Origin of the sequence: Pedobacter sp. (genome assembly GCF_041662865.1) — a bacterium.
In the GTDB taxonomy this organism is placed as follows: Bacteria; Bacteroidota; Bacteroidia; order Sphingobacteriales; family Sphingobacteriaceae; genus Pedobacter.
The window spans coordinates 70,115-127,785 of record NZ_JBAZRL010000002.1 but is presented as its reverse complement, the minus strand read 5'-3'; the positions used below and the strand labels follow the sequence as shown (position 1 = coordinate 127,785).

The window sequence follows — 57,671 nt, the reverse complement described above, 5'->3', positions numbered from 1 at the left end:
ATCATTTAAAATGGTGACAATTCTGGTTTTGTTCCCATAATTTTATCAATACCAGCCATTACTTTATCAGTTAATAATTGCACTACTTCTAAGACAGTCAAATTTTCTTTCAGTTGTGCAGCTTTAGATGCGCCTAATATCATTGTACTTACATTCGGATTTTTAAGACACCAAGCCAGTGATAATTTAGCTAATGGTAAATTCATTTTATCAGCTAATTTTTGAAGTTCAACAACTCTTCTGCCATTACCCTATCTTTTAGCCAATCCATTCCTTTTAAATCCAATCGGGTATTTTTAGTATCACCTGTGGTGTATTTTCCAGATAATAATCCCGAGGCCAAAGGCGACCAAATAGTGGTACCTAAACCATGTTCTTTAAATAGATGCAAGTATTCATTTTCTAATTTGTTGCGTTCTATTAAATTGTATTGAGGTTGTTCCATTGTTGGTCCAATCAAATTATATTGTTTAGCCACAACAATTGCTTCCATAATTTCTGCAGCGCTCCATTCTGACGTACCCCAATATAAGATTTTACCTTGTTGCAAAAGCGTATTCATTGCCCAAACCGTTTCTTCAATTGGGGTTTGTTTATCTGGTCTGTGGCAAAAATAAAGATCTAAATAATCAACTTGTAAACGTTTTAAAGCTCCATTACAAGCTTCAATTACATGTTTACGCGATAAACCTACTCTATTTGGTCCTTTATTTTCTGTTCCGAAAAACACTTTACTAGATACTATAAAAGATTCTCTTTCCCATTTCTGTGATTTCAAAATCTTTCCCATTACTTCTTCAGATTTCCCTTCTGCGTATCCTTCAGCATTGTCGAAAAAATTTACACCTGCATCATAGGCAATTCCCATTAATTCGTCTGCAACTTTGTCACTAATTTGATTTCCAAAAGTTAACCAACTGCCTAAAGAAAGTGCGCTTACTTGTAAACCTGATTTTCCTAAACGTCTATATTCCATTTTCGTCTATATTATTTTAAAATTATATCCCAAATTAAGGTTTAAAAATACAACATTTTATGAGCGCACTAAGTTTTTACAAAACTTACACGCTTCTTTTATCAGACAATATCTTTACCTTTATTTTAGAAACAAATACAAAATCGAATGAAAAAATTACTTTTAATTTCACTAGCGTTTTTACTAAGCTGTAGTACAGTTAAAAACAATCAGGATAATTCTAAAACCGGAGAACAATTACTTAAAGACGTGCAAACACTTTCTTTAGACAGTTATGAAGGTCGCAAAACCGGAACTAAAGGAGCAGAAATGGCTAGAACTTATTTAATTGGCCGATTAAAAGAAATAGGATTGAAACCATATCCAGGCCAAAGTAGTTATGAGCAAAGTTTTGAAATTAAAGGTCGTAATGGAGCTGCTTCCATTCAAGGTAAAAATCTAATCTCGTATATTCCAGGTAAGAGCGATAATATAATTGTGATTTCTGCACATTATGATCACATAGGAGTTATTAAGAATGAAGTTTATAATGGCGCTGATGATAATGCATCTGGCACCGCTGGTTTATTACAATTTGCCAAATATTTCTCTAAAAACAAACCAAATAATACCTTAATCTTTGCCTTATTTGATGGAGAAGAAATGGGTTTACAAGGCGCAAAAGCATTTGTTGCAAATCCTCCAGTTGCACTAGATAAAATTAAATTGAATATTAATATGGATATGATTAGTCATAACGATAAACAAGAATTGTATGTGGCTGGAACTTTTAAATATCCAGAATTGAAATCATATCTAGTTACAACTAATCCGAATTTAAAGTTATTAATGGGTCATGATGATCCTAAACTTGGTCATGATGATTGGACAAATCAAAGTGATCAGGGTGCTTTTAACGCTAAAAACATTCCTTTTCTCTATTTTGGAGTAGAAGATCATAAAGATTATCATAAAGCAACAGATGAATACCAAAATATTAACAAAACTTTCTTTATAGATGCAGCAAATGCTATTCAAGAAGTTATTGTAAATATTGATAAACAACGTGATATACAAGCAATTTTTAGAGAGCGATTGCAAATGAAAAAACAGTAAATTAATTACATTGAAATAAAAAAGGTCGCTATATGCGACCTTTTTAGTTTATAGCTTACAAAGGAATAATTAATTTTTCCTTCTAGTTCTATTTTCAATCATTCCTTTAAACTCATTATTATTAAGATCAGAATTAATCACTTCAGATGATTGTACAGCTAAGCTTCTTTCTCTAGCGGCAGACAATGTTTTAGCCTGACCAGTAACAGGAACGCCCAGATTTAAAGAATTAAGTGCTAGTTTTAAATAGTTATCATTCACATTACCAAAATCATACATTACTGTATTTGCTGGCACTTCTGATGCTGAAACATCGGGAACAATTCCAGTATAATAACCGCCTTGGCCTAAAGAGTTTTTTGTTTCAAACAATGAAAAGTATACATCATATTTATTCTCGATTGTAACTGGGAAAAACCCAACAGGTTTGCCATATGTAGTAAGACCAACCAGTTTCACAGTAACATGAGGTTTTAAGCTATTAATAACCAATTCACTTGCTGAAGCCGTACTTCCCGAAACAATAAAAACAACATTTGCCACGCTATTTAAAGGGCCCTTTTTAGCAAATTTTGAGGTGTTATTTGCTACAGAATATGGGTTAGTCATGTAATCGTACAGATTTACAATTTTCCCGTTGGAATATTGAACTTTATTATTTCTATCCAATAACGGTTGGTTTTTTAGAATTGTGGCTTGATTATTCTGCATAGTCGTATTATAATGCTCCGTAAACATAACTGAGCCACTTAAACTTGAAGGGGCTATTAAATTAATTAGATACTCCGCTGTTTCAATGTATCCTCCGCCATTATATCTTAAATCAACAATTAAATCTGTAACTCCAGCAGTAGCAAAGTCTGCAAATGCAGCATCAAACTCTGGTTGAGAATTAGTTAGCGTAGAAAATCTAGCATAAGCTAAATAACCTATTTTTCTAGTGCCTGCTGTTAATATTTTTTTTTTATAAATTGGGCTGCTTTTAAATACTGCTTTAGTTAAGGTTATATTAAAATTATTACCTGCACTATTAATTCCTTCTAGCTTAATTGTAGTTCCATTTAATGCGGTTTCTATTGCAGAAATTTGAGATGGAAAATTCGTCCCATACTCAGCACCATTTATTTTTGTTATCTTATCCCCACGTAAAAATCCTGCCGTTGCTGCTGGAGAACCTTGATAAATGGCCGTTGCATAAATAGTATAACTTGCATTTGAACCATAAAAGCCTAATCTTATACCAAAATCATTTCCATTTCCTTCCAAATCCACTGAGCTTTTTTTGTCAGCAACAAATGCAGATGGGTTTTTAGTAGTGATATCTTGTATATATGAATATTTTGTGTCGGTAGGGTCTGAAGCATAATATTCATAAGAAAGACCAGTGCTAGGATTAATTTTATATCGAGTAATCGCAAATAATTCATTGTTATAGTTACCCAAATCTGTACTTGCATTGGTATAACTTCGTGGATTAAAAGCCTGATAAGTTGGTAATGCGTCGTTCCAATAATATATTTCTTTAGCATACAAAAAGATAGAATCTTTTGATAGTTCTGCTCTTGTAGCTACAACTGGGACTATAGGTGGATCTGGCGTTGGGGCTGGTGTTACCTTCGTTTTTTTACAACCAGTTATAGTTATAATAGAAATTGCGAGTATGGCAACAAGTAGTTTTATTTTCATATTTTATAAATTATAGTACTAATTAACGTAAAAAAAATTACAATAGTTTTGCTATAATTAAATAATCTACACCAAAATTGAGTGCGAATTCTTTATCTTCTAATGTATTTCCAATCATTAAAATGTCTGCTTTTTTTAAATGATGCTCAGTCAATATAAATTCAATGCTATTTGCTGAAGGTTTTGGCTCAAATTCTTGAGAAAAATAAACTTTAAGATATTTTTCCAAACCATGCCATTCTACTTGCTTAATTTTGTTTACTTGTTGTAAGGGTGCTCCATCAACTAGTAAAAATATCTCTTTTCTCTCCATCACAACTTCTTGTAAAAAGGAAAGTACTTGCTCATAGAGTAATAATTTTAAGGGTAAACGAGCATTTTCATGCAATAGCTCAAAGTTGGCCTGATATTTTTCTGGGATATTGAAATTAGTTGCCGTTTTTTCAAATATATTTTCAGCATTATGAGCTACAAATTCTGATTTCATAAATGCAATAATTTCTGTTGCGTTTATTTGTTCGGTATATTCTATAAACTCTGCAAAGAGATAATATACTTGTAATAAATAATCTTTTTCTGGGTATAAAACGTTATCTAAACCTAAAATAAAAGCCTTTTTATCTTTAATGTATTCTTCAAAAGCCATCGAGATGAGTGATTAGATTGTGATCAAATTCAATTTAAATGTTGTATCATCTTTTGTAAGATAAAATGCACCATTTAAGTTTTTTTCTTCGGTATTGGCGGTAATTGCTTCTTGGTTAGATGCAAAAATGACTTTTCCAGATTTAAAAATAACCCAATTGTCTGCTTTAGTTAAACTAATACCATCAAAATGTTGGTCCAATTCTTCTACATTTGGTAATAATATGTGAATGTTAAATTCATTAAATAAAGTTTTTGCTTTAGCTACAGCTTCTATTTCAAAATGATGGATCGGTAAAAGTAGATCTATTCCTTCATCCAAACATTTATTTAAAAGAGTATGTGCTAATGTATCTTCATTCTTTTCACCTAAACTAATTAACGTATATGCCGTTGATGTAAAAGATGGCACTTCGCCATAATCAGCTAGCAATACTTGATATCCATTAAATGCTTTTACCAATTTAAGTGCCGTAGCAGATTTTCCTCCAGTAATTAATATCTTCAAAATACAATCTAAATTATAAAACCATCTTTCATTGTCACTACCCTATCGCTAATTTTAGCAAGATCTTCGTTGTGTGTTACAATTACAAAAGTCTGTTCAAAATTATCACGTAAGTTAATAAACAACTGATGCAAGGCATTGGCATTGGCCGAATCTAGGTTTCCAGAAGGTTCGTCCGCTAAAATAATTGCAGGATTATTAACAAGTGCTCTAGCAACCGCTATACGTTGTTGTTCACCACCAGATAATTGGTTAGGTTTATGATTTGCTCGTTCACTTAAGCCTAAAAGTGCTAATAATTCATATGCTTTTTTTTCTGCTTCTCTTTTACTTTTTTTTGCGATAAAAGCAGGAATACAAATATTTTCTAAAGCAGTAAACTCTGGTAAAAGATGATGAAATTGAAAAATAAAGCCAATATTTTGATTTCGAAAAACACTAAGTAATTCGCCTGATAACTTACTTATTTTTGTGCCCTTTAATTCTACTGTACCCTCATCTGGTTTGTCCAAGCTACCTAAAATGTGTAATAAAGTGCTTTTCCCAGCACCAGAAGCGCCAATAATACTTACAATTTCTCCTTTGGCAACTTCAAAATCTACGCCTTTTAAAATAGGTAAATTTCCATACGCTTTTTTTATTCCTGTGGCCTTTAGCATGGTACAAACTTAAATAAAAATCGGCTAATAGTCCATTAACCATAGACTTTGAACAATTTCTTTTGAAAATAGTTGGAATATTAAATTTCTTAATTAACTTTGAAAAACAAAGCACTTTTAATATGAGTAATCAGGAAGAACAATTGAATGCCTTGAGCGACATTAGAAAAATAATGGATCGCTCATCTAGATTTATCTCTTTAAGCGGTTTATCTGGTGTATTTGCAGGACTAACGGGTTTAGTTGGTGCTTATTTAGCGCATTTGGAGCTGAAAAAATATTATAATGGAAGCTATGGTTATGGCATTGACGCCGATTCTGACATTGAAGCCAACTTAATTAAAATAGGTTTTAGTGTATTAGTTGTTGCAATTGCTGGCGGATTTTTATTCACATTACGCCAAAGCAAAAAGAAAAAACTTCCTTTTTGGGATAAAACAATCAAAACATTATTAATCAATTTGGCAATTCCATTAGTTGCTGGTGGCTTTTTTATTATTGCACTGTTATTTAATGGTAATACCACTGGATTTATTGCGCCAGCTTGCTTAATATTTTATGGTTTAGCATTAATAAATGCGAGTAAATATACCTATACTGATATTCGTTTTTTAGGCATTTGCGAAATAGTGCTTGGTATTATTGCTATGTTTAATATTGGATATGGTTTATATTTCTGGGCATTTGGTTTTGGCGTACTTCACATCTTTTATGGCTTATTGATGTACTTTAAATATGAAAGGACAAAATAATGGTAAATCCAATTGAAGCCCTTAACAAGATATTCGATAGTCGAATAAGGCTTGGTGTAATGTCTATACTCATTGTAAACGATTCGGTAAGTTTTAACGAATTGAAACAAATGCTAGAATTAACCGATGGAAATTTGGCCTCTCACCTAAACACATTAGAACAGGCCGATTATTTAAAAGTTCAAAAAGCATTTATTGGCAAAAAAACAAACACTACTTATTTTATTACAGACTTAGGAAAACACGCGTTTAAAGCACATTTGGATGCTTTAGAAAAAATGATAAAAGGAGTTTAATTTTTTTTACACATTCACTTTGAAATTCAAAGCACTTTTAAAATATACAAACATGCTAAAATCATTAAAATTCAACTAATTATGCATAATTCATTGTACTGGATAAATTATTTTACCCAAAATCTTAAAAACAAAAGAATAGACTGGAGCATTAAGCCTGTTTTAAGCCAAACAGAAAGAGAGAATATTTTAAAATCTCTGCAAGCATGGCAATTAGGTGAAACCTCTGAAGGCACTAATTTAGTAAATGCAGCAACCAAACATGCCAAACAACTTAACGATCGTCATTATACACCTGCTATTAAGTTATTTATTCTTGAAGAACAAAAACATGGAAATAACCTAGGCAAATACTTAGATCTTATTGGCGAAGATCGAATTAAAAAAGATTGGGGCGATAGTTTATTTAGAAAAATAAGAGGTCTAAACACACACATGGAGTTTTGGACCATTGCTGTAATTACAGTTGAAAGTACAGCCCAAATATTTTATCAGTGTTTAAAAGATGCCACAAAATGCAATTTACTAAAACAAATATGTACGGATATTTTAATTGATGAGGCTGCACACATTACTTTCCAAACTGAAAGATTAAGCTTACTTTATAATGATAAAAATGCAGCGATGAGGTTTTTTACCTATTATTTTTATACTTGCTTCTATTTCTCCACCCTTATCGTGGTTTGGTTTGCGCACCGTAAATTGTTTAAAGCTGGGCATGTAAATTTCACTAAATACTGGATGAAAATGACACTAAAATTCAAAAAGACTATTAAAAAATTAAAGCCAGAAAAGGAAGTAGCATTTAAAATTCGAAATGGTGAGGAAGTTTTAGGTTTATGATTTAGAAAAGAGCCACGCAATCTCTCCTATTTGCACAAAAGTGTCTTATCTAAACCCGATTGTAGCGAACACGACCTGAGGTACGAAGTGAGTAAAGCGTAAAGCGGGATAGACTTTAAAATAGCTTTTGTCTTTGCTTTTCTAGAAGAAAATCTGCGGTTTTGAGTAGTAATTTTATATGTTTTCATTTTACGCCAAATACTTTACGCTTAAATGCATTTCGGCTTTGTAAAAAGCTTTTAGATTTGTAGATTTGAGCAAATTTTTGAGCAAATGAACCCGTTGAGATTGAAATAATTTTTTTAATCACTTAGGCTCCATCTGACAGATAAAAACAAAATTACAAACAGATGAATATCCACGAATATCAAGGTAAACAAATTTTAAAGAGTTTTGGCGTTGCTGTACAAGAAGGCATTGTTGCTGAAACTGTTGATCAGGCTGTAGAAGCGGCTAAGAAAATGAAAACTGACTATAACTCTGATTGGGTTGTGATTAAAGCACAAATTCATGCGGGTGGTAGAGGAAAAGGCGGAGGCGTTAAGCTGGCTAAAAACTTAGACGAAGTGAAACAACGCGCTACTGATATTTTGGGTATGCAATTGGTTACTCCTCAAACTGGTCCTGAAGGTAAAAAAGTAAATAAAATTTTAGTTGCTCAGGATGTATATTATCCAGGTGCTTCTGAAACTAAAGAATTTTACGTTTCTGTTTTGTTAAACCGTGCCAACGGAACTAACATTATTATGTACAGTACTGAAGGTGGTATGGATATCGAGGAAGTTGCAGAACACACTCCTCACTTAATTTTTAAAGAAGAAATTGATCCTAAAGTTGGCTTACAAGGTTTCCAAGCTCGTAAAATTGCTTTTAACTTGGGGTTATCAGGCGCAGCTCATAAAGAAATGGTAAAATTTATTACTGCTCTTTATAAAGCTTACGATCAGACAGATTCTGCAATGTTTGAGATCAATCCAGTTTTAAAAACTAGCGATGATAAAATTATTGCAGTTGATGCTAAGGTTGATTTAGATGAAAACGCGTTGTTCCGTCACCCTGATTATGCAGCAATGCGTGATAAATTAGAGGAAGATCCAACAGATGTTGAAGCTAGTGAAAGCAACTTGAACTATGTTAAATTAGATGGAAACGTTGGCTGTATGGTTAATGGCGCTGGTTTAGCAATGGCTACTATGGATATTATCAAAATTGCTGGTGGTGAGCCGGCTAACTTTTTAGATGTTGGTGGAACTGCAAATGCAACTACGGTTAAAGCTGGTTTTAATATAATTTTAAAAGACCCAAATGTAAAAGCAATCTTCATTAATATTTTTGGTGGTATTGTTCGTTGCGATAGAGTTGCACAAGGTGTAATTGATGCATACAACGAAATTGGTGACGTCCCAGTTCCAATTATTTGTCGTTTACAAGGAACTAATGCTGTAGAAGCTAAAAAATTAATCGACGATTCGGGTTTAAAAGTTTATTCGGCGATTGCATTAAAAGAAGCAGCTGATTTAGTAACTAAAGTATTAGCAAACTAGTCAGAAAAACATATTTAATTAGAAACCAGTTGAGTAATCGGCTGGTTTTTTTATTGAGTCAACGTTAAAGAAGTTGGGAGAAAGCTAATATTAATATTTCAGAATCATTTTTAATTTAAAAGGCCAGTCGAAAATCGAGCTGGCCTTTTTGTTTATAGTTTTAAGTTAGTTGTTAGTTCTATTTATAAATTTTTGAATTCACTCCTATTTGAAGAGTTTTTGTTACTGTTTTGAGTTAATGAAAAAGCTCTGGCCATCCAACCAGAGCTTTAATCAAACCAAATATAAATGTACTTTTTTGTATGAACAGGACAAATATAAATAATTTTTGATATAAAATTCAAATTTTAGATAAAATATTTTAATTTATATACCAATAATTAAAAATTAATTCATAAAAAACATTGAAAATCATTTTTTATATAAAAATTAGGTGTTTTAATTTTATTAAAATCACTAAAAAACGAATTATTTTAAAATATTAAAGTAATTTTTAAGGTTTTAACATTAAAAAACTAAAATTCAGTACATAATATCTTGTAAAAATTAAAAAACACCCATAATTTTATCGATTATTAAAAAAATAATAGAATTTTAGATAAAAAAATATTACATCTTATTAAGTTATATTTGTTAATTACAAAATGGCAAATATTAAGAATGAACGATTTTCAAATACCATTAACTTTAATTCCTGCAAACGATAATGAGCGTATCCAGAAACTTCATACTTACGATATTTTAGATACACCTGAAGAAGATTCTTTTGACAAAATAGCTATACTGGCAGCGCAGATTTTCAATACACCAATTGCACAAGTTACTTTTGTAGACAGAGAACGAGTTTTTTTCAAAACAAATATTAGTCCGCTCGAGGCAACAGAAATTGATAGAAAAGATAGCTTTTGTTCGATTGCTATTTTAAATGAGGAGGTTACATTATTTGAAAACGTTCTTGCAGTTCCAGAGTTAGCAAATAATCCGTTTGTTATGATGGAAAATGGGATTAGATTTTACGCAGGCGCACCACTTAAAACTACTGAGGGATTGCAATTAGGGACAGTTTGCGTATTAGACACCGAACCTAAGCAAGTAACACAGCAGCAATTAAAAATGCTGGAAACATTATCTTCTATTGTAATGGATGAGCTGGAGTTGCGGTTAGCTACTCGAAAAGCAATGCGCACTCAGACGGATATGATGAACAGAATTGTTCATGACCTTAAAAACCCTAATACAACTATTTCTCTTTCTGCAGAACTGATTAAAAAGAAAGCTGATGATCCGAAAATTGTTGCAGACTTTGCAGACCGCATAAAAAATGCTGCAAATGGAATATTATCAAGCCTTAATAATCTACTGGATCTGTCACAAGTAGAAAATGGAGGATTTAGATTAAATCTTCAGGAAGTTGATGTTTTTCAGTTATTAAGTGTAGTAAAAAAGAATTTCGAGCTTTTAGCCAAGCAAAAAAAGCAAAACATTAAAATTTCATGCGATTGTCCTTCCACTATCCTAGCAGATTCGGTAAGGCTACAGGATGCTTTTGAGAATTTATTGAGCAACGCTTTAAAATACGCACAACCCGGTACCGAAATTACAATTAAAGTAAGCACAGCTAATGACCAATTAATTATTGAATTTAAAGATCAAGGTCAGGGATTGTCAGAAGAAGATATGGGTAAATTATTTATGAAATTTGCTAAGCTAAGTGCCGTTCCAACTGGCAGAGAACATTCCAATGGCTTAGGTTTATCAATAGTTAAAATGTTAATTGAACTACATCAAGGAAAGGTTTGGGCAGAAAGCGAAGGCAAGAACAAAGGCGCATCATTTTATATTTCTTTGCCAATTAATTAGCCAATTTGAATGAAAGGAAAAAGTTAGAACCTTTATCTGTGTTGCGTTCAAACCATATTTTTCCGCCTTGCAAATCAGTAAATTCTTTACATAACAATAAACCTAATCCTATTCCTCTTTCGTTATTGGTGCCATAAGTTGATATTGCTTTTAGTTTAAACAAATTTTCTTGTTGCTCTGGATGAATACCTAATCCATTGTCCTTAATAGAAATACAACAATCTTCTCCTTTTTTTTGTGTGGTTAGCGTAATTAAGCCTCCATTTTGAGTGAATTTAATTGCATTATTCACCAAATTACGCACGACTAATTGAAACATATTCTTATCGGCTAGAATATTTAGGTTATTATCTGTTTCTATAACTAACTCTACGCCTTTCCTTTTAGCAGCATTTTTTTCAATATTAAGCCCTTCTTTTAATGCTTCACTAACGTTTAATTCTGCCAATTCTACATATGAACCTTCCATCTGGGTTTTAGACCAAGATAAAATATTAAATACCATATCAGAAGTATCACGAGTTAATTGCAATAATTGTTGCTTCAGGTACTCCTTCTCTTCTTCATCAAGGTCATGTTCTGATAACATTTCTAAATAACCTTGTATAGAATTTAAAGGCATTCTTATGTCATGAGAAACGATAGAAAAAAGTTTATCCTTCTCAGAGTTTAAGCGTTCCAGTTCCTTTTTCTGAAGTAGAATTTCTGCATTTTGTTCTTCTATGGCAATATTCTTTTCTAATGCAGAAGCACGTTCATAATCGTAGTTTTTACGGATATAACTAACTATCAAATAAATTAAACCACCAACTATTATATAGGTAAAACTATAATCAATTGTCTTACTCAATTCATCAACATAAACATTTAAAATTAGTTCTGGATAGAAATATTCAACAACAATAATGGATAAAACCAATAGAGCATTAAATGGCAACCATATTTTGAAATTTTTCCTTGGAATGATAGATACAGTCAAGAAAAAGACCAATAAAAACATTAATAAGTTTGGGCCGTTGATACCAGAATTATAAAAATAACTGCCTGTTATAGCCGCGTTACATAACAAACAAAAAAGGTTGATTCCTAATTTTGATTTTCTTTTAAAACGTGATAAATAGTAGAGTACCGCACAAAAAAACAATCCAAATATTGATAGGAAAGCCGACACCATTAAACCCATATAAAGGTTAAACGGAATTTCAAAGCACATTGAAATAAAGACGAAAAGGCAAACTGTATTAAATATTCTCTCTTCTAAAGAAAATAAGTTGGGATTGCCGATAAATCTTCTACTAGTTAGCTGTTTTCCAAGATATAACACAAATAGAAATAGGTAGTTTATATAACAAACATAACCATATTAAAATGAAAAATAAAAATTGATTTTAATAAAAGTAAGCACAAAGAAATAAGGAATTTACTGATTAAATCCTTATTTTTGACGCCTTTATAAAGCTACTGAGCATGATCAAGAGAGACAAAATAATAGACTTGCTGGATTCTACGGCATTTGATACAGAAGTAACCGTAATGGGTTGGGTACGTACTTTTCGCAACAATCAGTTTATAGCATTGAACGATGGTTCTTGCATGGGAAATATCCAAATTGTGGTTGATTTTGCAAATACAAATGAAGATTTGTTAAAACGCATTACTACTGGGGCGGCTATTGCTGTAAAAGGGGTTTTAGTTGAGTCTTTAGGTAAAGGACAAAAAGTAGATATTAAAGCGAGTTCAATGGAGATTTTAGGAGATAGCAATGCTGAAGAATATCCACTACAACCTAAAAAACATAGTTTAGAGTTTTTAAGAGAAAAAGCACATTTACGTTTCCGTACCAATACATTTAACGCGGTATTTAAAATTCGTCATGCATTGGCGTTTGCTATTCATCAGTTTTATAACGAAAGAGGGTTTGTGTATATGCATACTCCTGTAATTACTGCAAGTGATGCAGAAGGTGCGGGTGAAATGTTCAAAGTAACCACATTAGATTTTGACAAAACACCTAGAACTGATGATGGAAAAGTAGATTTTTCAGCAGATTTCTTTGGTCGTGCAACTAATTTAACTGTTTCTGGTCAACTAGAAGGTGAATTAGCAGCAATGGCTTTTGGTCAGATTTACACATTCGGACCAACTTTTAGAGCTGAAAATTCAAATACTACTCGCCATTTGGCGGAATTTTGGATGATTGAACCAGAAATTGCATTTGCTGATTTAGAAAACAACATGCAATTGGCTGAGGATATGATGAAATACATCATCAGCTATGCTTTAGAAAACTACAAAGATGAAATTGCTTTTTTAAATGACCGTTTATTAGACGAAGAAAAACAAAAACCACAGCAAGAAAGAAGTGAGTTATCATTAATTGAAAAACTAAACTTTTGTTTAGCAAATGATTTTGAACGTTTAACATATACTGAGGCCATACAAATATTAAAGCACTCCAAACCAAATCAGAAAAAGCAGTTTAAATACTTAATTGATGAATGGGGAGCTGATTTACAAAGTGAGCACGAGCGTTATTTAGTAGAAAAACACTTTAAAAAGCCAGTTATTTTAACAAATTATCCAAAAGACATCAAATCGTTTTACATGCGTATGAATGATGATGGAAAAACTGTTGCTGCTATGGATATTTTATTCCCAGGAATTGGTGAGATGATTGGTGGTTCGCAACGTGAAGAACGTATGGATATGTTGACTAAACGTATGGAAGAAATGAATATTCCGCAAGAAGAATTGTGGTGGTATTTAGATACGCGTCGTTTTGGTTCCGCACCACATGCAGGTTTTGGTTTAGGTTTCGAGCGTTTAGTTTTATTCGTAACCGGAATGACCAATATTAGAGATGTAATTGCTTTCCCAAGATTTCCAAAAAGCGCTGAGTTTTAATTGGATTAAGGATAAAAGAACAAGGAATAAATAAAAAGTCGCTTAAATGTTAAGCGACTTTTTTATTATTTACAATCTCAATTAACTACTATGTGCACTTGCATTTTGGTAGTCTACTGCAGAAACTTTATAATCTGTTGGGGCAAAACTAGCTGATGTACTTAGCGCCATTCCCAATTCGTGTTGTGAAGGATATGGTGTTTGAGTTAAACTTCCCTCTGGGATATATGGAAAAGTTTCCATGTAAGATTGCATTACATTCTGACCAATTCTTCGGTTAATATACGCTCTGGTTAATTGATATGGATGTCGTAAACCTGCAGCGCCCAATAATTCTACCGCACTTTGAACCGTTAATCTGTGGAAATTAAATACTCTTACTGTTTTATCTTCAACTACTAAACCTTTCATTAAGCTTTCATCTTGTGTTGCAACACCTGTTGGACACGTATTACTATTACATTCTAATGCCTGAATACAGCCTAAAGCAAACATCATTCCTCTAGCCGAATTACATAAATCTGCACCAAGGGCAATGTTTTTGACTAAATCGAAACCTGATGAAATTTTACCAGAAGCGATAATTTTTATGTGTTTCTTCAAATTAAATCCGCTCAATACATCATACACAAAAGCAACTCCTTCACGTAAAGGCATTCCAACTGCGTTAGAAAATTCTTGTGGCGCAGCACCAGTACCACCTTCTCCTCCATCAACAGTAATAAAATCTACATAAATTCCTGTCTCTATCATCGCTTTGCAAATGGCGAAAAATTCACTTCTTCTGCCAATACACAACTTAAATCCAATAGGTTTTCCGTTAGATAATTCTCTTAGTTTCTTTACAAAATCCATCATTTCTAATGGTGTAGAAAATGCAGCATGTGCTGGAGGAGAAATTACATCGAAACCTTCTTTTACCAAACGGATACGAGCAATTTCTGGAGTTACTTTCTTAGCTGGCAAAATACCACCATGACCAGGCTTTGCCCCTTGAGAAAGTTTTATTTCAATCATTTTTACATTTTCGGTTTGCGAACGCTCAGCAAAAGCTTCATAATTAAATGAACCATCATGATGTCTGCAACCGAAGTATCCAGTTCCTATTTGCCAAATTAGATCTCCTCCTGGGCCAGCATGGTAATCACTTATACCGCCTTCACCTGTATTATGAGCAAAGTTTCCCATTTTAGCACCGCCATTTAAAGCCAAAATCGCATTCTGACTTAAAGACCCAAAACTCATGGCAGATATATTATAGATACTTGCAGAATAAGGTTGTTTACAATCTGGTCCGCCAATCATTACGCGTGGATTAACATCCAATTCATGATGACTAATAGCTGCAATACTATGACTTAGCCACTCGTAACCGTTTTCATATACATCTAATTGTGTCCCAAAAGGAATGGTATCATTATCTTTTTTAGCCCTCTGATAAATTAATGAGCGATTTAATCGGCTAAATGGTTTTCCATTGGTATCGCTTTCTACAAAGTACTGATATATTTTCGGTCTCAACTCTTCCATAAAATATCTCAATCGTCCAAAAACTGGGTAATTCCGTACAATACTATGTTTAGGTTGATATAAATCGTAAACGCCTAGGATAACAAATGGTCCAGTAAAAATAAAAATCCACCATAAAAATGGATGATACAATCCTAACATAATAGTTAAGGCTACTAAAAATGCGGCAATGGCTATGAATGCTTTTCTCATATTTAATTATTTAGCTCAGATGACTATCAAAAATAAGCAAAAACCTATCTCTTTAAGTAATTTTAATCCAATGATAGTAAACAACTCGCATCTTATTTTTGTTATTTTTACATATGCTAATCAAGATCTATCCAGAAAACCCAAATCCTAAAGCAATTGAGCAAGTTGTTGAAATATTAAAAAAAGGTGGTTTAATAATTTACCCTACAGATACTGTTTACGGTTTAGGATGTGATATTACGAATCAAAAAGCAATTGAAAAAATTTGTCGCATTCGTGGAATAAAACCTGAAAAAGCTAATTTTTCATTTATCTGTTCAGATTTAAGGCATATTTCAGATTTCATTAAGCCAATTGATACTGTAACTTTTAGAGTGTTAAAAAAAGCGCTGCCTGGTCCATTTACGTTTATTTTTAATGCCAACAATAATGTTCCTAAATTATTAAGCTCTAATAAAAAAACAGTGGGTATCCGCGTTCCTGATAACGATATAGCGAGAGCAATTGTAGCAGGATTAGGTAATCCAATTATTTCTACCTCTATAAAAGATGATGATGAATTGATCGAATATTCTACCGATCCAGAATTAATTTATGAAAAATACCAAGAGCAAGTAGATGCTGTAATTGATGGCGGATATGGTGATAACGAAGCTTCTACAGTTATTGATTGTACCTCTGGGGATTTTGAAGTTGTTCGTGAAGGCAAAGGAAATATTGAAGATTTCTTTTAAACCTACCTTTTACTTATTAAGCTAAATAATTAACTAATAGTTTAAGAAAATTCTGATAACGACAATATTAGCAGAAGATTATATTTAGTTTTCCACAAAATGAATATTTAACACCAACTTAACTTTGAAATATTGTTTTTGAGTATACATTTGTTTTTTAAACAAATTATATGAGAAAACTTTTACTACTTTTTCTTTTTGCTATTAGTCTTTATTTACCCACTACCGTTTGTGCACAAATCGCCAGCTGGGATTTTACTGGGCAAAACCAATTAGCAACATCAACAGCAAACACCTATGATGTAGGTCTTGCTGCTGCACCTATTCTAACACGAGGAACTACTGCAACGGCTAGTGCTGGTGCTAATTCTTTCAGAACTCAAGGTTTTAAAAACGAAGGTATTTCTACATCAAATACTGATTATTTTCAAGTTACTTTAACTCCGGCGGCCGGAAAGCAACTTTCCTTAACGAGTATTGATGCAAAATTTGCAGGAACAGCAAGTTTTTATGCCTCTCCAGGTGTAACATCACAATTTGCATATAGTTTAGACGGAGCCACATTTACTTTAATTGGTTCGCAAGTAACTTCTACCTCTTTACTATTAGGTACAATAAATTTAGCGACAGTTACTGCTTTGCAAAATATCCCAGAAGGCACCATCGTAACATTACGTTATTACGCCAGTGGACAAACAACTACTGGAGGCTGGGGATTTAATTCTAGCTCTTCTGGAACAAATGGTTTTGCTATTGGTGGGACAGTTACCAATGCAGCAACAAATACGCCAACAATTAATGCTAATCCAACCACCTTAACATTTGGCAGTCAAAATGTGGGTAGCACTACTTCTCAAAGTTATGTATTAAGTGGATCGAACTTAACCTCAAATGTAACTGTAACTGCGTTAGCGCCCTTTACGGTTTCTAAAAATAATCTCGTTTATTCCAATTCGATAAGTTTCAGCACGGCAGAAATAGCTGCCAACCCAACAGTCTTTGTTAATTTTACCCCTACTGCTGGAGGAAGTGCAACTGGAAATATAACTAATACGAGCAATGGTGCAGTTCAAGTTGACGTAGCTGTAGATGGAACAGGAATTTCTGGAACCGTAAATGCAAGCAAAACATCACTTGATTTTAGCACTCAAAACATCGGAACAAATTCTACATCTCAAAATTATACATTAAGCGGAACAGGTTTAACGAACGATGTAACTGTAAGTACTTCAGCACCGTTTTCAGTTTCTAAAGACAATACTACTTTTACTTCTTCCATCACCTATACAGCTGTAGACGTAGCAGCAAGCCCACTTGTTTACGTTCGCTTTAGTCCAACAAGTGCAGCAGTTGCGAATGATAATGTTTTAAACGTAAGCACAAATGCGATTTCGGCAAGTGTTGCACTAACTGGAACAGGAACCACACCTCCTGCGCCATCCATTCATGTAGTTATTAGTGAAGTTTATGGTGGTGGCGGTAATACTGGAGCTACGTATAAAAATGATTTCATCGAATTATATAATCCTAGTAATGCAGCTGTAGATTTAACAGGCTGGTCGGTACAATATTTAAGTGCCGCGGGAACAGGCAACTGGGCAGTTACACCATTAACAGGAAGCATTCCTGCTAAAGGATTTTATCTAGTCCAAGAAGCTGCTGGCGCAAATGGAACATTAAATTTACCTACTCCAGATGCAACTGGAACTTTAGCCCTTTCTGGTACTACAGGAAAAGTTATTTTAAGTAATGCGGTTACAGCTTTAAATGGTGCAAATCCATCCAGTGCAACTGTAATTGATAAAGTTGGTTTCGGCCCTACTGCCTCTGGTTTTGAAGGCGCACCGACTCCAGTAATATCAAATTCGACTTCTATTGAACGTAAAGCTAGTTCAACTTCTACCGCAGCAACTTTAGCAGTTGGTGGTTCAGAAGAATTTAGTGGCAATGGACAAGATACTGATAATAATAATGCTGACTTTGTTGTACAAGCACCAAACCCACAAAACTCATTAATTATTGAACCAACAGGTGCAAATCATGTGGTGATTAGCGAAGTATACGGTGGTGGTGGAAATTCTGGCGCTACCTATAAAAACGATTTCATTGAATTATATAACCCAACAAATGCATCGGTAGATTTAACAAATTGGTCTGTACAATACGCAAGTGCTACAGGTACTGGCGCATGGCAGGCCACTGTCTTATCTGGTAGTATTGCACCTAAAAGTTTTTATTTAATTCAAGAAGCAGCAGGTGCAAATGGAACATTAAACTTACCAACACCTGATAAAATAGGTACACTTAATTTATCAGGCACAACTGGCAAAGTTCTTTTAAGTAATTTATCAACGGCACAAACAGGTGCTAATCCAACTGGCTCAGCTATTGTTGATAAAGTTGGTTTCGGAACTGCAAATGGATATGAAGGCACTGCTCCTGCAGTGGCCATTACAAATTCGACTTCTTTAGAGCGTAAGGCAAGCTCAACTTCTACTGCAATTACTTTGGGTACAGGAGGGTCAGAAGAATTTGCAGGAAATGGTTTTGATGGAGATGAAAACTCAACAGATTTTATAGCCACTGCGCCAAATCCTCAAAACTCAACCGTTACAGAACCTGCTTCAACAAGCGGCCCGTATTTAACGATCACGCCAACAAGTTTAGCGTTTAACAACCAAGCTGTAGGTACAACATCAACTGCTAAAACATATATATTAAGTGGTGGAAACTTAACGAATATCACAACAGTTTCAGTAAGTGCACCATTTTCAATTTCTAAAAATAACTTAGTTTACTCCAACTCAATAAGTTTTAGCACAGCTGAAATAGCAGCTAATCCAACCGTGTATGTTAATTTTACCCCAACAGCTGCTGGTAACGCAACGGGTTCAATTTCAAATGCAAGTGCTGGTGCTACTACCATGAATGTTACCTTAACAGGTCCAGGTATAGACCCTAATCAAACTGCTTTTAGCTTCGAAAACTGTACTACTGTAGGAAGTCCGGCTTTATCAGATGGTTTTTATCAATATAGCGTAACGGGTCCACAAACTTGGGGTTGTACTACTACTTTTGGACATGATGGTACAGATCCAGCTGGTAAAGCCAGTATTGGAAATGCATTACAGATTAATGGGTTTTCAGGTGGTAATATTCTAAATGAAGATTGGTTAATTTCTCCTGCTTTAAATTTATCGGCTATGAATTATGCGGTGTTGTCTTTCTGGACAAGATCAGCATTTGCTGGTGATAAACTTCAACTTAAAGTATCAACCAATTACACTGGAACAGGAAACCCTAACTTAGCAACTTGGACAGCTATTGATGGCAAATTCCCTGAAACTGCTACAGATACTTGGACAAAATCCGATTTTATAGATTTATCAGCGTACAAAGCTGCTCCAGTTTATGTTGCATTTGTATATACTTCTACTACTTCATCTGCTAGCCGTTGGACAATTGACGATTTTGCAGTTACCAATTCAGCAACTGTTCCACCAGTAGATATTACTGCTTCTCCTACTAGTTTAAACTTTGGTTTCCAAACAGCAGGCACTACTTCAACAGAAAAAATATTTGGTTTCTCTGCAGGTAATTTAACAGACGATGTTACTTTAACTGCTCCTGTTAATTTCACTATATCAAAAACAAGTGGTGGCACTTTTGGCTCGAGCTTAACCTACACTAAAGCTACCATCAACAACACTTCACAAACAGTGTATGCTAAGTTTTCGCCAACAGCCGTAAACTCAACGTATGCTGGTAATGTAAGTATTGCAACAAATGGTTCAACTGGCAAAAACGTAGCCTTATCTGGTAATACATTTGATGTCGCTAACACACTCGAAGTTGTAAATTGGAACATCGAATGGTTTGGCAGTCCGGCACAAGACCCATCAAATGATACCCAACAAGCCGCAAATGTTAAAACAGTTGTAAATAGTATTAATGCAGATATTTATGGCTTTGCCGAAGCAGTAGATACTACTTTATTCAGAAATACAGTTTTACCAGCAGGCTACAATGTTATCTTTAGCGAGTTTGGTTCTTATGCAGATAATAAAACAGATATAGATTATCCACTAGCACAGAAATTGGCCTTTATGTATCGTACAGATATCATTAAACCAATTAGAACCTATGGTGTACTACAAGACACGTATAACCCAGCCGTTGCAAGCACAAGCGTAGATGGAACGCCTTACAAAAACTGGTCGTCAGGTCGTTTTCCTTTTGCAATGGAGGCCGAAGTAACCATTAATGGCAAAAAAGATATCGTTACGTTTATAGAAATCCATGCAAAAGCAAATACAGGTCCAGTTGCCGATCAAATTGATGCCTATAACCGTAGAAAAGGTGGAAACTTACAGTTTAAAAACTGGTTAGATGCAAATCTTGCCGGTAAAAAGGTAATTATTCTAGGCGATTTTAATGATGTTTTAGATCCTGATAAAACAATTGCACCAATGCCTTCAGGTACTGGAACTTCGTATTCAGATTTTATTAATGATCCAACAAATTATTTCCCTCTCACTTTGCCTTTAAGCTTAGCCGGAAAACAATCAACCGCAGGTTTCCCAACTGTTATTGATAATGTTATCGTAACCAAAGCCTTAAATGCTAATTATGTACCTGGTACAGCCGAGGTATTAGATGCAGTTAAAAATCTAGTAACTAATTATAACACCACTACAACAGATCACTACCCAATTAAAACGAGATATTTATTTGGTAATGGCGAACCAACTTTAGCAGCTATCTCAAATCAAGCGATATGTTATACAACGGTTAACCAAACGGTAGCCTTAACAGGAATATCTGCAGGTGCAGAAACATCGCAAACTACTACATTAACGGTTACGTCAGATAATGCAAATTTATTCGACATCCTAACTGTTGCCCCTAATGGAACTGATAAAGGAACCATCACCTATCATTTAAAAAACAATGTAAGTGGTGTTGCTAACATTACCGTAACCGTTACAGATAATGGCAATACAGATTTTGGAGGCATCAATACCACAAGTAAAACCTTTAAATTAACCGTAAATGCCTTAGCAACTGCTACAATTGCTGGTACTACCGCAGTTCCTGCAAATGCAACTGCACCAGTTATTACATTTACAGGTGCAAACGGAACAGCTCCATATACCTTTACCTACAACATTAATGGCGGCACAAATAAAACAGTAACCACCACAACTGGAAACAGTGTAACAGTAGCTGCCCCAACCAATGTTGTTGGTACTTTTGCTTATAATTTAGTAAGCGTAGCTGATGCTAACTGTGGACAAGCACAAACCGGAACAGCTACAATTACTATTCGTCCGTTACCTGTTGCAACAATTGCTAGTACAGCTGCAGTTTGTATAAACGGAACATCGCCTGTGGTTACTTTTACCGGTTCTGCGGGTACTGCTCCATATACTTTCACCTATACCGTAAACGGAAGTAGCAACAGAACAATTACATCAACAGCTAACAGTGTAACTTTAAATGCACCAACAAATGTAGCAGGTACATTTACCTATGCTTTAGTTAGCGTAGCTGATGCCTATGCAAGTCAAGCACAAACTGGTACAGCAACAGTAACAATTAACGCATTACCAGTTATAACTATAGCAAGCAATAACACCGCATTAATTTCTAAGGGTACAAGCGTAATCCTATCTGCAGCTGGTGGTGTAAATTATAGCTGGTCACCAAATACTGATGTATTATCTAGCCAAAATGTAGCAAACAATGGTGTAATTACAAATAATCTAACAGTAAGGCCGAAACAAACAACAACTTATACAGTAACGGTTACCAATGCATCAGGCTGTACAAGTGTTCAATCTATTACCATTCAGGTTTCAGATGATTACCAAATTACAGCGCTTAACATTTTAACACCTAATGGCGATGGTAAGAATGATAAATTTATTATCCAAAACATAGATTATTACCCTAATAATACTGTTAAGATTTTCGATAGATCTGGCAGAACAGTGTATACTAAAAAAGGGTACGATAACCAATGGGACGGAACATTTAACGGAGTTCCTCTTGCATCCGACACCTATTATTATACCATAGATTTTGGAACCAACATCGCTCCGTTTAAAGGGTATATCACTATTGTAAGAAACTAAATTGCATTAAATCACATGAAATTCAACACTAAAAAATATAACGGGTTTAAGCATACGGTTTGCTTGCTTTTACTAACCACAACATTAACCATATTGCTAACCAACAAGGCAAATGCACAGCTCAATCCCTTAAGTTCACAGTATTTTTTAAATCAATATCAAATCAATCCAGCATATGCCGGATTAACTGAAGGTTTAAATTTAAACTTGAATTATCGTAAGCAATGGAGCAATATCCCAGGTTCACCAAATACGCAATCTATCACAGCAGATTATAAACTGAACAAAGTAGGTTTAGGTATTAACGTGTATAACGAAAAAGCAGGTTCTTTGCAGCGCACTAAAGCAATGGCAACCTATGCCTATCATTTACCTTTAAACAACGACGATCAGAAATTAAACTTTGGTGCCTCGGTTGGGATAATGAACGAGCGTGTTGATTACAGCAATGTAAATGGCGACGTGACCGATCCTTCTATCGCTCAGTTCAATAATAAAGGTTCTTTATTTGATGGCGATTTTGGCGCTGCCTATACCAGCAACACGCTAAATGTAGAAGGAATAATTCCGAACATTAGAAGTTTTATTAAACAAGAAGAGGAAAATGATGTAGATCGTTCTTTGTTTTATGCAGCCGTGAGTTATAAAATAAATACAGGCACGGGCGCTAATGCAATAGAAATTGAGCCAAAAATTGCCTACAGAGGCATTAAAGGCTATGATAACATTTGGGATGCCGGTGCAAACTTCAATTTCACTAATAAGGTGTTTTTAATGGGGATGTACCACAGTAGTAAAAGCGCATCATTTGGTGCAGGTATCAATTATAAATCTTCTTTGGCCATTATGGGTTTTTACACTACCGAAACTTCTGCCTTACAAGGTTCTGCTAATGGCACTTTTGAAATTAGTTTAAAAGCAACATTGTTTAAGTAATACATTTTATCATCCGATAACGGATCTTAACTCGGCCTACACTGAGCTTAGGGAAGTGTTAAGATATTGTTTAAGTCCTCTAAGTTTTCTTAGGGGACTTTTTATTTACCCTTATCGTCTTTTTGAAAATGGGAATTCCATTCTTAATTTGCCATAGTAAGTTAACGGATATCTAAAAAATACACTTATTGTAGAAAGGACGGTAACCCATATTTCGGTGCCAGTCCGTACAATACTCAAATTAATATACTCTAGCACGTTTAATTGCTGCTAATTTTATAGTTATCATTTCTTTACCCATAGATTTTACGATTACAAATTTTATAGGTTAAGCTATCCAATTTTGCTATGCACAATTAGCATGTTCTTAATAAACATTGAGCTTTTGTTCATGAACATTGGGCTTTTGTTCATGAACATTGAACCATTGTTCATTAACATTGAACTTTTGTTCATTAACATTGAACTTTTGTTCATGAACATTGAACCATTGTTTATCTACATTGAACTTTTGTTCATGAACACTGAACCATTGTTTATCTACATTGAACTTTTGTTAATGAACATTGAACCATTGTTCATTAACATTGAACTTTTGTTCATGAACATTGAACTTTTGTTTATGAACATTGCGCTATTGTTCATGAACAATTAGCTTTTGTTACCAATAAATTGATAATATTAAGAAGATTAGCGCTTTATGTCATCTTAAAACTACGCGAGTAAGCCAGCTTTTTCTTCTGGTAGCAGAACAGCTACAAATTGTAAGCAGTTTTTAGAAACTTGTAGCTAAATGCACAGCGTTAACACTTCGAAAAGCTTGGGCAATTCTTACACAGCAATGTTGAAGTTATACATTGAAGGATAGTTATAGGATAATGCAACAGCTATACATAAGTCATTCTCAAACCACAGCCCATTCCCAAAAGTGCCATACGGCCTTGTAGCATCCCGAAGGAGAAAGCATTCAAACTTCAGCACAACCTTTCAAAAATCACATCCCAAGACAGAAAGCAGTTCGATCCTTCATTGAACCTTTTTCTGTTGCTTAAAAGTTTGGATAGCTTAATCCGAGAGATGATACTAAGCCTTGATGTTATTCATTAGTTTTTATTTTTTTATTGGTATTCATGCTTTCGCAAGCTCAAGATTGTTTCTTTTCTATCAAGAGATACTGCGAAGCATTCTTGAGGGCAAAACAAAACTACAACAGCCGAAAAACGAAAGAGCCCAGCGGCGGCGAGCTAGAAAGAGAAAGATTTCTCCACTACGGTCGAAATGACGAATGACTTAGAATCACTCACAATCATTCTATTATCTCAAACGTTTTGATTATTTTTAGCCATGCCAGCAAAAATAAACCGCTCCATTTTTAAAAAATTCTTTACCTCCGAAAAAAATGGTGGTATTATTCTATTATGTTGTGTTGTCATCTCCCTAATTATTGCCAATACCAGCTACCGCGATGGTTTTTCTAATCTCTTAGCCCAAAACATAGGCTTTGCCCCTATTACTTACAGCGTTTCTGCATGGATAAACGATGGCTTAATGGCTATCTTCTTCCTTTTAGTGGGCTTAGAGATTAAAAGGGAACTTATAGAAGGAGAATTGTCAAGCGTAAAAAAAGCATCTTTACCAGTTCTAGCCGCGTTAGGCGGGATGATTATCCCTGCTTTACTATATTTCTTTTTTAACAAAGGTGAAGAAACCGCTTCGGGTTGGGGCATTCCGATGGCAACCGATATCGCTTTTGCATTAGCTATTATTGCGCTATTAGGAAAAAGTGTTCCTGCCTCGTTAAAAATATTCTTAGCCGCTTTGGCCATAGCCGATGATTTAGGTGCTATTTTGGTTATTGCTATCTTTTATACTGCGCAAATACATTGGAACTATTTAGCCATGGCTGCTGGTATTTTTGCATTGCTGTTGGCGTTAAACTATTTCAAAGTTAAATCGTTGTGGTTTTATTTATTGCCAGGTATATTTCTATGGTATTTTGTACATCATTCAGGTATACACGCTACCATTGCTGGCGTGCTATTGGCATTTACCATTCCCACTAACAACACAGCAATTGAATCTCCTTTAGAGAAACTAGAACATGCATTAACTATTCCTGTAAACTACCTCATCATGCCAATTTTTGCATTAGCAAATACAAATATCAGTTTTCAAAAAGAAATGATTAATGGTTTAGCATCGCCTGTTGGCTTAGGTATAATTGTAGGTTTATTTGCTGGCAAAACAATAGGTGTTTCCTTGTTTTCATGGTTGGCTGTAAAAACTAAATTGGCAAATCTTCCTTCCGGAGCAAAGTGGAAACATGTAATTGGTGTGGGTATGTTAGCTGGTATTGGTTTTACCATGTCGATATTTATCGCTTTGCTTTCTTTTACTGATGCGACTTATATCTCAGAAGCCAAATTTGCAATTCTTTGTGCTTCCGTTTTTGCTGGTGTTTCAGGTTTTATCTATTTAAAAAGTATTGGAAAGGCTCAAACTCGCAAGTTGAAGAGACTTGTATCAAAATAAATAAAGATTACATTAGTTTTTATTCTGACTAACCCTATATAATCATGAAGAAAAGGACCGTTTTAACAGGAATTTTAATACTCTCAATTATATACTTGCATGCTCAAACTCCGTGGGCACTTAAAACTGGTAAGATTTTAACACCTTGGGCAACACAGGTTAATCCGAATTCGCCATTGCCAGAATACCCGCGACCACAATTAGTTCGAAACAACAACTGGCAAAACTTAAATGGCTTATGGGATTATGCCACTGTACCACGCAATGAAATTCCAACAAAATTTGATGGAAAGATTTTAGTTCCATTTGCAGTAGAATCAGCTATGTCTGGTGTTCAAAAAACTGTGGGTAAAGACAGTGTGCTTTGGTATAAAAATGAAATTGCTATTTCAGCTGCCATGCGAGGAAAACAAGTGCTGTTACATTTTGGAGCAGTAGATTGGCAAACGGAAGTTTTTATTAACGGCAAAAGTGTTGGTACGCATGAAGGCGGATTTGATCCGTTCAGTTTCAATATTACTTCGGCATTAAAAAAGGGAGCAGCACAAGAAATTAAAATTCGTGTATGGGATCCAACAGATGATGGGCCACAACCTAGAGGTAAGCAAGTGAAAAAACCCCATGGCATATGGTATACGCCAGTTACCGGTATTTGGCAAACGGTTTGGTTAGAAGCGGTGCCCCAAAGCTATATTGTAGCTACTAAACAAACACCTGATATTGATGCGCATACCATTACCGTTTCGGGAACATTTACTGCTACACAACCTACTGATAAATTTAAAGTAGAAGTTTTAGAGGGAAATCAAGTGATTACAGAAAGTACTTCGGCAACTGCAGATGCTGTTGTGATTAAACTGGCTAATGAGAAATTATGGTCGCCAACAAACCCATTTTTATACGATTTACGCATTAGCTTAATTAGAAATAATAAAACGATAGATCAAGTGACAAGTTATTTCGCAATGCGAAAAATTTCTGTTGGCACAGATGCCAAAGGAGTTAAACGAATGTTGCTAAATAATCAGTTTTTATTTCAGTTTGGCCCCTTAGACCAAGGGTGGTGGCCAGATGGGTTATACACTCCCCCTACAGAAGAAGCTATGAAATTTGATGTAGATGAGCTCAAGAAAATGGGCTTTAACATGATTAGAAAGCATATTAAAGTAGAATCGGCCAGGTATTATAATTATTGTGATAAAGTTGGAATGTTATTATGGCAAGATATGCCAAGTGGCGATTTGGGAAATGGGTGGAACTCAAACCCTGGCACCATAAATAATGAAAGTGAGAGAGCTAGAACACCAGAATCTGAGGGTTATTATAAAAAGGAATGGAATGCGATTATGGATGCATTGCATAATTTTCCATCAATTGTGGTTTGGGTTCCTTTTAATGAGGCATGGGGGCAGTTTAAAACGGTAGAGATTACAGAGTGGACAATGAAAAAAGATCCTTCTAGATTAGTAAATAGTGCAAGTGGAGGGAATTTTTTTAACACTGGTCATTTTACTGATATCCACAGTTACCCGCAGCCTGGTATGCCAAGGCCAGATTTATTTGGCAAGACAAGCATATTGGTTTTAGGCGAATATGGTGGCTTAGGTCTTCCAGTAGAAGGAAATACGTGGCAACAGAAAAACAATTGGGGCTACCAAAGTTTTAAAACCCCTGATGAATTGTTTGCTAAATATGATTTATTTACCACTCGTTTAACAGAGCTTATCCCATTGGGTCTCTCAGCAGCGGTTTATACGCAAACTACTGATGTAGAAGTGGAAGTAAATGGATTAATTACGTATGATAGAAAAGTAACTAAAATTCCATTAGCGCAACTTTTTAAATCGAATACAAAGGTGTATAATGCTGGCTTGGTACAAATGAAGTAAGTAGAACTTTTGAAGGGACTTTGCATTGTGCGTCATACCCAACTCGATTGGGTATCGTAATGACACAGAAAGGATAAATGGCTTGCTTTGTGCTTTACGATTCCCGTTTTCAAGGGAATGACGAAAGATGATCTAATGAACCAATAATCTAACTCCTAAACTCTTGCATAAACGTTTTTACATTTTCCTCTACATCGCCACTGGCTAAACATTTTACAAAAGCACTACCTATAATTGCACCACTAGCATATTCGTTAGCTGCATCAAATGTTTGTTTATCAGAAATTCCGAAACCAATCATTAAAGGGTTATTTAAGTTCATCTCTTGTATGCGAGCAAAATAAGTTCTGGCGTTTGCTGAAACATCAAGGTTCTTGCCCGTAGTGGCAGCTGATGATAACAAATAAATAAAAGCATTACTAAGACTATCTATTTTACGGATGCGCTCTTCGGAAGTTTGTGGTGTAACCAAAAAGATGTTGCTAATTCCGTTTGCTTCAAACGCAGGGCGATACAATTCTTCATACTCGTACATCGGCAAATCTGGAATAATACAGCCATCTACGCCTATTTCTGCGCAAGCTTTACAGAAATTTTCTACGCCAAATTGTAATACTGGATTAACATAGCCCATTAATAAAATAGGAATAGTTACGGTTTTCCGTAAATCTTTTAACTGTTTGAAAAGTAAATCAAGCGTCATGCCGTTATCTAAAGCTTGCTTGCTGCTGGCTTGTATAATTGGTCCATCGGCAACAGGATCTGAATACGGAAAACCTACCTCTAAGAAATCCGCACCAGCTTTTTCTAATGCTTCGGCAATTTGTAATGTGTTATTTAAGTTTGGGTAGCCTGCTGTATAATAGATAGAAAGAATGTCTTTCTTTTTATTTTGGAAGAGTTGTTGTAATCGGTTCATATATCTTTCTTTTGCCGTCATTGCGAGGCACGAAGCAATCTCCTTGAAGAGTTGCAATAGCTTTAAGATTGCTTCGTGCGTCGCAATGACGATTTACTGTTATAGGTTAAAGTGTTTCATATAAGTTTCCATGTCTTTATCTCCCCTGCCGGATAAACAAACGACTACGTTTTCTCCACCTTTAAATTTCATGTATTCTAAATAAGCTAAGGCATGAGCGCTTTCAATTGCTGGAATAATTCCTTCAAGTTGAGTTAATAACAAACCTGCATCTAGCGATTCATCATCAGTAATAGAAACATACTCGCCACGCCCAGTTTTAAATAAATGCGCATGTTGCGGGCCAATGCCTGGATAATCTAGTCCTGCAGAAACCGAATGCGGTTCTACTACTTGTCCGTCTGGTGTTTGCATTAAAATACTTCTACTCCCATGTAAAACACCTTCTTTACCTAAATAAGTTGTCGCAGCAGAATAACCAGAACTTACACCCTTACCGGCGGCTTCAACCGCAATCAGTTTTACGTTTTCATCATCAATAAAATGATAGAACATACCTGCAGCATTACTGCCACCACCCACGCAAGCCATTACATAATCTGGTTGGTCTTTGCCAGTTTGCTCTAGCAATTGTTTCTTGGTTTCTTCGGAGATTACTGACTGAAAAATAGAAACCATATCTGGATAAGGATGTGGGCCAACCACCGAACCTATAATATAATGGGTATCAACAGGATTGTTAATCCAATCTCTCATGGCTTCGTTTGTTGCATCTTTTAAGGTTTTACTACCCGATGTAGCGGGAACAACTTTTGCACCTAACATTTTCATTCGGGCTACATTTGGTGCTTGACGTTTGATATCGACTTCACCCATGTACACCACGCATTCTAAACCGCGTAACGCACAAACCGTTGCGGTTGCTACACCATGCTGACCCGCTCCAGTTTCGGCTATGATACGTTTTTTACCTAAGCGTTCAGCTAGTAAAATCTGTCCGATGGTGTTGTTTATTTTGTGTGCACCTGTATGGTTTAAATCTTCGCGTTTTAAGAAAATATTTGCACCATACTTTTCAGATAAGCGTTTAGCCAAATATAAAGGTGATGGGCGACCAACGTAATCTTTAAGCAATGCTTTAAATTCTTGTTGAAAGCTTTCTTCGTGAATAATTGATAGGTATTGTTGTCTTAATTCTTCAACATTTGGATATAGCATTTCGGGAATATAAGCTCCACCGAAATCTCCGTAATAACCTTTCTCGTTTACAAAATAGTTCATAATTATTATGTTTTGTCATTCAGAGCGTAGCGAAGAATCTCTAATTATCTTTGAGATGCTTCATTCCTCTGCATGACAGTTTATTTATTCCATTACTGCAAAAAATTCTTTTAATTTTTCTACATTTTTTAACCCTGGCTCTAGCTCAAGTTTGCTGTTTACATCTATAGCATATAGCCTAGGGTCGTTTATTTCTTTTAGTGTTGTTGCATGTGATAAATCAATACCTCCACTTAAAAAGTATGGTTTATCAAATGGGTATTTTTCTAATAATTTCCAATCGAATACTTTACCAGAACCACCATGGGCAGGTGTTTGTGTATCGAATAAGAAGTAATCAACTATGTTTAAGTAAGCTGCTAATATTGAGAAATCAAAGTTTTCATCTACTCCAAAAGCTTTAATAACTTCCACGCTTGTGGATTTAATCTGTTCACAATAATCTATGCTTTCTTTTCCATGTAATTGCACTGCTTTTAAATTGTATTTCAAGATATAAGCTTTAACAACTTCTACATCTTCATTAACAAAAACGCCAGTTGTTTTTATAGTTGGTGGTACATATTTAATCAGTTCTGCAGAAACTTCACTAATAAAGCGTGGTGATTTTGAATAGAAAATAAAACCGAGATAATCGGGCTGCAAGTGTGCAATAGCAGCAATATTAGCTGCCTGTGTCATTCCACAAACTTTTATTTTCAACTTCATCTTTAATTAACAGCTATTAATTTTGTAAAACTATTCAACGCTTTTTTTCCTGCTAATGATTCTTCTGCTTCATAAAAGCAATCGGCAAAGGTACTACCCTCTTTTATGGTTTGAATGGCTAATGCTGCATTACATAAAACTACATTAGTTTGCGCATCAGTACCATTTCCATTTAATATAGTAGTAAAAATCTCTGCAGATGACTCTACTGTATCGCCGCCTTGAATTTCCTTTTCACTAATTTCTTCAAAACCTAAATCTGCAATTTTATTTAAGGCTTCTCCTTTTTTACTGAAGGTTTTAAAATCGCAGGTTAAAGAAACTTCATCAAAGCCATCTACTGCGTGAATAATGGTATAATTTTTATTTGTTTGCTGATATAAATAAGCATACAAACGTGCTAACTCTAAACTAAAGACTCCAACAATTTGATTTTTAGGCTGCGCCGGATTTACCATTGGACCTAACATATTGAAGAACGTTTTTACACCCAATTCTTTTCGTATAGGCGCAACAGTTTTCATAGCTGGATTGAACAATGGTGCGTGTAAAAAACAAATACCTGCTTGATCTAAACTGCGTTTCAGTTTAGCTTCATCATTGGTAAATGTATATCCTAAATATTCCATTACATTACTTGAGCCACAACCTGATGAAACACCGTAATTACCGTGTTTAGCTACTTTATGGCCTGCTCCAGCTACTACAAAAGAGGCTAAAGTAGAAATATTAAATGTGTCTTTTCCATCGCCACCTGTACCGCATAAATCTACTAGTTCGTAATCAGAGAAATCAACTTTTAAGCATAAATCTAACATCGAATCTCGAAAGCCTTGCAATTCTTCTACAGTGATATTTCTCATACCGTACGCAGTAATAAAAGCAGCAATTTGCGAACTATTAAACTCTCCTAAAGAAATTGAAGTCAGTATTTTTTGTGCTTCTTCTCTGCTAAAGGTTTTGTTTTCGAATAAGTGGTTAAGTATTTTCTTCATGGGTGTAAAACAAAAAAGGTTGCCTTTTACAAGCAACCCTTACTATATTTTTATAAAAAATAAAACGTACAAAAAAAGGTTACATCACGCTATTGCGTTATGCCACCACCAGTTTCTATTTACGTTTATCTGTATCATTCTGCCACAAATATGGAATAGTTTTTATTATTTACAAAATCTTTCTTCAAATTAATTTAGAATTAAGGTGTTGCGTTTTGTAACGCTATTTTGTATCCTCCAAAAATTCTGTAATACTTCTATATAATTGGTTGCTACCAAAAATCATCTGACTAATCATTCCCACATGTTTTTTTCCTTCTATCACTTCTAGTTTTACAGGTACATTTTGAGCTTGGAGTGTTTTGTAAATCCGCTCAGATTGAATTTGTATGGCTTCATAAGTTTTTGTGCCGTAAAAAATTAGGTGTGGATTTGTACTATTCTTTATATAAAACAAAGGTGAACCTAATTGCCATATCTTTTGTTCTGCGCTAAACGTTCTCAGAAAATCGGTGTAGTTGTCGTCTCTATCTGCTTTGGATAAATATTCGTCCATATCTAACCCAAAAGCATCATTTAATATTACGCCCTTTATTGGGTTTGTCATTCCGACAGCTGCAAAATATTGAGGATCTGCGTTAATTAGTTCACATAAATGCCCACCTGCAGAATGGCCCATTACAAAAATTCGATTTGGATTACCACCGTAATTGGCAATACTATCTTTAACCCATTTCACAGCCTCTGCACTTGCTAAAGCCATTTCTTTATAGGTCGCATTTGGTGCCAAAGGATAATTAATCACTGCAGTTACAATATTATTTTTGGCTAAATTTCTACCCAACCACCAATACGTTTCTTTTTTACCACTGCTCCAAGAACCTCCGTGAATAAAGATAATCACATCTTGATTTTGCAACTCTCCTTTTTTATGGTAGATATTTAAGGTGTTTGCTTCATCGGCATTGCCTGCATAATTAATATTTTTTTCTACACGTATTTGGGCAGAGCCAGTAAAAATCTGACCAAGGAAAGCGAAAATCATAAGTGTTAACTTGAAGCGCATATTATTTAGATTAATGAACAAAGAGCAAGGATTAAAGATAAAGCTACTAGTCTTTAAGCCTTGCTCATTTATCTTTGCTCTATTTTATTAGTGGATTTTTCTCCTTAGCAAAGAGTTCAAATACTTTTTTATCAGTAAATGCAGGGAAAAGTTTGTTCATCCATACTGCTAATTTACCTTGTCCAGTCATAATTAAAGTACGTTTTCTAGCTGTAATTCCATCACTAATTCTAATCGCTACTTCTTCAGCTGTCATCATTTTACCTTCTTCCATACTAGTTTCACCATGTGCTACTCCATCTTTTGCCAAAGCCGCAACTCGTATATTTGAAGTTGTAAAACCTGGGCAAGCGACCATTACATGAACTCCTGTTTTTAATAATTCAGTACGTAAAGATTCCATGAAACCATTCATTGCAAATTTTGAAGATGAATATCCCGTTCTTCCTGGCAAACCTCTATATCCTGCAATAGAAGATACGCCAACAATGGTGCCTTTGGTTTTTAAAATCTCTGGTAAAGCATATTTTGTACAATATACCGTTCCCCAAAAGTTCACATCCATAAGATTTCTGAGTACCGATAAATCTAAATCTTTAAATAAAGCACGCATAGAAAGTCCTGCATTGTTGATGAGTACATCAATTTTTCCAAAAGTATTGATGGCTTGCTTTACTAATTCTGCACAATCTTCTTCTTTACTCACATCAGCTTGCACAGCCAATGCTTTAATCTGATAGTTTTTTTCTAGCTCTGCTGTGATTTCGCAAAGTGTTACATACTGACGGGCGCCTAAAACTAAATTTGCGCCACGTTTTGCTAATTCTTCTGCTAGTGCTTTACCAATGCCCGATGAGGCGCCAGTAATGATGACTACTTTATTCTTAAAATCCATTATTTATGCTGTTCGAAGTAAGCTTTACACTCGCTTATTTTATCTGTGTTTATAATATCTGCACCCAAATCATGCAATTGCTGCCAACATTCTTTCGTATCGGGCGCTCCCCAAAAGCGAATTGGTTTATTTAGTTGATGTGCGTTTTCTATTACTGTTTTCAGTTTAGCTTTATCTTCTGCTGAGATTTCGCCATTCCCTCCCCATCGTGAATAGGTTACAAAATTATCGCTAATCATAGTTATGCGTTTCAAATCTTTTTTAGCGTAGCTGATGTTTGGTAACCCATCAAAAAATAGCCATTTCGGGTATTTATGAAAAGTTGAATCGGCTGGTCTATTACCGCTAATTACAATTTGAATTGCATTTTTATGCTTACTTCTGTCAAAAACAGGCTTGTATTTTTCTATTTCTTTCCGCAATGCAGGATACGTTAAATCCCAATTATCTTTAATATCAATCATTAAGCGAAAACTATACTTTGTGCCTTTCTCTTTTTGCAATTGAGCGATAGGCGATAAATACATCGAATTCAGTGTTCTAGTTAGGTTTTTATCTTTTCTACTATGAGCCACAATCAATGAATCCTTAATTAAAAAAACATCTGCTTCAATTTCATATACATGATTGGAATACGCTTCTATTAAAGGTTGAGCGTGAGTATAATCGTTATGAGAATGGATTTTAACTTGTGCAAAACTTGAAATAGTTATTAGTACAAATAATGCAAGGCAGTTTAATTTTTTCATCCGATTTTATTTAATAAAAGAACCTTCGTACGGAATACGGGTTAAAATAGAACGGCCTAGGGTAATTTCGTCAGCGTATTCTAATTCTCCGCCAAAAGCGATACCTCTAGCAATTGTTGTTATAGGAATTTGAAAATCTTTTAGTCTTTTGTGGAGGTAAAAAAGTGTAGTATCACCTTCCATGTTAGCGCTTAACGCTAAAATAATTTCTTTTACCGGTGTTGTAGCCACACGTTGCACCAAACTATCAATAAATAAATCTGACGGGCCAATGCCATCCATTGGAGAAATTAATCCTCCTAAAACGTGGTACACACCAAAAAACTGATTGGTATTTTCTATTGCCATTACATCACGAGTATCTTCTACCACGCAAATAGTTTCTTTTTCGCGTTTTACGGCAGTACAAATACTACAAGTATGGTGATCGGAAATATTATGACAAATATTGCAATGCTTAATTTCTTCTTTTAACCTAATTAAGGTATTGCCAAAGTGAGAAACCTCTTCTTGCTCTTTCCCCAATAAATGTAAAACCAAACGCAATGCAGTTTTTTGACCCACACCCGGTAATTTTGCAAATTCGTTTACTGCATCTTCAAGCAGTTGAGAAGAAAAGTTCATTTTACAAATTTAATTAAAATGGCGTGGATTGATAGACAAGATATGAAATATTACAAAAAGATTTAACCAATCAATATACCTTATAAATTGATGGCCAATTTACATTATCACTTTAATTATTTTCAACCAAGCAATTGATTTAAAATTGTAAATTCTTACATTTAGAGGCTAAATATAAATTATGAGTCCAACTATACTACTGTGTTTCTTAATCGGATATTTTGTCCTGTTAATTATTATCGCGTTCGCTACATCAAGAAAATCTTCTGATAACTCAACTTTTTTTATCGCCAATAGAAACTCTAAATGGTACTTAGTTGCCTTCGGAATGATAGGAACTGCTTTGTCTGGAGTAACTTTTATTTCAGTTCCTGGAGAAGTTGGTGCACCTGCAGGAAATCAATTTCAGTATTTCCAATTTGTATTGGGTAATGCCATTGGTTTTATCATCATAGCTACCGTGTTACTTCCGCTTTATTATAGGATGAAGCTAACCTCTATTTATAGCTACATAGAACAACGTTTAGGATTTTATAGCTATAAAACTGCAGCATCTATCTTTTTAATTAGTCGTACAATTGGTTCTGCATTTAGATTATACTTAGTAGTTATTGTATTACAACGCTTCATTTTTGATGCCTATGGTATTCCTTTCTGGGCTACTGTATTAATTTCTTTAGGCTTAATTTGGTCATATACTTTTAAAGGCGGTTTAAAAACTATTATCATAACGGATACTTTGCAGACCTTTTTCTTGGTATTATCCGTTTTCCTAACCATCTATTTTATTTGCAATAGTTTAGATTTAAGTATTCCTCAAGCATTTGAAACCATTAAAAATAGTGGTTATTCGAAAATATTCTTTTATGAAGATTTCTTAACCAATGGTTTTCATATTAGTAAGGCATTGCTGGGTGGGATTTTTGTAACCATTGCCATGACGGGTTTAGACCAAGATTTAATGCAGAAAAACTTAAGCATGGGCACTATTAAAGAAGCTCAAAAGAACATGTTTACGTTTACAGGTGTATTTGTAGTCTTAAACATTTTCTTTTTAAGTGTGGGTGCTTTATTGTATGTTTTTGCTACTAAAAACGGGATAGAAATTCCATTAGATCACCTAACTGGAAAACCTCGCACAGACTTTTTATTCCCAGAAATTGCTTTAAATCACTTGGCAACAATTCCAGCAATTGTATTTATGTTAGGCTTAACTGCAGCTACTTTTGCAACTACGGATAGTGCATTAACCGCTTTGACAACATCATTCTGTGTAGACTTTTTAGGAATGGATAAAAAGGAGAATGTAAACAATAAAAATGCTGTTAAACAAAGACATTTAGTACATGTTGGTTTTTCATTATTAATGTTTTTTGTCATCGTTTTATTTAATGCTGTGAATGACGAATCTGTTGTGAAAGGAATATTTAAAGTAGCCTCATATACCTACGGCCCACTTTTAGGACTGTACTCATTCGGATTATTTGTTAAAAATCGTGGTGTTCATGATAAATTAGTTCCAATCGTATGTGTGCTTTCTCCAGCAGTATGTTATTTATTAAACGCTTACTCAACTACTTTACTGGGTGGATATGTTTTCAGTGTTGAACTAATATTGGTAAACGGATTGATTACATTTGTAGGCTTATTACTGATCAGTAAGAAAACAGATCAACAAACGAAGTTTTAAATTGTTCACTAGTTCTTTTGTATTGGATGTCTAATCATCACATCTAATGAACCAATGATGCTAATGAACCTATAAACAACAAATAATATATCTAAGAATGACAAGTGAAGAAAAGATAAGAAGTGCTTTTGCAAATAAAGATTGGCAAGAAATAAAAGTAACAGATAGCTGGCAGATTTTTAAAATCATGGCAGAGTTTGTAGATGGTTTTGAAAAATTGGCTAAAATTGGTCCTTGTGTAAGTATTTTTGGTTCTGCTCGTACTGCAGAAACTAATCCATATTATGAAATGGCTGTAGAATGCGGTCGTTTATTAACAGAGCGTGGTTATGGTGTAATTACTGGCGGTGGACCTGGTATAATGGAAGCTGGTAATAAAGGAGCTCACATGAATGGCGGTAAATCTGTAGGTTTAAATATCGATTTGCCATTTGAACAATTTCACAATAAATACATCGATCATAATAAGCTATTAGAGTTTGATTACTTTTTTATTAGAAAGGTAATGTTCATGAAATACTCTCAAGGGTTTATTGTTTTACCTGGCGGGATGGGTACTATGGACGAATTGTTTGAAGCGATAACTTTAATTCAAACTGGTAAAGTTGCTCGTTTCCCTATCGTTTTGGTAGGTTCTTCATATTGGGGTGGTTTAGTAGACTGGATCAAATCTACTATGCTAGAAAAAGAACACAACATACATGCAGAAGATTTGAATTTATTTAGACTAGTAGATACTGCAGAAGATGCAGCAGAACATATCTTTAGATTCTACGATAAGTATGTATTAAAACCGAATTTCTAAAGAAATTGCAATATCTTTAATAAAAAAGAGCCGAAATTATTCGGCTCTTTTTCGTTTTATAACTACTTTATATTTTATTTTAGAAATGACTTACCCCGCCACTTACTACTAACTTCATTGCATCAGCAGCTGTCATTTTTAAGGGTTTTATTTTCTCTTTACTTACAATATAAACTTGTCCTGCAAAGGAATAAGAAAAAGGGAAATACACAACAACATCTCCTGGTAAATTCAATTTTGATAAATCACTTTGTGTTAAAAACCCTATTCTTTTCATCCCACCTTCAACTTCAACCAGTACCGGATTATTAAATTTCTTTTCATCCCCTACAAAAGCTTCTGTTAAATCTTTAATGGATGAAAAAATAAAATTGAGTAAGGGTAACCTATTCAATATTCGCTGAAACCAATTGTACATGGGTTCAGTTACAAAGTTGGTTACAAAAATACCAGCAGTTAAAATGATAAATATAACTAATCCTAAACCTAAACCCGGAATATTTCTATTTGCTCCAGTAATCGGATTTACACCTAGAATATTATTTACATTTAACCAGCTATCTACCGTTGTTACTGCCCAAACTACAATAAAAATGCTTAAGGCAATTGGCACAACAATCAATAATCCTTTAATGAGATAATTTAATATCGCCTTTCCTATCCTATTCATGTTGCAAAGTTACTCATAAAAATATACGCGTTTTACTCTTTGTGAGATATTGGTTAATATTTCATACGGAATAGTATTAACTTGATTCGCCAAATCAACTATAGTTTGTTGATGATTAAATACAATCACTTCATCGCCTGTTTTCACATTTAAACCAGTTATATCGAGCATACACATATCCATACAGATAGAACCTATTGTTGGAACCAATTTTCCATTTATAAGCATTTTTCCTACTCCATTGCCAAAATTTCGATTATAACCATCTGCGTAGCCAATTTTTACGGTAGCAATTTTTCCGCCGTTTGGCAAAACACCTTTACGACTATAACCTACCGTTTCTCCTGGCTTTAATTCCTTAACTTGGGTAACTGTTGTTTTTAAAATAGCTACCGTTTGTAAACCTGCATTATGATCTAACGCGCTATCGAAGCCATATAAGCCAATGCCAATGCGCACCATATCTAATTGCGCATCTGGCCAACGGGTAATGCCAGATGTGTTTAATGCATGTTTTAAAGGTTTATAATCAAATAAATTGGTTATAGCATTGTATAACGACGAAAACTCATCCAATTGATGTGTAGTAAACCCGTCGTGTTGCGCACTGTCACTCGCCACTAAATGTGTAAAAATGGAAACTACTTTAAGTTTAGTCGTGCTTTTCAAAACTTCAAGCAACTCAGCTAAATCTGTTTTTTCAAAGCCAAGCCGATGCATTCCAGTATCCAATTTTAAATGTATTGGAAAATCTACTTCGTATTCGGGTAAAAAATTAAGGAAGCTTTTTAAAACGCTCGTATTGTAAATTTCAGGTTCTAATTTATGTTTAACCATCGCTTCAAAAGCTGATGGTTCTGGACTCATCACCATTATTGGTAAACTAATACCAGCTTTTCGCAGTGCGATTCCTTCATCTGCATATGCTACTGCAAGATAATCTACTTTTTGGTATTGCAACAGATTAGCAATTTCAAAACTTCCACTTCCGTAAGAAAAAGCTTTAACCATAGCCATTACTTTTACGCCAGGTTTTAATTTAGAACGATAAAATTGCAAGTTCGATGCTAATGCATTTAAATTAATTTCTAAAACTGTATCGTGTATTTTTTGAGTAAGTAACTTACTTATTCGGCTGAATTCAAATCGTCGGGCGCCTTTAACTAAAATGGTTTCATTTGCAAAATGGATACCTGGAAGTTGTTCTATAAAGGCTTGTGTACTTTCATAAAATGACGATTCTATTTTAAAAAGATTAGCAAAAGCTGAAATATTTGGGCCAATACCGATTAAGCGATTTAAGTTTTTTTGTTCCAGCAATGCTGAAATTTCTGTATATAATACCTCATTATTCTTTCCTGTTTCATAAATATCAGAAAGAATTAATGTTTTTTTGGGATGCTGATTTTGTAGGTTTAAGAAATCTAAGGCGATGGCTAAGGAAGAAATATCTGCACTATATGAATCGTCTATAATGGAACAATTTTCTATACCGTTTATTAACTGCAAACGCATACTTACTTGCGTTAATTTCTCTAAACGTAGATCTGCTTCTTCGGGTGTATACCCCATAGCGAGTAAAGTTGCCCAGCAAATAATTCCATTTTCTACCGATGCTTTATCACTAAAAGGAATTAAACACTCAATTTCTCTAGCCTGATAAATAGCTCTAATATAATTTTTTCCTTCAATCGGTTCTATAAACGAAACGTGTAAATCTGCAGGTTGAGTTGTACTCCATGAAAACTTTGTTTTTCCAGGTAAATCAGCTGCATTTAATTCAGCAACGTATTCTGGAGCATATACAAAGAGTTCTACATCTTTAAATAGCTTCAGTTTTTCAGTTAATTTCTCTGTTTTATTTTCAAAACCTTCAGCATGTGCTTCGCCTATATTCGTTAAAACGCCAATAGTTGGAGCGATAATGGTTGCCAACGCTTCCATTTCACCTTTTGTTGAAATTCCCGCTTCAAAAATACCTAAAGTATGTTCTGGTTCTATTTGCCAAACGGATAAGGGCACTCCAATTTGTGAGTTGAAACTTTTAGGGCTTCGAATAATATTAAAGTCTGACGCTAATAATTGATATAACCATTCTTTAACTATGGTTTTGCCGTTACTACCCGTGACACCTATTACTTTTAAATCGTTATTTTTTCTCTTGTATGCAGCTAATTCTTGTAAAGCCAGCAATACATCGTTTACTTGCAAAAAATTAGCATCAAAATATTTTTCGGCATAGGCTGAATCAGATATTACAAAATTTCGTATTCCGCTTTCGTAAGCATTACTTATAAATTCATGTCCATCACGTTGCGCTTTTACAGCAAAAAATAATGAACCTTCTGGATCAATTACAGTTCTGCTATCCGTTAACAGCTTTCTAATTATATTTTTAGGCTGAGGTAATATTGCCTTCGCTTTTAATATTTGTGCAATATGTTGGATGGAATTAAATTCTTCGCTCATTATAAAAAGAAAAATGCGTGATTGCTGTTATTTTTTTACGAATTTCAACAATTAATTATGAATACCCATAAAGATAAGCCACTCATTTTAGATAAAAAAACCGCTCTGCTTAAAGCAGAAAGTTGGTGTGCTTATCAAGAACGTTCTCAGCAGGAAGTTCGCAATAAGCTTTATGAATATGGCTTGCATCAAAATGAGGTTGAAGATTTACTATCGGAACTGATTACAACTAACTTTATTAATGAAGAAAGGTTTGCAATGGCATATGTTTCAGGTAAAGTAAACATTAAAAAATGGGGCAAAATAAAAATTAAACAAGGCTTAAAACTTAAAAAGGTACCAGATAAATTGATTTTAAAAGCACTGAATAGTATTGATGGTGACAAATATTTGGCGAATTTACTGGCAACTGCCGAGAAAAAATTAAGAGTTTTACGTGAAAAAGAACCTGTAAAAAGGAAATATAAGCTCATTACGTACCTTCAAAGCAAAGGTTTTGAAAATGATTTAATTTTTGATGTACTGAAAGCCAATAACTTAACTGTGTAGTTAAATTTATTATAAAATATTTCTTGACGGGAATATAAATCTGTTTATATTTGCATTCCCAAACGGAAAGAGGATCTTTAAAAATTCTTCACCTTAAGGGGAAACATCGGATGGTGTTAAAAATGCGAAAGTAGCTCAGTTGGTAGAGCACGACCTTGCCAAGGTCGGGGTCGCGAGTTCGAATCTCGTCTTTCGCTCTAAATGCCTTCCTACCAGGAGGCATTTATTTTAAAGGCTTAATCAGCTTTTAAGCTCGGATGGTGGAACTGGTAGACACGCAGGACTTAAAATCCTGTGCCCTCAACAGGCGTGCGGGTTCGATTCCCGCTCCGAGTACAAACAAAATCGAATTAAAAGCTATCAGAAATGATGGCTTTTTTTGTTTCTTAATTAATTGGCACTTGAGAAGTTTCTATATTTAACTCATGCAAAGAACAATTAAACTCAAAACGTTTTTACCTCATCCGCCAGAAAAGGTATGGTTGGCTTTGACTGATGCAAAAGTACTTGGAAAGTGGTTTATGGAAAATGATATTGAACCAAAACTTTATCATGATTTTACATTTCACATGGCTCCGCAAAAGGGATGGGATGGCATAACCCATTGTCAGATTACAGCACTTGAACTGAACAAACATATTGCTTACACCTATAGAGGTGAGGCCACGGGTGAGAAATCTTTGGCATGTGCTGGCATTCACTCAGATACGGCAAATAAACTGACAAAAGGGATTTTCGCTAAGTTAGATACTGTGTTAAGCTTTACTTTAGAGCCAACTTGTGGTGGAACAATTCTTTTAATGAACCATTCTGGATATAAAGGATTGACACTTGTTATTATAAGCCTTATTATGCAAATGGGTTGGAAAAAGCAGTTGAGAAAGAAATTACCAAAGGTTTTAGAGCAGTTGTAGGGTTAATAGAATCTACTGTTCATGTTGTTTTTCAAAAAATGATAAGTTTTAACATATGATAGTTATGGTTTTTAGGAACAGGATTGCACCCTACATTTGTCGTATTTACCCTTAACGGGTTTTAAAATGTTGCTCTATCTTTATCTTATTAATTTAAAACCTTAAACATGGAAACTGCAAATAAGACAACAATTACTATAGAGAGCGTAGTAAATGCTCCAATAGAACGAGTTTGGGAGTTTTGGGGAAAACCTGAACATATTACACAATGGGCTTTTGCTTCTGATGATTGGCATGCTCCTTATGCTGAGGGCGAGTTGCGTACAAATAGTGCATTTAAAACTACGATGGCGGCTAAGGATGGTAGTTTTAGCTTTGATTTTGAAGGTGTATACACAAATGTGATTGAGCCTAACTTAATTGAATACACCATTGCTGATGGTAGAAAAGTGAGGGTCACTTTTAAAAGTGTGGGCGATACAACTGAAATTATGGAGACTTTTGAACCTGAGGATATGAATTCTTTAGAAATGCAACGTGGGGGCTGGCAAGCAATTTTAGATAGCTTTAAAAAATACGCTGAGGCGAATGTTTAACCACAGACAAAAAGGATTAACACAGATGTTGTGTTAATCCTCTTGATTGTTTTATTTATCGTCGGCGTCTTTTTTCTTTTTCTCTAAAATAACGAATGCACTTCTTTTAGGTGCTGGCATAACGGAATTTTCTCCTTTTACTGATTTCCATACCACTTCGCTTAGTTCTAAATCTGGGACTGAATCTTCTTTGGCGAAATTAAAGAATTCTGATCGTTTGCTGCTTTCGTTTACTGCAACATTGCGGGTATTTAAATCTATTAATGGTCTTTTTACTGTGTATGGAGTAAAATCTGGTGTACTCGTAAAGCATTCGAATAATGGCATTGCGGCAGCATCATATTGGCTCATGGGTGGTAAACCTAAAATTAATTCCATTGTTCTTAAAAAACCAGAGGTTGAGTACATGGTGTGCACTGCTGTATTTCGTTTTACATAAGGGCCAACTACATAAGCTGGAGAACGGTGCGCATCTACGTGATCTGGACCATTTTGGGCATCATCTTCTAAAATAAAAACAACTGATTCTTTCCAAATTGGACTGTGTGATAAATGTTCAAGAATTCGGCCAACCGCCAAATCGTTATCTGCAACGGCAGCTTGTGGTGATATTTTACCTTTTTTCTGTCCGCTAGTATGATCATTTGAGATACGCAAGGTGTTGAATTGAGGAACTGTACCTGCAACTAGTAATGAATCGAAATCGTGCTGCCATGCATCTACCCTAACTTGGTCGGTTATATCCATATCGAAACCTGGAGAATTTGGACACATATGACCTTGAAGTGATTTAATGTTTGCTTTTGCGTAATCGCCAAACTCGCCATAACTGCGATAGGTAACACCTGCTCGTTGGCAATAATCCCAAATAAAACCACCTTTTGGGTAGGTAACTGGTCGGCCACCTTCAAAACTAGTTGAACCACCACGACTGCCATAGCTTGTTGGCCATGTTTTTTCTACAACATCCGTTGCATAGGCTGCCATGCTCCAATTATGTCCATCTGCACTTACTTCTGCATCTACATAAAAATTATCGAGCAGTACGTAATTTTCGGCAAAGGCATGTTGGTTTGGTGTTATTTTTTTTCCAAAAAGCACTAGAGAGGTATCTCCATTACCTTGCGGGAGGTCACCTAGTACTTGATCGTAGGTACGGTTTTCTTTAATGATATAAAACACATGTTTAATAGGTGATTTTTCTCCTTGTTTTCTTGGGATTGGATTTCCCTTTTCACCATCGGCCTCGATTGTTTTTTTATCGTTAAATGGTGTATTGGCGTAAACTTGTTTAGTATATGCTTTTAATTGCTCTGGTTTTGGGGCATCAATAAAAGATAGCGTTCCTTTAAATAAACCTGCAATATATTGTAATCTGTTATTTGCAGTGCTGCCCATTTGATAGCCACTATTATCTGCTTTAGAAATTGGTTGTGGGCCTTGTGGATTAGCTAAAGAGGTGTTTCCTTTTCCATTGGTTACTATTATTTTGGAACCCAAGGTTTTTACACTTGTTGGGTACCATCCTACTGGGATAAAACCTTGGCTTTTACTTTCACCTGGTTCTGAAACATCGAATACGGCTAAGCAATTATTATCTGCGTTGGCGATGTATAAGGTTTTTTCGTTGGAACTTAATGCTAATCCGTTGGTAGTAGAACCTGTTAATTGTGTTGCATACAATGTAGTTGCAATGGTTTCTATTACTTTGTTGGTAGTGGTATTAATTACAGAGACGGTGTTATCGTTGGCATTTGCCACAAATAAATAGTTGCTGTTTTTGTTTAATAAGAGTTCGTTGGGATGATCGCCAACTGGGATTCTTTGGGTAATTGTTCCTGAATTTGTATTAATTACAGCAACGGAACGACCTCCCCATAGAGAAATATATAGTTTACTTTCATCGGCAGAAAGCACACAACTGTAAGCTATTGCAGGCAATTGTATTCTCTTTTGTATTTCTTTTTTTGCAGGGTCAATGATGTAAAGACTGCTATCTTCTTTGGTTACCGTATATAGTTTAGTATTACTTTTATTAACTGCAATGCCGGCCGGACTTATTTTGCCTTTTGGCCAAATTGGGCCTAATTTAATGGTATCGCTTTTTGCTAGTTTATTGTTTTTTATTTGGAAATCTAGGATCCAGTTATCGTTTCCGCCAGACGCGTAAAGGTGTTGCTCATCTTTACTGAAAGCTAGACCGTACCAAGATTTGGTGAGTACGCGTTCATCGAGAATTTTTTCTGTTTTAGGGTCAATTAATTGAAGTGTTTGTGTGCTTTGTCCGTTATTAGTAACTGCCAAATATTTACCCGACGAACTTAATTGCATGTTTAGGGGCAAATCTCCTAATTGTAATGAACGACCGGCCGGGCTTAATTTCCAACCGTTTGGTAATAAAATTTGATTGGTTTCTGCTACTTTGCCGGGCCATTGTGCAAAAGTATGATTTGCTACTAAAGCTAGGATAAAGAGTATGATTGATGATTTTTTCATGTTAAAATTTAATGGGTGGACTTATTTATTACGAAAATTGAAGTTAACCAAAGCACGAATGGTATAACCATTTCCTGATGATAAAGAGGTTATTTCACGTATTGCTTCTGATGGGATAATTTGACTTCTGGTAGCGTAAAATACTGGACCTCCAGCTACTGAAAAAGATAGTTTTGAATGTGTTGGAGACAAATTAATAGATGGTCCTATCATTAGTTTTGCTCCCCCTTCTGCTTCATCTTTATCCCAAAACCCTTCTAAATCTTGTCCAATAGCTTCGAAACCTATGTATAACGCTGGCGCAATGCGATGTTGAAAACCAAGACTGGTAATAAAATCTAATTCATCTCTGCTGTTATCAAATGCTTTTTCGAAACGAAGGTTTCCAGCTAAACGCCAATTGGTTTTATCGTAAGATGCGGTAAATCTACTTATCGCAGATTTTACATTAGACCAATCGCGGCTAAGGCCTAAACCTGCTCCAAATCTAAATCCTGTAAGTTTTTTACCTCCAATTAAATCGCGAATTACTTCTACTTGTTGTGCTGAGGTAACACCTCCACCGTGAGCAAAGCCAATTGCTGCCGTACCATATAATGTAAATCTACTGCCTAAATACCCTTTAACGCCAAACTGTTGTCCTAAACCATTGTAACCAAATTGGCCTTGAGTTTTTTCACCATAACTACCAGAGTAATGTAAATTCCATCGTGGGTTTTCATCCGTTAGGGTATTTATAGAAAACAAAAAAGGCTGTGCTGAAATTGTACTTTGCAAATTTGTTTCGGGCAAGGTTTGGGGCTTTTGAGCCATTACGCTACCTGCGATTAAAAAAAGTGCAGCGGGTAATAAAAACTTTTTCATGTTAACGGAATTGCTGTCGATTTAAAATTTAGTTGAGTTTAATGTTGGGTTTTGGCTAGCGTTTACTTGATAGGTACTGATTTTATTGTTTTCATCTACTTCTACTATTCTATAACCACGATATGTTGTGCCCCAGTTTCCACCAATGTGTGAATCGAAGAAATGTGGTAATTTATCGGTGTAAAAAACAGAATCGAGACTGTGATCGTGGCCATGGAATACTGCTTTTACGTTTGGATAGCTATGCAACAATTTAATGGTATCGGGGCATTCTACAAATGGGCTTTCGGGTACCCAAAAGTGTGGCGGAATATGTAAAACCACAAATACGGTTTGCAGGGTGTTAAACTTATCGAGCTCTTGTTTTAAAAAATCTTTATTGGGGCATAGATAAGCTCCTTTTGTATTTGAAGTGTTGGCTAATACAAATCCCACTCCATTTTTTTCGAATGAGAAATTATCTTCATAACCAAAAACGGTTTTCCAAATTGAAGCATCTGCATGATCGTGGTTACCAGGAAGAGCGTAAAACGGAACTTTTAATTTATCATAATGCTCTCTTTTAACTTCTGCTAATAAGTCTGGTCTATCGTGAACTAAATCGCCATTAATAATTACAAAGTTAAGCGGGTTTTGATCGTGTGCTTCATTTAGCCAACGCACTATGTTTTCGTGATCTTTTTTATAGTTTGTATTTGGCTGACCATAATGCCCATCTGATGCGATAGCGAACCGTAATTTAGGTTTTTGGTTTGATTTTGTGAGTGTATTATGACTAGCGTCCGCCAACGCGGTAACTACAGGAGAAAGGCTAGCAAGTGCCAAACTGGCTACACTGCTTTTAATAAAAAAACGTCTGTTTGCCATCTGAAGGATGATTTAAGTGTTTTATAAAGAAAGCTAATATTAGGGTTATAGCTTTTAATTAAAACAATTTTTATGTTATGATTAAGTTAATTATACTTAAAGATAACGCTAAAAAACAGAAATTTCGACATCATGCTATTTACAACCAACCGTTTAAAATACCCTTTTTAATCATTTCGCTTGAAGAGGTACATTTTAATTTTTCTAACATGTTTCTTCGGTGGGTATTTATGGTATGCTGACTAAGAAATAGTTCGCTAGCTATTTGTTTACTGCTTAATCCATTGGCTATGAGCCTTAGCACTCTCTTTTCTGCTTTGGATATTAATTCTTCATCATTAAGAGGTAAATTGATAGCTACATTGATATCGATTCTTTTGATGTTTTGAATATCAGAACTATCTATAATGTAATGCAGTACATTTTTATCTGTTTTTATTAGGCTAATGTCTGTGATAATGTTTAAGAAATAAATGGGCTCCATATCATCGTTAAATAAGACAGGAATGCTTTGATTCATGCATTGAAATCTTCTGCCGTCTTTTCTTTTTAACTCAAATGTATAATTTACTTTAATATACTTTCGGTCTTCTGCTGGTCTACTAAAAAGATACTCGAAATATTTTACTCCGCCCTTGGTGATTTTTAAAAGTTCCCAAATTGAGTGGGTTTTTAAAGTACTATAATATCCTTTTCCTTCAAAATCTGAAGGTTGATAGCCTGTTAGACTTTCTACACCACCGCCTACTTTAACAATAGTATGGTTAACGCTATCGGCTAATACATAAAAAAAATTATCAATACAATGATATAGTTTTAAGTGTTCATCTAAATCGAAGGTTGTTTTAGCTAAGATGGTAGATTTTTTACCAATTACTCGATTCGTAAAGTATGTAAATTGATGCCAGTATGTTAATAATTCTTTGTATTGCTTTATTTCCATGCTTTATATCTTCCGCTTTTTATAGGCTTATCTTAAGGATAAATCTAAGATAAATTCGGCAGAAAAAAGACAGGCTTTAACCTTATTGTTTGTGGTTAAAGCCTGCAACTTATTTTATCTCTTGTACATTATCTGCTAAATTTCCATCCAGTAAATATGCATAAGGATCTAGCGCAACAGTTTTTGGTTTATGATCTGTTACGATGTTGAGTTTGGTTTCTAATTGATTAAAACGATATTTTTTTAGGTAGAAAGGTTTGGTATTTCTATCCCACTCTGTTTCTGGTTTGCTAAAAAAAGCGAGATCTACATCCATATCTGGTGCGAGCAACTTATCTTTTCCTTGCTTATTTTCACCAATATTTACCTGTAAATTGACACTAAACTTTCCGTTAACTAGTGCTTTGCAGGATAAAACTTTGATCTTCATCTGATAATTTACCACTTGATTAAAGCTATTGTCTATAAATTTCTTTTGATTTGCTGGCGCAAGCTGAGCTAGCGCTCCGATTAAATCTTGCGTTTTTGCTCGTTGATTTGGATTTGCATGCTTTGCTATTAAATTACTTAACGTTTCGTTAACTGCTTTCTCCCCTAAAATTTCTTTTGTGGCATACATCACTAAGCCACCTTTTTGATAATGTACTTGATTTTGCCCCATTGTTTGTGCTAACGGAGCTTCTTTTTCATTAGGGTTATGGTATACGAAATAAATATTATTATCGTCTCTTAAATAGTTGCTGAGATACATTTTGCCATACTTCTTTTCTAAAAGGATAGCTTCTGTGTATTTGGCCAGCGATTCTGTAAGCATGGCATAACCTTTACCGTATGCCGGACTTAATATATTTGCCCACCATTGATGTGCTACTTCATGTGCAGTAATGGCATAACTTTGATCCACTTTATTTTTATCGCTAAAATTGGTTAGGAAATTTAATCTTTCTGCATTAAAAATAAGTCCAGGATAGGCAGTTGCAGCTCCTTTATATTGAGGGATTTCGGCAAGAGTAAATTGCTTTAATGGATAAGGACTGAAATTTGCATTTCCATAATCTAACGCATCTTTTATTGCATTAAACATGTTTTTCACATTGTATTCGTGTCCTAATTGATAATACACACTTAACGTTACCCCTTTATATTGCTCTTTTTTAACTTGATAGTTTGCCGAACTCAATGCAAACATGAAATTAATGGGTCTTGTTGTTTTATAGTTAAAATATCGACGATTATTAGCAAGCCATGATTTTTGCAAAGTACCCACCGTAACAACATGCTGGTCTGGTACAGTAGAAATAGTAGTTTCTAAATCTATTAAATGATACATGCTGTCGTAAGAATTTGAAATAGTATAAGGCAGTAATCCTGCATTTTTTCTTAATCTGTTATCGTCTATTTCTATACTTTCATTGTACCCAAACTGAGGAACAAATTTTTCTAGTTCAATGTAACTACCATTTGAGACTACTGTGTTTTCCGAATCAAAGGGAACAAAACCAGACCGTATCACTTCTAACGAAAAGTCCATTGTCAATTCTGCATTAGGTTGTAATGGTGTTTTTAAGTCTATAAACTGCTGATTAAATTCTGCATCTACTTCATACTTCGTAGCATTTGGCACAGAGATTTGGAAATGATTTACAGCTTGCCTTAAATAAACCAACAGTTTAGTAATTGGCTGCTTAGTTTCATTTTTTAAACGATATCTTCCCTTTACAGTATACTTACTTTGATCTGTAAATAAATCTACTTGTGTTTTAATTGCTTTTATAGTTGGCTGAGGAAGTTTAGCAAACCGTTTATACTTTTTCTCGTAGTTAATATTCCAGTTTAACTGTGCTTGTTTATTTTTATATTTTCCGACTACGTTGGTTTGATGATAGATAAATGCACCACAAGAAATCCAAATTAGTGTTGCAGTTAACACAATAAATTTTGCTTTCCAAAGAGATTTTGGAATTGATTTTAAACATTCTAAAAACGTCAATTGAATACTGCTTTGCCACATGCCAATAGTTAAAACTGAAAGAATACCTGCAAAGCCAAGCCAATATAACATGTACCAATTAAATGCTTTGGCATAATGTCCAAAACCGTTAAAGTAAGAGAATTCAAGGTCGGGTACGTTTGCAAATCTTAACAGAAAATGTTCTATGCCTAATCTTGATGCAAAGACAATCGCAAACACAACTACCATGCTTAGCATCATTCCTAAATATTTATTAGCCGTTAAATTTTGAATGAAAACAATAAGGATAATAAACAGGAACAACGGAAATGCGCTGTAATAATATAGAGAAAGATACTTAGGTAATTCGATATTGAAATAGCCATTAAATACTTGCAAAGAAATACCAATTGCAATATTCGTTGTGACTAAAACTATAACCAAAACACCAAGTGTTAAACATTTTGCTGCCCATAAAACTGAATTTTTAACGGGTGTGCTATAGATTAAGGATTGGATATTTGTTGTTCTTTCTCTGGCAATCAATTCAGCCGCATAAAAAATAAGTAACACTAGGCTAAATTTCATCGATCTCATTTCTTCTATTATGGCACCAGTTGTTGGATAAAACTTCATTCCGTAAGGCCCATACAGAATGGAGTCTTTTAATTCTACTGAGAATATAAATATCCATAACAAGAGCATCACCATAAAAGGGATATGCTTAAATAAGGAAACCACTTCTAATTTAAACTGCGATTTGAAAGTGGAAAAGTTATACTTAAATCCGACAGGAAAAACAGTAAAATGCCTAAACAGAATTAGTTTAACTTGTTTCTGGGTTTTATCTTTTGGTTTGGACTGAGTTTGGCTTTGTAACCTGAAATTAAAAAACCGATAACTTATAGTAATAACTACTGCACTAACTGATAACCAAAGTAAACGGTTAGCTAAAAACACCTCTTTGACTGGAAATAACAGTTGATTTCGTTGTACATCAGACCAACTACGTGTTTCGCTAAAGAAAGAAGCTAAACCAAATGGGTCTATTAAAAAAGGCAATACAGCTGGAGTTCCAGCTCTTGGTGCTGATGTTGCCAATAATGGAGAATTCCCCAAAATAGAAGCTGCCATGTATAAAATGTACAATAATACACCTGCTGCATAAATTGCTCGAACGTTTTTACTTAAAATGGCCGTGCAAAAAATTAAACTAGTTGCAAACAGCACATTTGGAAAACCAAATACAAAAAGTGGATGTAGATAATTAAAAATATTAGATGCACCTAGGCTTTCAGTAGCTACAAAAAAACCGCCTATATAAATCCCTAAAACAGTTAGTACAAGTAAGAAAAAAACGGCAATTAATAAACCTGAAAACCTAACCAGAAAATAAGGGAAACGTTTAACAGAAGTTGTAAATAATACAGATTCCATTTTATAAATATTGTCTCTTAATACTACGTTTGCACTAAATAATGTGCCTGCAAATATGGAAAACAAAGAAAACAGCGCTACAATATTGGTAATTACATACGGCGAGTTTTTGTGCACTTCGCTCCCACCAAAACCACCCTGAACGGCAGAAAAACAACCTAATACAAAAAACAAAAGTGCTGCTATGATAAAAGAGATCTGACTAAAATGATATTTCAGCTCAAATTTAAACATGGACTTTAACATGCTGCTTCCTCCTTAGTTTGAACGCCAAATAAAGCAGCAAAATAAACTTCTTCCAATCCAGGATAAAACGGTTCGAAACCTACGCTTGGACAATTATCTGCAAGCACATACAATTGTATTTTGCCTGCAATTATTCGTGTAGAAATTACATTGTATGCTGCTGTATATTCGCTTAAGGTTGATTTTTCTATTTCTTTATGCCAAACTTGACCCATTAATTTTGAAGTTAAATCTGCTGGTTTACCTTTTAAAATGAGTTTACCATTTGCTAAAACCGCCATTTCTGGACAAAGGTCATTTACATCCTCAACAATGTGTGTTGAAAGCATCACTACCTTTTGCTCACCAATTTCGTTCAACAAATCATGAAAACGGTTACGCTCTAATGGATCTAAACCAGCCGTTGGTTCATCAACAATAATTAATTGGGGATTACCCAACAAAGCTTGTGCAATACCAAATCGTTGACGCATCCCACCAGAAAAAGTACTTACAGAACGTTTTCTTAATTCATAAAGATTAGTTTGTTGCAACAAAGCCATTACTTGCTCTTTTCGCTCACTTTTATTTTGCAATCCTTTTAAAATCGCAATGTGATTCAGTAATTCGATAGCCGATATTTTAGGGTAAACTCCAAAATCTTGTGGTAAATAACCAAGCTGCGTACGCATTTGTTGAGGATTTTCAAGTACATCATTTCCATCAAAAAATATTTTCCCAGCATCGGGTAATTGCAAAGTTGCCAAGGTGCGCATTAACGATGATTTACCTGCTCCGTTAGGTCCAAGCAACCCAAACATCCCGTTAGAGATAGTTAATGACACATTATCTAGTGCTTTTACACCATTCGAATAGCTTTTGCTAAGGTTTTGTATAGTAAGTCTTGCCATGTTATTTTAAATAAGATGGTTGCAAATTAGCAGACAAACTTGCACTAAATAAATATATGTGATGAACGAAACCAAAATGATGATAAACGTTATTAACAGGAGTTAAACTTGTTCAATTCTTATAAAAAATCCTTTCGTCATGAATAAACTACCTTTCATCACTTAAATTTTATCCGTTAATATATTTGTCGTTCTTTTATTATTTTAACACCATGAATAAATCCTTTAGCTTATCTAATTTCCTACTTAAACATGCAGAGTTTTTGGCTTTTGTTGGTTTATGGCTATGGATAGGAATTTTTCAGGTTCAAGAAAAAAATGCTGAAAGCTGGAAACCATTTTTAATGGTTTTAGTCGTGCTTTTCCCAACTCAATTACCTGGGTTTATTTTTTCGTGGTATAAATCAACTCTCCTAACCAATTTTACTCGTAAACAGTTTTTAGCCTATTGGACGGGTTGTTTTTTTATTTGCTTACCCATTCTTACAGATGCTTGCGTTTTATTATTTCCAAATTATGATTCTTCGCTTTTTGTAGGTGCTGCCCTAGCAAGTGTATCCTTAGAATTGATTTTAGTTGCCAATTATTATTACTTAAAAAAGGTACAACACATTAAATGGATTAAGAAAATAGGTCTGGAAAATGCAGTTCTCCTTAGTATTATTTTATTGTCTATCGTTATTTCTGCCATGGCGGTATCAAGTATTGGCAACCCTGCATTCGATACCAAAGGGCAATTGTTAATTGGTTTTGTGTTTACACCAGCAAAGCTGATTACTCATTTCTGGACCTTTTTAAGTTTTACGCTTCAATTTTTATTCATGTATTTATGTGGCTATGCTTTCTTTTTATTGAATAGCAGATTATTAGTTTCGAAAATATTAAAGCAAAAAGGATTGATTTTATACATTTTAAGCGCTTTAGCCAGCATAGCCATTTTATATCCAATAGTTGGGCAGTTACTAATTTTATTACCCATCAATCAGGTTTTTGGTAGAGATATTTTTTCACTCAATCCCTTTTTATTAGAAAATGGTTTTGGCGCAATGGCGATAATTGCATTGAGTTTACCTATTGTATTAGCAATCCAGTGGGGTGCCCAAAACACACATATACTCTCTTTACAAAAAGAAAAATCACAAACAGAATTAGATTTATTGAAGCAGCAATTAAACCCACATTTCTTTTTCAACACCTTAAACAATTTGTACGCATTGAGTTTGCAGAAATCTGAGAAAACCCCAGAAAGCATTTTACGACTATCAGAATTAATGCGCTATACCATTTACAAAGGGCAAGAAGAAAAAGTAACAATTATTCAGGAACTCAATTATTTAGAGGATTATATAGCGTTACAACAAATTCGCCTAAAAAAACCTTTACAGTTAAACTTCGAAAAACATATATCCAATGATAATTTACAAATTGCTCCATTATTGCTCATTGTTTTGCTAGAAAACGCGTTTAAACATGGTATTGAACCTGCAGAAGAAACTGCTTTTTTGAACTTATCATTAAGCTGTACAGATAAAGAACTCAAATTCAGTTGTGAAAATTCTATCGAACTAGATAAAGCTGATAAAAACTCAGGCATTGGACTTAATAATTTGAAAAAACGATTAGAATTACTGTATCCAAATGCTTACTCATTGGAAATCACTTCGAATAATGCTACTTTTAAAGCAGACCTACACTTAAAATTATCATGAGTTTACGCTGTTTAATTATAGATGATGAACCCTTAGCTCATGAGGTAATTTTAGAATACAGTAAGGATATTCCATTTTTGGAGATTTGCGGACAATGTTATAGAGCAACCGAAGCCTTTGAATTTTTAAGCAGCACCGAAATCGATTTGATATTTCTAGACATTAGAATGCCCAAATTAAATGGCTTAGACTTTCTAAGAACATTACAACATAAACCTTTAGTAATTATCACTTCGGCGTATGAAGAATATGCGCTAGAAAGTTTCGATTTGGCGGTGTGCGATTATCTCTTAAAACCATTTCGATTTGAGCGGTTTTTAAAAGCAGTTAATCGAGCATTAGAAAGCTATAACTTAAAAAATCAAGTTAGTAAACCTACCATCCCTTTACAGTCTGTTGCTAACGATGATGAACAGATTTCTATCAAATCAGATAAAAAACATGTATTACTTAAGCTAAGTGATATTTATTACTTAGAAAGTTTAGGCAATTATGTAAAAGTGTGGGGCGATTTGAATTTTTTACTCACACCAAGAACGTTGAGCAGTTTTGAAGAACAATTACCTGATGAATCTTTCATCCGCATTCACAAATCTTTCATCCTGAATAAGAAATTTGTTCATTACATGGAAGGAAACACCATTTTTTTAAAGAACAACCAACAAATCCCTATCGGAAAAAACTATCGACCAGTAATTAAGCAACTGCTTGATATAGAAGATTAATTAGTCTTTAACCATCCTGTAATACTCATTCTTGGTTGATGAGTTACTAAAACTTCGTGTGCTAATTCGTTGCTTTTAAAAAAGACAGATTTGCCATTAACGGGCGATATATTTTGCAAGTCGTTTAAATGATGAATACATAATTCTCCACCATCACTTTGTTGCCAATCTGCATTTAAATACATTACCATAGAATAGGCTCTACTCCCATTTTGCTGAAATTGGTCGATGTGTTTTTTGTAAAAACTTCCTTTTTCGTATAAAGTATAATGAAATTCGTAACCCGTTATACCAGTGTAGCACGTTCTATTTAAATAAACGACAAAATCATCCATCAAATCGAAAAAATCATTTTCATATTTATTATTGTGCTTACGATCTAGCCAATAAATCACATCACTTCTCACCAATTTATTATGAACAGTGATAGTTTCGTTTCCAATACCAGCAGAAACCATCGAGTTTTCGTTGTATAAACCAATTAAATTACTTTTCAAATGAGCAGCAAGCGTTACACTTAAAAAATCGTTGGCTATGCCTACTTTACTTTCAATAAAACTATCGATTAGGGTATCAAAGATTTTTTCCAATAAAATGGATTTATTTGGCAAATCGCCGATGGGTAAGGTAGTCTTAATAAATGGATAAGTAGGATATAAAAAAATTGTTCATAGTATGGAAAAACCAGAGCTATATAATTGGCAACTTTTTGATACCGAGGATCAATTCATATGCAGTTCGACCCATTTTTTAATAAGAGTGGTGCGATCTTTTAAATATTTTGGCCCAAAGAAAATGTTAGACCAATCATCGAAATTTTCATATTGGAAACCTAGGTAAAAGATCCAAAATGCAAATCCAAAGTATGGAATGGCCGCTAGCTCTTCATCACTTAAAGACCTAACTTTTCTATAATTCGTTACAAAAACAGCAAATGCTTTATCCGCTTTTTCTTGGGTCATTTTCCCATAATAAACTTCCAAAAAATAGTGGATATAAAATGAAGCTATATCATTAATTAAATGACCTTTTCCAGCAAAGTCAAAATCAAAGAAAGTTAAATGCCCAGTCTCGTCGAAGTGAAAGTTTTTGGGCAAAAAATCATATTGGCAATATCCATAGCTAAATCTTGATAAATTCAGTTCACTAATCTTTTCTGCAACTTGATTAACTGCTTGAGTTAAAAAAATATATTCATCTTTTAAATCTTCAAAAGCAGGTTTAAAGATTGCTAATGGATTTAAAAGCATGGTATCAATTGAGTATTCTTTTCTTGAACTTCTAAGCTCAATTATAGAGGAAATGTTATGGATTTTCGCCATTTCTTTACCTACGGTCGCCAATTGTTCCTCATTCATATCTGAAACAACAGTACCTAAAGCATAACTAAACATTACTCCCTGTCTAACACCTTCAGCTGCATTAAAAGACTGAATATATTTGCCTTCTGCATCTTTAATGGGATGGGCTACACTTGCTTTTCCTTCGAAAAGTAAATTCAATAATTCTACTTCTCCTTTAATTTCTGCTAGCTTGCGATGATTATCTCTATACACCTTAAAAACATAATTAATCGTTTCGGTTTCCAAAAGATAGGTATCACTTACATTGTGAATAAGTAAACGACAAGTGACATTTTTAAGGTCATATTTTATTGTTAAAAACTCTGCAAGCGCTTTTGAAGAAAGAGTTGAATATTGGGCGGGGAAAACATCCATGGATCAAATATAATTAAAGAATAACTCCATAAACAAAAAGCCCTAATCTTTTGATCAGGGCTTGATGTAAAAATCAAATGAAAAATTCTTATTTCCAACCGCCACCTAAGGCACGGTATAAATTAACTACAGCTTGTAGCTTTTGCAATTTATCACTTACACCACTTAATTGAGCCGCTAATAAACTTTGTTCAGAAGTTAAAACATCTGTATAATTTGTGGCAGAACTGTAACGCAATAATTCTTGTGTAAAATCAACTGCCTTAGTTAAAGAAGCAATTTGTTTCGCTCTAGTTGTTTCCTTTTCTGTTGCGGTTTCATACGCATATAAAGCATTAGAAACCTCTTGACCACTCGTTAAAAGTGTTTGCTGAAATGTATAAAAGGCTTGTTGTTGTTGCGCCTGTGCAGTTGTTAAACGAACTTTATTTTGTCCTTTTGCAAATATTGGTTGGGTTAAACCTCCAACCAAATTATAAAACACAGAATTGTTAAAGAAGTCCTTCAATTGCAAACTAGATAAACCACCACTCGCTGTTAACGTTAAAGCAGGATAAAAATAAGTCTTAGCTACGTTTGTATTTTCAAAGGCAGCCCTAAAACTAAATTCCGCAGCTTGCACATCTGGACGGTTTTGCAACAATTGAGCAGAAACTCCAGTTTCTAAATTGCTATAAGCAGATTGACTGTCTAAATCAGAACGAAGAATACTTCCTGGTGCTCTAGCCAATAAAATGTTTAAGGCATTTTCGGTTTCCCTAATGCTTCTTTTTAAATCTGGTATCGTAACTTCTGCAGCGTATAAATTGGCTTCGCTTTGCACAACTGCAGCTCCATTAACCTTAGCTCCTTCTTTCAATGCTTTCATGGTTGCTACATTATTAGTTCTGCTTTTTATAGTTTGCAACGTAATAGCTAACTGTTTATCTAAAGCCAATAAATTGTAATACGTATTCGCAATATTTGCAATTAACTGCGTTTGAACTGCTCTTTTTGCAGCATCAGTTTGTAATAAAGTTGCATAAGCAGAACGTTTTGCGCTGCTTAATTTACCCCAAATATCAGCTTCCCAACTTGTACTCAATTGCGCTCTATACGTTTGTGTTTCAAGATTGATGTTTACTCCAGCAGGAAAATTTAATGCGGCTTTGGATTGCTTTGCATCCGTTACAGAAAC

General features: G+C 34.5%; 46 protein-coding genes and 2 tRNA genes. 21 read left to right on the top strand and 27 right to left on the bottom strand.

The window, feature by feature from the left end:
* Nucleotides 1–5: 5 nt before the first annotated feature.
* Both WC622_RS01400 and WC622_RS01395 read right to left on the bottom strand, forming a co-directional pair.
* Nucleotides 6–206, bottom strand: coding sequence for an aldo/keto reductase (locus WC622_RS01400; RefSeq protein ID WP_372816555.1), 201 nt, complete (start codon nucleotides 204–206; stop codon nucleotides 6–8).
* 8 nt (nucleotides 207–214) lie between these two features.
* Nucleotides 215–976 (bottom strand): aldo/keto reductase, encoded by a 762-nt coding sequence (locus WC622_RS01395; protein ID WP_372816553.1) that lies wholly within the window; start codon nucleotides 974–976, stop codon nucleotides 215–217.
* 147 nt (nucleotides 977–1,123) lie between these two features.
* On the opposite strand from WC622_RS01395, the gene WC622_RS01390 reads away from it, so the two are divergent.
* Nucleotides 1,124–2,071 carry a M28 family peptidase gene (locus WC622_RS01390; protein ID WP_372816551.1) on the top strand — a complete coding sequence of 316 codons (948 nt, stop codon included), beginning with the start codon at nucleotides 1,124–1,126 and terminating at the stop codon, nucleotides 2,069–2,071.
* 69 nt (nucleotides 2,072–2,140) lie between these two features.
* Here the strand turns inward: WC622_RS01390 and WC622_RS01385 are convergent, their stop codons facing one another.
* Genes WC622_RS01385 through WC622_RS01370 form a run of 4 tightly spaced genes read right to left on the bottom strand, consistent with a single transcriptional unit; the run spans nucleotide 2,141 to nucleotide 5,569 of the window.
* Complete coding sequence (locus WC622_RS01385; protein WP_372816549.1) at nucleotides 2,141–3,757, bottom strand: S41 family peptidase; 1,617 nt, start codon at nucleotides 3,755–3,757, stop codon at nucleotides 2,141–2,143.
* Between the two features lie 37 nt (nucleotides 3,758–3,794).
* Nucleotides 3,795–4,403 (bottom strand): HAD hydrolase-like protein, encoded by a 609-nt coding sequence (locus WC622_RS01380; RefSeq protein WP_372816547.1) that lies wholly within the window; start codon nucleotides 4,401–4,403, stop codon nucleotides 3,795–3,797.
* Between the two features lie 12 nt (nucleotides 4,404–4,415).
* Nucleotides 4,416–4,910, bottom strand: coding sequence for a hypothetical protein (locus WC622_RS01375; protein WP_372816546.1), 495 nt, complete (start codon nucleotides 4,908–4,910; stop codon nucleotides 4,416–4,418).
* 8 nt (nucleotides 4,911–4,918) lie between these two features.
* On the bottom strand, nucleotides 4,919–5,569 hold the full coding sequence (locus WC622_RS01370) for an ABC transporter ATP-binding protein (protein ID WP_372816545.1): 651 nt from the start codon (nucleotides 5,567–5,569) through the stop codon (nucleotides 4,919–4,921).
* 122 nt (nucleotides 5,570–5,691) lie between these two features.
* On the opposite strand from WC622_RS01370, the gene WC622_RS01365 reads away from it, so the two are divergent.
* The 5 genes from WC622_RS01365 to WC622_RS01345 all read left to right on the top strand — a co-directional run bounded on the left by WC622_RS01365 (nucleotide 5,692) and on the right by WC622_RS01345 (nucleotide 10,864).
* Nucleotides 5,692–6,321, top strand: coding sequence for a hypothetical protein (locus WC622_RS01365; RefSeq protein ID WP_372816543.1), 630 nt, complete (start codon nucleotides 5,692–5,694; stop codon nucleotides 6,319–6,321).
* A complete protein-coding gene (locus tag WC622_RS01360) occupies nucleotides 6,321–6,617 on the top strand; it encodes a winged helix-turn-helix domain-containing protein (RefSeq protein ID WP_372816541.1) in 297 nt (98 codons plus the stop codon). Before WC622_RS01365 ends, WC622_RS01360 begins: the two co-directional genes overlap by 1 nt.
* 81 nt (nucleotides 6,618–6,698) lie before the next feature.
* Nucleotides 6,699–7,460, top strand: coding sequence for a ferritin-like domain-containing protein (locus tag WC622_RS01355; protein WP_372816539.1), 762 nt, complete (start codon nucleotides 6,699–6,701; stop codon nucleotides 7,458–7,460).
* Between the two features lie 350 nt (nucleotides 7,461–7,810).
* Nucleotides 7,811–9,004, top strand: a complete 1,194-nt coding sequence (gene sucC, locus WC622_RS01350) for an ADP-forming succinate--CoA ligase subunit beta (protein WP_372816538.1) — start codon at nucleotides 7,811–7,813, stop codon at nucleotides 9,002–9,004.
* A 660-nt stretch (nucleotides 9,005–9,664) separates the two neighbouring features.
* The gene (locus WC622_RS01345; protein WP_372816536.1) at nucleotides 9,665–10,864 is read left to right on the top strand and encodes an ATP-binding protein; all 1,200 of its coding nucleotides are present in this window, start codon (nucleotides 9,665–9,667) and stop codon (nucleotides 10,862–10,864) included.
* On the opposite strand, the gene WC622_RS01340 is transcribed toward WC622_RS01345, so the two are convergent.
* Nucleotides 10,857–11,864 carry a sensor histidine kinase gene (locus WC622_RS01340; RefSeq protein WP_372816534.1) on the bottom strand — a complete coding sequence of 336 codons (1,008 nt, stop codon included), beginning with the start codon at nucleotides 11,862–11,864 and terminating at the stop codon, nucleotides 10,857–10,859. The genes WC622_RS01345 and WC622_RS01340 overlap by 8 nt on opposite strands.
* Nucleotides 11,865–12,331: 467 nt before the next feature.
* Between WC622_RS01340 and asnS the strand changes: the two genes are divergently transcribed.
* Nucleotides 12,332–13,768, top strand: a complete 1,437-nt coding sequence (gene asnS, locus WC622_RS01335; protein WP_372816532.1) for an asparagine--tRNA ligase — start codon at nucleotides 12,332–12,334, stop codon at nucleotides 13,766–13,768.
* An 81-nt stretch (nucleotides 13,769–13,849) separates the two neighbouring features.
* Here asnS and WC622_RS01330 read toward each other — a convergent pair whose 3' ends face one another.
* Nucleotides 13,850–15,490, bottom strand: coding sequence for an FMN-binding glutamate synthase family protein (locus WC622_RS01330; protein ID WP_372816530.1), 1,641 nt, complete (start codon nucleotides 15,488–15,490; stop codon nucleotides 13,850–13,852).
* A 113-nt stretch (nucleotides 15,491–15,603) separates the two neighbouring features.
* On the opposite strand from WC622_RS01330, the gene WC622_RS01325 reads away from it, so the two are divergent.
* From WC622_RS01325 to WC622_RS01305, 5 genes are all read left to right on the top strand, one after another.
* Complete coding sequence (locus WC622_RS01325; RefSeq protein ID WP_372816528.1) at nucleotides 15,604–16,224, top strand: L-threonylcarbamoyladenylate synthase; 621 nt, start codon at nucleotides 15,604–15,606, stop codon at nucleotides 16,222–16,224.
* A 170-nt stretch (nucleotides 16,225–16,394) separates the two neighbouring features.
* Entirely contained in the window at nucleotides 16,395–22,361 is a 5,967-nt protein-coding gene (locus tag WC622_RS01320) for a lamin tail domain-containing protein (protein ID WP_372816526.1), read from the top strand.
* A gap of 15 nt (nucleotides 22,362–22,376) precedes the next feature.
* Complete coding sequence (locus WC622_RS01315) at nucleotides 22,377–23,297, top strand: type IX secretion system membrane protein PorP/SprF (protein WP_372816524.1); 921 nt, start codon at nucleotides 22,377–22,379, stop codon at nucleotides 23,295–23,297.
* A gap of 1,344 nt (nucleotides 23,298–24,641) precedes the next feature.
* Nucleotides 24,642–25,829, top strand: a complete 1,188-nt coding sequence (nhaA, locus tag WC622_RS01310; RefSeq protein WP_372816522.1) for a Na+/H+ antiporter NhaA — start codon at nucleotides 24,642–24,644, stop codon at nucleotides 25,827–25,829.
* A 44-nt stretch (nucleotides 25,830–25,873) separates the two neighbouring features.
* Nucleotides 25,874–27,718: a glycoside hydrolase family 2 protein gene (locus WC622_RS01305; protein WP_372816520.1), complete on the top strand. Its 1,845-nt coding sequence runs from the start codon at nucleotides 25,874–25,876 to the stop codon at nucleotides 27,716–27,718.
* Nucleotides 27,719–27,866: 148 nt separating this feature from the next.
* Here WC622_RS01305 and trpA read toward each other — a convergent pair whose 3' ends face one another.
* The 8 genes from trpA to recR form a co-directional block, all read right to left on the bottom strand.
* Nucleotides 27,867–28,637, bottom strand: coding sequence for a tryptophan synthase subunit alpha (gene trpA, locus WC622_RS01300; protein WP_372816518.1), 771 nt, complete (start codon nucleotides 28,635–28,637; stop codon nucleotides 27,867–27,869).
* Nucleotides 28,638–28,736: 99 nt separating this feature from the next.
* Nucleotides 28,737–29,918, bottom strand: a complete 1,182-nt coding sequence (gene trpB / locus WC622_RS01295) for a tryptophan synthase subunit beta (RefSeq protein WP_372816516.1) — start codon at nucleotides 29,916–29,918, stop codon at nucleotides 28,737–28,739.
* Nucleotides 29,919–30,002: 84 nt separating this feature from the next.
* Nucleotides 30,003–30,626 carry a phosphoribosylanthranilate isomerase gene (locus WC622_RS01290; protein WP_372816514.1) on the bottom strand — a complete coding sequence of 208 codons (624 nt, stop codon included), beginning with the start codon at nucleotides 30,624–30,626 and terminating at the stop codon, nucleotides 30,003–30,005.
* Nucleotides 30,627–30,628: 2 nt separating this feature from the next.
* Nucleotides 30,629–31,621 (bottom strand): anthranilate phosphoribosyltransferase, encoded by a 993-nt coding sequence (gene trpD / locus WC622_RS01285; RefSeq protein ID WP_372816512.1) that lies wholly within the window; start codon nucleotides 31,619–31,621, stop codon nucleotides 30,629–30,631.
* A gap of 223 nt (nucleotides 31,622–31,844) precedes the next feature.
* On the bottom strand, nucleotides 31,845–32,687 hold the full coding sequence (locus tag WC622_RS01280) for an alpha/beta hydrolase (RefSeq protein ID WP_372816510.1): 843 nt from the start codon (nucleotides 32,685–32,687) through the stop codon (nucleotides 31,845–31,847).
* Between the two features lie 79 nt (nucleotides 32,688–32,766).
* Nucleotides 32,767–33,582 carry an SDR family oxidoreductase gene (locus WC622_RS01275; protein WP_372816508.1) on the bottom strand — a complete coding sequence of 272 codons (816 nt, stop codon included), beginning with the start codon at nucleotides 33,580–33,582 and terminating at the stop codon, nucleotides 32,767–32,769.
* Nucleotides 33,582–34,331: a phosphatidylinositol-specific phospholipase C/glycerophosphodiester phosphodiesterase family protein gene (locus WC622_RS01270; RefSeq protein WP_372816506.1), complete on the bottom strand. Its 750-nt coding sequence runs from the start codon at nucleotides 34,329–34,331 to the stop codon at nucleotides 33,582–33,584. The genes WC622_RS01275 and WC622_RS01270 overlap by 1 nt, the downstream gene beginning before the upstream one ends.
* Nucleotides 34,332–34,337: 6 nt before the next feature.
* Nucleotides 34,338–34,955 carry a recombination mediator RecR gene (gene recR / locus WC622_RS01265; protein ID WP_372816504.1) on the bottom strand — a complete coding sequence of 206 codons (618 nt, stop codon included), beginning with the start codon at nucleotides 34,953–34,955 and terminating at the stop codon, nucleotides 34,338–34,340.
* A gap of 181 nt (nucleotides 34,956–35,136) precedes the next feature.
* Here recR and WC622_RS01260 point away from each other — a divergent pair, with 181 nt between their 5' ends.
* Nucleotides 35,137–36,645 carry a sodium:solute symporter gene (locus tag WC622_RS01260; protein WP_372816502.1) on the top strand — a complete coding sequence of 503 codons (1,509 nt, stop codon included), beginning with the start codon at nucleotides 35,137–35,139 and terminating at the stop codon, nucleotides 36,643–36,645.
* 97 nt (nucleotides 36,646–36,742) lie between these two features.
* Nucleotides 36,743–37,450, top strand: a complete 708-nt coding sequence (locus WC622_RS01255; RefSeq protein ID WP_372816501.1) for a TIGR00730 family Rossman fold protein — start codon at nucleotides 36,743–36,745, stop codon at nucleotides 37,448–37,450.
* A 79-nt stretch (nucleotides 37,451–37,529) separates the two neighbouring features.
* On the opposite strand, the gene WC622_RS01250 is transcribed toward WC622_RS01255, so the two are convergent.
* Entirely contained in the window at nucleotides 37,530–38,120 is a 591-nt protein-coding gene (locus WC622_RS01250; protein WP_372816499.1) for a DUF502 domain-containing protein, read from the bottom strand.
* Nucleotides 38,121–38,129: 9 nt separating this feature from the next.
* The gene (locus WC622_RS01245; RefSeq protein ID WP_372816497.1) at nucleotides 38,130–40,589 is read right to left on the bottom strand and encodes a bifunctional UDP-N-acetylmuramoyl-tripeptide:D-alanyl-D-alanine ligase/alanine racemase; all 2,460 of its coding nucleotides are present in this window, start codon (nucleotides 40,587–40,589) and stop codon (nucleotides 38,130–38,132) included.
* Between the two features lie 57 nt (nucleotides 40,590–40,646).
* On the opposite strand from WC622_RS01245, the gene WC622_RS01240 reads away from it, so the two are divergent.
* From WC622_RS01240 to WC622_RS01220, 5 genes are all read left to right on the top strand, one after another.
* Complete coding sequence (locus WC622_RS01240) at nucleotides 40,647–41,138, top strand: regulatory protein RecX (protein ID WP_372816495.1); 492 nt, start codon at nucleotides 40,647–40,649, stop codon at nucleotides 41,136–41,138.
* A gap of 124 nt (nucleotides 41,139–41,262) precedes the next feature.
* Nucleotides 41,263–41,335, top strand: a tRNA-Gly gene (locus WC622_RS01235).
* Nucleotides 41,336–41,389: 54 nt separating this feature from the next.
* Nucleotides 41,390–41,474 (top strand) — tRNA-Leu (locus WC622_RS01230).
* An 89-nt stretch (nucleotides 41,475–41,563) separates the two neighbouring features.
* The gene (locus WC622_RS01225; RefSeq protein WP_372816493.1) at nucleotides 41,564–42,052 is read left to right on the top strand and encodes an SRPBCC domain-containing protein; all 489 of its coding nucleotides are present in this window, start codon (nucleotides 41,564–41,566) and stop codon (nucleotides 42,050–42,052) included.
* 167 nt (nucleotides 42,053–42,219) lie between these two features.
* A complete protein-coding gene (locus WC622_RS01220) occupies nucleotides 42,220–42,648 on the top strand; it encodes an SRPBCC domain-containing protein (RefSeq protein ID WP_372816491.1) in 429 nt (142 codons plus the stop codon).
* 51 nt (nucleotides 42,649–42,699) lie between these two features.
* On the opposite strand, the gene WC622_RS01215 is transcribed toward WC622_RS01220, so the two are convergent.
* The 6 genes from WC622_RS01215 to WC622_RS01190 all read right to left on the bottom strand — a co-directional run bounded on the left by WC622_RS01215 (nucleotide 42,700) and on the right by WC622_RS01190 (nucleotide 52,342).
* On the bottom strand, nucleotides 42,700–45,144 hold the full coding sequence (locus WC622_RS01215) for a bifunctional YncE family protein/alkaline phosphatase family protein (protein ID WP_372816489.1): 2,445 nt from the start codon (nucleotides 45,142–45,144) through the stop codon (nucleotides 42,700–42,702).
* 21 nt (nucleotides 45,145–45,165) lie between these two features.
* Nucleotides 45,166–46,008 (bottom strand): hypothetical protein, encoded by an 843-nt coding sequence (locus tag WC622_RS01210; protein ID WP_372816487.1) that lies wholly within the window; start codon nucleotides 46,006–46,008, stop codon nucleotides 45,166–45,168.
* A gap of 21 nt (nucleotides 46,009–46,029) precedes the next feature.
* Complete coding sequence (locus WC622_RS01205) at nucleotides 46,030–46,875, bottom strand: metallophosphoesterase (protein WP_372816485.1); 846 nt, start codon at nucleotides 46,873–46,875, stop codon at nucleotides 46,030–46,032.
* Nucleotides 46,876–47,014: 139 nt separating this feature from the next.
* Nucleotides 47,015–47,818, bottom strand: a complete 804-nt coding sequence (locus WC622_RS01200) for a LuxR C-terminal-related transcriptional regulator (RefSeq protein ID WP_372816483.1) — start codon at nucleotides 47,816–47,818, stop codon at nucleotides 47,015–47,017.
* Nucleotides 47,819–47,927: 109 nt separating this feature from the next.
* Entirely contained in the window at nucleotides 47,928–51,440 is a 3,513-nt protein-coding gene (locus WC622_RS01195; protein WP_372816481.1) for a M1 family aminopeptidase, read from the bottom strand.
* A gap of 5 nt (nucleotides 51,441–51,445) precedes the next feature.
* Nucleotides 51,446–52,342, bottom strand: a complete 897-nt coding sequence (locus tag WC622_RS01190) for an ABC transporter ATP-binding protein (protein ID WP_372816479.1) — start codon at nucleotides 52,340–52,342, stop codon at nucleotides 51,446–51,448.
* 212 nt (nucleotides 52,343–52,554) lie between these two features.
* Here WC622_RS01190 and WC622_RS01185 point away from each other — a divergent pair, with 212 nt between their 5' ends.
* A complete protein-coding gene (locus WC622_RS01185; protein WP_372816477.1) occupies nucleotides 52,555–54,051 on the top strand; it encodes a sensor histidine kinase in 1,497 nt (498 codons plus the stop codon).
* Entirely contained in the window at nucleotides 54,048–54,776 is a 729-nt protein-coding gene (locus WC622_RS01180) for a LytR/AlgR family response regulator transcription factor (RefSeq protein ID WP_372816475.1), read from the top strand. Before WC622_RS01185 ends, WC622_RS01180 begins: the two co-directional genes overlap by 4 nt.
* Here WC622_RS01180 and WC622_RS01175 read toward each other — a convergent pair.
* The 3 genes from WC622_RS01175 to WC622_RS01165 all read right to left on the bottom strand — a co-directional run.
* Nucleotides 54,773–55,366, bottom strand: a complete 594-nt coding sequence (locus WC622_RS01175) for a 2OG-Fe(II) oxygenase (RefSeq protein ID WP_372816473.1) — start codon at nucleotides 55,364–55,366, stop codon at nucleotides 54,773–54,775. The two genes, WC622_RS01180 and WC622_RS01175, sit on opposite strands and share 4 nt — an antisense overlap.
* Nucleotides 55,367–55,498: 132 nt before the next feature.
* Entirely contained in the window at nucleotides 55,499–56,494 is a 996-nt protein-coding gene (locus tag WC622_RS01170) for a phosphotransferase enzyme family protein (RefSeq protein ID WP_372816471.1), read from the bottom strand.
* An 88-nt stretch (nucleotides 56,495–56,582) separates the two neighbouring features.
* A partial coding sequence (locus tag WC622_RS01165) for a TolC family protein (protein WP_372816469.1) occupies nucleotides 56,583–57,671 on the bottom strand: 1,089 nt, incomplete at its 5' end.

Excerpts from the sequence above, each read along its gene's own strand:
- WC622_RS01400 (WP_372816555.1), bottom strand. The coding sequence starts at position 206 with ATGAATTTACCATTAGCTAAATTATCACTGGCTTGGTGTCTTAAAAAT.
- WC622_RS01395 (WP_372816553.1), bottom strand. The coding sequence starts at position 976 with ATGGAATATAGACGTTTAGGAAAATCAGGTTTACAAGTAAGCGCACTT.
- WC622_RS01390 (WP_372816551.1), top strand. The coding sequence starts at position 1,124 with ATGAAAAAATTACTTTTAATTTCACTAGCGTTTTTACTAAGCTGTAGT.
- WC622_RS01385 (WP_372816549.1), bottom strand. The coding sequence starts at position 3,757 with ATGAAAATAAAACTACTTGTTGCCATACTCGCAATTTCTATTATAACT.
- WC622_RS01380 (WP_372816547.1), bottom strand. The coding sequence starts at position 4,403 with ATGGCTTTTGAAGAATACATTAAAGATAAAAAGGCTTTTATTTTAGGT.
- WC622_RS01370 (WP_372816545.1), bottom strand. The coding sequence starts at position 5,569 with ATGCTAAAGGCCACAGGAATAAAAAAAGCGTATGGAAATTTACCTATT.
- WC622_RS01365 (WP_372816543.1), top strand. The coding sequence starts at position 5,692 with ATGAGTAATCAGGAAGAACAATTGAATGCCTTGAGCGACATTAGAAAA.
- WC622_RS01360 (WP_372816541.1), top strand. The coding sequence starts at position 6,321 with ATGGTAAATCCAATTGAAGCCCTTAACAAGATATTCGATAGTCGAATA.
- WC622_RS01355 (WP_372816539.1), top strand. The coding sequence starts at position 6,699 with ATGCATAATTCATTGTACTGGATAAATTATTTTACCCAAAATCTTAAA.
- sucC (WP_372816538.1), top strand. The coding sequence starts at position 7,811 with ATGAATATCCACGAATATCAAGGTAAACAAATTTTAAAGAGTTTTGGC.
- WC622_RS01345 (WP_372816536.1), top strand. The coding sequence starts at position 9,665 with ATGAACGATTTTCAAATACCATTAACTTTAATTCCTGCAAACGATAAT.
- WC622_RS01340 (WP_372816534.1), bottom strand. The coding sequence starts at position 11,864 with ATGTTTTTATTGGTCTTTTTCTTGACTGTATCTATCATTCCAAGGAAA.
- asnS (WP_372816532.1), top strand. The coding sequence starts at position 12,332 with ATGATCAAGAGAGACAAAATAATAGACTTGCTGGATTCTACGGCATTT.
- WC622_RS01330 (WP_372816530.1), bottom strand. The coding sequence starts at position 15,490 with ATGAGAAAAGCATTCATAGCCATTGCCGCATTTTTAGTAGCCTTAACT.
- WC622_RS01325 (WP_372816528.1), top strand. The coding sequence starts at position 15,604 with ATGCTAATCAAGATCTATCCAGAAAACCCAAATCCTAAAGCAATTGAG.
- WC622_RS01320 (WP_372816526.1), top strand. The coding sequence starts at position 16,395 with ATGAGAAAACTTTTACTACTTTTTCTTTTTGCTATTAGTCTTTATTTA.
- WC622_RS01315 (WP_372816524.1), top strand. The coding sequence starts at position 22,377 with ATGAAATTCAACACTAAAAAATATAACGGGTTTAAGCATACGGTTTGC.
- nhaA (WP_372816522.1), top strand. The coding sequence starts at position 24,642 with ATGCCAGCAAAAATAAACCGCTCCATTTTTAAAAAATTCTTTACCTCC.
- WC622_RS01305 (WP_372816520.1), top strand. The coding sequence starts at position 25,874 with ATGAAGAAAAGGACCGTTTTAACAGGAATTTTAATACTCTCAATTATA.
- trpA (WP_372816518.1), bottom strand. The coding sequence starts at position 28,637 with ATGAACCGATTACAACAACTCTTCCAAAATAAAAAGAAAGACATTCTT.
- trpB (WP_372816516.1), bottom strand. The coding sequence starts at position 29,918 with ATGAACTATTTTGTAAACGAGAAAGGTTATTACGGAGATTTCGGTGGA.
- WC622_RS01290 (WP_372816514.1), bottom strand. The coding sequence starts at position 30,626 with ATGAAGTTGAAAATAAAAGTTTGTGGAATGACACAGGCAGCTAATATT.
- trpD (WP_372816512.1), bottom strand. The coding sequence starts at position 31,621 with ATGAAGAAAATACTTAACCACTTATTCGAAAACAAAACCTTTAGCAGA.
- WC622_RS01280 (WP_372816510.1), bottom strand. The coding sequence starts at position 32,687 with ATGCGCTTCAAGTTAACACTTATGATTTTCGCTTTCCTTGGTCAGATT.
- WC622_RS01275 (WP_372816508.1), bottom strand. The coding sequence starts at position 33,582 with ATGGATTTTAAGAATAAAGTAGTCATCATTACTGGCGCCTCATCGGGC.
- WC622_RS01270 (WP_372816506.1), bottom strand. The coding sequence starts at position 34,331 with ATGAAAAAATTAAACTGCCTTGCATTATTTGTACTAATAACTATTTCA.
- recR (WP_372816504.1), bottom strand. The coding sequence starts at position 34,955 with ATGAACTTTTCTTCTCAACTGCTTGAAGATGCAGTAAACGAATTTGCA.
- WC622_RS01260 (WP_372816502.1), top strand. The coding sequence starts at position 35,137 with ATGAGTCCAACTATACTACTGTGTTTCTTAATCGGATATTTTGTCCTG.
- WC622_RS01255 (WP_372816501.1), top strand. The coding sequence starts at position 36,743 with ATGACAAGTGAAGAAAAGATAAGAAGTGCTTTTGCAAATAAAGATTGG.
- WC622_RS01250 (WP_372816499.1), bottom strand. The coding sequence starts at position 38,120 with ATGAATAGGATAGGAAAGGCGATATTAAATTATCTCATTAAAGGATTA.
- WC622_RS01245 (WP_372816497.1), bottom strand. The coding sequence starts at position 40,589 with ATGAGCGAAGAATTTAATTCCATCCAACATATTGCACAAATATTAAAA.
- WC622_RS01240 (WP_372816495.1), top strand. The coding sequence starts at position 40,647 with ATGAATACCCATAAAGATAAGCCACTCATTTTAGATAAAAAAACCGCT.
- WC622_RS01225 (WP_372816493.1), top strand. The coding sequence starts at position 41,564 with ATGCAAAGAACAATTAAACTCAAAACGTTTTTACCTCATCCGCCAGAA.
- WC622_RS01220 (WP_372816491.1), top strand. The coding sequence starts at position 42,220 with ATGGAAACTGCAAATAAGACAACAATTACTATAGAGAGCGTAGTAAAT.
- WC622_RS01215 (WP_372816489.1), bottom strand. The coding sequence starts at position 45,144 with ATGAAAAAATCATCAATCATACTCTTTATCCTAGCTTTAGTAGCAAAT.
- WC622_RS01210 (WP_372816487.1), bottom strand. The coding sequence starts at position 46,008 with ATGAAAAAGTTTTTATTACCCGCTGCACTTTTTTTAATCGCAGGTAGC.
- WC622_RS01205 (WP_372816485.1), bottom strand. The coding sequence starts at position 46,875 with ATGGCAAACAGACGTTTTTTTATTAAAAGCAGTGTAGCCAGTTTGGCA.
- WC622_RS01200 (WP_372816483.1), bottom strand. The coding sequence starts at position 47,818 with ATGGAAATAAAGCAATACAAAGAATTATTAACATACTGGCATCAATTT.
- WC622_RS01195 (WP_372816481.1), bottom strand. The coding sequence starts at position 51,440 with ATGTTTAAATTTGAGCTGAAATATCATTTTAGTCAGATCTCTTTTATC.
- WC622_RS01190 (WP_372816479.1), bottom strand. The coding sequence starts at position 52,342 with ATGGCAAGACTTACTATACAAAACCTTAGCAAAAGCTATTCGAATGGT.
- WC622_RS01185 (WP_372816477.1), top strand. The coding sequence starts at position 52,555 with ATGAATAAATCCTTTAGCTTATCTAATTTCCTACTTAAACATGCAGAG.
- WC622_RS01180 (WP_372816475.1), top strand. The coding sequence starts at position 54,048 with ATGAGTTTACGCTGTTTAATTATAGATGATGAACCCTTAGCTCATGAG.
- WC622_RS01170 (WP_372816471.1), bottom strand. The coding sequence starts at position 56,494 with ATGGATGTTTTCCCCGCCCAATATTCAACTCTTTCTTCAAAAGCGCTT.